Source organism: Streptomyces sp. GMY02 (assembly GCF_019056675.1).
GTDB lineage: Bacteria > Actinomycetota > Actinomycetes > Streptomycetales > Streptomycetaceae > Streptomyces > Streptomyces odonnellii.
Window position 1 is genome coordinate 5694016 of sequence record NZ_CP077658.1, and the last position, 57671, is coordinate 5751686.

Genomic DNA, 57671 nt, shown 5'->3' on the forward strand with positions numbered 1-57671 from the left:
CGAGTCGCGGGCGGGCGCGAAGGGGATCGGCTTCGGGGCGACGATCCGCTCGAAGCGGGAGATCGAGGCGAGCGACCAGTTCCAGGAGGTCATGCCGGAGGACCTGGTGAAGTTCGGGATGATCCCGGAGTTCATCGGCCGGCTGCCGGTCCTGACGTCGGTCCACAACCTGGACCGCGAGGCGCTGCTCCAGATCCTGGTCGAGCCGCGGAACGCGCTGGTGAAGCAGTATCAGCGGCTCTTCGAACTCGACGGCGTGGAGCTGGACTTCGACCGCCCCGCCCTGGAGGCCATCGCCGACCAGGCCATCCTCCGCGGCACCGGCGCCCGCGGCCTGCGCGCGATCCTCGAAGAGGTCCTCCAGTCGGTGATGTACGAGGTCCCGTCCCGCAAGGACGTCGCCCGCGTGGTCATCACGGCGGCGGTGGTCCGCGACAACGTGAACCCGACGCTGGTCCCGCGCGAGCCGCGGATCGTGAAGAACGACGGCAGACACGAGAAGTCGGCGTAACACTCTCCCGCGCCACTCCCACACGTACACGCAAGCGCCCGGGCGGTCACACTGCCCGGGCGCTTGCGTGTGGTGCGGGGGTGACGCGTCAGAGTGCGACGCGGACGTCGTTGCGGAGTTTGGCGGCCAGGGTGGCGGCCTCTTCGAGGGACGTGCCCTTACCGGTGGCGAGCTGGGCCAGGTCGATGGAGAGCACGTAGACCGCGGTGCTGTGGTCCGCCCAGATGCAGGTGGGGAAGGACGACGTCTTGCCGCTGTCGGTGATCTTGGCCTCCTGGCACTTCAGCACACCGTTCTCGAAGCCCTCCGGGGTGAACTCCTCGGGGCTGCCGACCAGTTCGCCCTCGGTGGCCTTGTCCTGGCCGGCCTCGGCCTTCATCTTCGCGAAGAGCGAGTCGACGACCTTCTCCGGGTCGTCGATCTCGCCGTACACACCGCTGAAGGTGAGCTGCTTGCTCGTCAGGGACTCGCCGCCCGAGGAGTAGCCCGCGCCGACGTCCTTCGGGTTCTTGACGCCCCAGCTCTCGATGTCCTTGAGGTCCTGCTCGGACATGCCGTCGTCGCCGCCCGCGCCGGAGTCGACCTTCTTGTACGAGCCGCCGATGACCGTGTCCGGCGTGGTCAGCTTGTGCGGGCCGTCGTCGGCGACCGAGCCGCCGCCACCGCCGCCGGAGGTCAGGAAGTACGCCCCGCCGGCTATGACCGCCAGCGCCACCACGACGACGCCGATGATCAGCCCGGTCTTCTTCTTGGGCGCGGACGGAGGAGGCAGATACTGGCCCGGACCCTGGCCGTACGGCGGCTGCTGCGGCGGCTGCCCGTAGGGCCCGCCCTGCTGCGGATACCCGTACCCGGGCTGCGGCGGCGTCCCGGGCGGGGGCGGGGCCTGCTGCGGATAACCGTAGCCGGGCTGCGGCGGCGGCCCCTGCGGCGGCTGCTGGCCGTAAGGACCGGGCTGCGGCTGACCGTACGGCCCCGGCTGCTGAGGCGGCTGACCACCGTACGGGCCCGGCTGGTTGTAACTCATCTGTTCTGTCCCCTCCAGAAACTTATGCGTTCCGAACATCCTGACGGACGGGACAGTGACCTGGGCCACCCGGGGCAGGTCCGTTACCGAACTATCCCGTTTCAGTACCGGCCTGTGACACCTCTAAACTGGCCCGGTGACCGAGAACACTCAGCAGCAGCCAGTCAGCGCCCCCGAACTGCCGACGCAGTATGTGCCGGCCGAGGTGGAGGGGAAGCTGTATGAGCGCTGGGTAGAGCGCGGGTACTTCGACGCGGACGAGAAGAGCGAGAGGGATCCGTACACCATCGTCATCCCGCCGCCGAACGTCACCGGCAGCCTGCATCTCGGGCACGCCTTCGAGCACACGCTGATCGACGCCGTCACACGGCGGAAGCGTATGCAGGGGTACGAGACGCTGTGGCAGCCCGGGATGGACCATGCCGGGATCGCCACCCAGAACGTCGTCGAGCGGGAGCTCGGCCGGGAGGGGAAGTCCCGGCACGATCTGGGGCGCGAGGCGTTCGTCGAGCGGGTCTGGCAGTGGAAGAACGAATCCGGCGGGCAGATCTCCGGGCAGATGCGGCGGCTCGGGGACGGCGTCGCCTGGTCCCGTGAGCGGTTCACCATGGACGAGGGCCTGTCCAAGGCCGTCCAGACGATCTTCAAGAAGCTGTACGACGACGAGCTGATCTACCGCGCCGAGCGCATCATCAACTGGTGTCCGCGCTGTCTCACCGCGATCTCCGACATCGAGGTGGAGTACCAGGAGGACGACGGCGAGCTGGTCTCGCTCAAGTACGGCGACGGCGAGGACTCCGTCGTCGTGGCGACCACCCGCGCCGAGACGATGCTCGGTGACACCGCCGTCGCCGTCCACCCCGACGACGAGCGGTACGCGCACCTCGTCGGCAAGCGGATCCGGCTGCCGCTCACCGACCGTACGATCCCGGTCGTCGCGGACACGCACGTCGACCCCGAGTTCGGCACGGGCGCGGTCAAGGTGACCCCCGCGCACGACCCGAACGACTTCGAGATCGGCCGGCGCCACAACCTGCCGAACATCACGGTCATGGACGAGCGCGCCGTCATCACCGTTCCCGGGCCCTTCGAGGGGCTGGACCGGATGGAGGCGCGGAGCGCCATCGTCGCCGCGCTGCGGGCCGAAGGCCGTATCGTCGCCGAGAAGCGCCCGTACAAGCACTCCGTCGGGCACTGCTCGCGCTGCAAGACGACGATCGAGCCGCGGCTGTCGCTCCAGTGGTGGGTCAAGGTCGGACCGCTGGCCGAGGCCGCGGGCGACGCGGTCAGGGACGGGCGGGTCGCGATTCATCCGAAGGAGATGGAGTCCCGCTACTTCGGCTGGGTCGACAACCTGCACGACTGGTGCATCTCGCGGCAGCTCTGGTGGGGCCACCGCATCCCGGTCTGGTACGGGCCGAACGGCGAGACCGTGTGCGTCGGGCCCAATGACGAGGCGCCGAGCGGCGAGGGCTGGACACAGGACACGGACGTCCTGGACACCTGGTTCTCGTCCGGGCTGTGGCCGTTCTCCACGCTGGGCTGGCCCGAACAGACCCCGAGCCTGGAGAAGTTCTATCCGAACTCGATTCTGATCACCGGCTACGACATCCTGTTCTTCTGGGTCGCCCGGATGATGATGTTCGGTCTGTACGCGATGGACGGCACTCCGCCGTTCCACACGATCGTCCTGCACGGCATGGTCCGTGACCAGTTCGGCAAGAAGATGTCCAAGTCCTTTGGAAACGCGGTCAATCCGCTGGACTGGATGGACGAGTACGGTTCGGACGCGGTCCGTTTCACCCTCGCCCGCGGTGCCAACCCCGGTATCGACGTGCCGATCGGTGAGGACTGGGTCCAGGGCTCCCGCAACTTCGCCAACAAGATCTGGAACGCCACGCGCTTCGCGCTGATGAACGGCGCGACCGTCGAGGGCGAACTGCCGGACGCGGCCGAGATGTCGGCGTCGGACCGCTGGATCCTGTCGCGGCTCAACGCGGTCGTCGCCGAGGTCGACGCGTACTACGAGGACTACCAGTTCGCGAAGTTGAGCGACACGCTCTTCCACTTCGCGTGGGACGAGGTCTTCGACTGGTACGTCGAGCTGTCCAAGACCGCCTTCTTCGCGGGCGGCGCGCAGGCGCGGGTCTCCGGGCGGGTGCTCGGGGAGGTCCTGGACGTGATGCTGCGGCTGCTGCACCCGGTGGTCCCGTTCGTCACCGAGACGCTGTGGACGACGCTCACCGGCAAGGAGTCGCTCGTCATCGCGGACTGGCCCGTCGACAGCGGGTTCCGGGACGCGGCGGCCGAGGCCGAGATCGGGCATCTCCAGCAGGTGGTCACCGAGGTCCGGCGGTTCCGGTCGGACCAGGGGCTCCAGTCTGCGCAGAAGGTCCCGGCGCGGCTGGATCTGTCGGGTACGCCGCTGGCCGTGCACGAGGCGGCCATCCGCCAGGTGCTGCGGCTCCAGCCGGAGGGCGACTCCTTCCAGGCGACGGCGACACTGCCGATCGCGGGCGCGCGGGTGGAGCTGGACCTGTCCGGCACGATCGATGTCGAGGCGGAGCGCAAGCGGCTGACGAAGGATCTGGGCGCGGCGGAGAAGGAGAAGGCGCAGGCGCTGGCGAAGCTGGGCAACGAGGCGTTCCTCGCGAAGGCGCCGGACCAGGTCGTCGAGAAGATCCGCGGGCGGCTGGCCAAGGCGGAGGCGGACATCGAGCGGATCACGGCGCAGGTGGAGACGCTGCCGGGGGCGTGACGCCCCTGCGAGCCGAGCCGGGGCTCGGGGCCCGGGGGACGGTGCCGTGCCCTCGGGCCCCGGGGGCGGTGCCGCGCCGGGGCTCCGCCCCGGACCCCGGTCCTCAATCGCCGGACGGGCTTGATGTCAGCCTCCCGGTTCTCAATCGTCTGACGGGCTTGACTTCGGCCGGGGGCCGGGCTGTCGGTGGGGCTCCGTAGACTGGGGGCGTGAGCGAGCAGCGTCCATTCGACCAGCCCGGTGAGCACGACGACTTCGACGAGATCGTCGCCGCCGAGACCGACCGTGATCCCGATCTGGCGGTGATCGAGGCCGGCAGCCGTACGCTGCGCGCCCAGGCCGGTCCCGTCAGCGGGGACGGGGTGCCCGGGCGCCCCGAGGACCCCGAGGTGGACAAGGCGCTGCGCGCCGTCGAGCAGGAGCTGGCGGGGCGGTGGGGCGAGACCAAGCTCGAACCGTCGGTGACCAGGATCGCCGCGCTGATGGATGTGCTGGGCGAGCCGCAGCGCTCGTACCCCTCGATCCACATCACCGGCACCAACGGCAAGACGTCCACGGCACGCATGATCGAAGCGCTGCTGGGCGCGTTCGATCTGCGTACGGGCCGGTATACCAGCCCGCACGTCCAGTCGGTCACCGAGCGGATCAGCCTGGACGGCGCGCCGGTCACGGCCGAGCGGTTCATCGAGACGTACGAGGACATCAAGCCGTACGTCGAGATGGTCGACGGCTCGCAGCCGTACCGGCTGTCCTTCTTCGAGGTGCTGACGGGCATGGCGTACGCGGCGTTCGCGGACGCGCCCGTCGATGTCGCGGTCGTCGAGGTCGGGATGGGCGGGCGCTGGGACGCGACGAACGTGATCGACGGGTCGGTGGCCGTGGTCACCCCGATCGATCTGGACCACACCGACCGGCTCGGGAAGACGCCCGGCGAGATCTCGGTGGAGAAGTCCGGGATCATCAAGCAGGGCGCGACGGTCATCCTGGCGCAGCAGCCGGTGGACGCGGCGCAGGTGATGCTCAAGAAGGCCGTCGACGTGGACGCGACGGTGGCGCGCGAGGGCATGGAGTTCGGTGTGGTGGCCCGCGAGGTCGCGGTGGGCGGGCAGTTGCTGACGCTGCGCGGTCTGGGCGGGGAGTACGAGCAGGTGTTCCTGCCGCTGTACGGCGCGCACCAGGCGCACAACGCGGCGGTGGCGCTGGCCGCGGTGGAGGCGTTCTTCGGGGTCGGCGCGCAGCACGCCCGGCCGCTGGACATGGACACCGTCCGCAGGGCGTTCGCGTCGGTGTCCTCGCCGGGCCGGCTCGAAGTCGTACGGCGCTCGCCGACGGTGGTGCTGGACGCGGCGCACAATCCGGCCGGGGCGCGCGCCGCGGCCGACGCGGTGACCGAGTCGTTCGGCTTCAGCCGGCTGATCGGTGTGGTGGGCGCCAGCGACGGCAAGGACGCGCGCGGGGTGCTGGAGGCGCTGGAGCCGATCTGCGCGGAGCTGGTCGTCACCCGGAATTCGAGCCACCGGGCGATGGACGCGGACGAGCTGGCGGCGATCGCGGTGGAGGTGTTCGGCGACGACCGGGTGCAGGTCGAGCCGCGCCTCGACGACGCGCTGGAGGCGGCGATCACCCTCGCGGAGGACGAGTCGGAGTTCGCGGGGGCCGGGGTGCTGGTGACGGGCTCGGTGATCACGGTCGGCGAGGCCCGGCTGCTGTTGAAGAAGGGCTGAATTCCATGCGAACGCTCTGCGCGTCGACACTGCTCGCCGAGGTCTTCGTGATCGGTTTCGCCGGTCTGGTCGCCATGAAGTCGGACGGGCTGTCGACGGGGACGGTGTGGACGGTCTGCGGTGTCGCGATGCTGCTGTGTCTGCTGCTGTGCGGGATGATCACCCGGCCCGGCGGTGTGCAGCTCGGCTGGGCGCTCCAGATCGCGCTGGTCGCGAGCGGTTTCGTGGTGCCGGTGATGTTCGTGCTGGGGGCGGTCTTCGCGGCGCTGTGGTGGGCGTCGGTGCACTACGGGCGGGTGATCGACCAGGCGAAGGCGCGTTGGGCGGAGCAGGCGGGGGAGCCGGGGGAGCCCGCCGGGACCTCCGTATCCGCCCCAGGACAGGCCTCGGCAGAGGCTGACGCTGTGTAATCGAGGCGGGCCGGGCCCTGTAGCCTCTGAGTCCCGCATTCCGCACATGAAGGAGCCTGTACCGTGACCGAGCGCACTCTCGTCCTCCTGAAGCCCGACGCGGTGAGGCGCGGGCTCATCGGCGAGATCATCGGCCGTATCGAGCGCAAGGCCGGGTGGACGATCACCGCTCTGGAGCTGCGCACGCTCGACCAGGACACGCTGGAGACACACTACGGCGAGCACAAGGGCCGGCCCTTCTACGAGCCGCTGCTGACCTTCATGGCCTCCGGCCCGGTCGTCGCCCTGGTCGTCGAGGGCGAGCGGGTCATCGAGGGGGTGCGCGCCCTCGCCGGTCCCACTGACCCGATCGCCGCGGCACCCGGGTCCATCCGGGGGGATTTCGGCACCATCGTCCGGGAGAACCTGATCCATGCCTCGGACTCGGAGGAGTCCGCCATTCGGGAACTGAAAATTTTCTTCCCGGGCCTTTCCTGACCTCCTGTCAGCCGAACGAGGCCGGCAGCCTGGGGCGACCGAAGGAATTCGGTCGCCTTTGGGCATATGCGGGACCGTTGAGGGAACGCATCGGACCGAGACTTCGTCACTCTTAACGAGCTCTAGCGGACCGGCCCAGCGAGCAGACGCCGCACAGGCGTGACTACGATGTAGGCCTCCACTCCAAGCACCCACCTCGCCATCCTGAGAAGCCATCAAAGCCTCTATTTGGGAAGGCCAGACGCATCCTCATGGGGAACAACATGTCGTTCATCGGCCGTGACATGGCTGTCGACCTCGGGACCGCCAACACGCTGGTGTACGTCAGAGGCCGGGGGATCGTACTCAACGAGCCGTCCGTCGTCGCCATCAACACCAACACGGGCGGCATTCTCGCGGTCGGCGCCGAAGCCAAGAAGATGATCGGGCGGACCCCCGGCAACATCGTCGCCGTCCGGCCGCTGAAGGACGGCGTGATCGCCGACTTCGAAATCACCGAGCGCATGCTGCGCTACTTCATTCTCAAGATCCACAAGCGCCGCTATCTCGCCCGGCCGCGCGTCGTCGTCTGTGTGCCCTCGGGCATCACGGGGGTCGAGCGCCGCGCCGTCATCGAGGCGTCCACGCAGGCGGGCGCGCGGCAGGTGCACATCATCGAGGAGCCCATGGCCGCGGCCATCGGCTCCGGTCTCCCGGTCCATGAGGCCACCGGCAATATGGTGGTCGACATCGGCGGCGGCACCACCGAAGTCGCGGTGATCTCGCTCGGCGGAATCGTCACCGCGCAGTCGATCCGGGTCGCCGGTGACGAGCTGGACAACGCGATCATCCAGCACATCAAGAAGGAGTACTCGCTCCTTCTGGGTGAGCGCACCGCGGAAAGCATCAAGATCACCATCGGTTCCGCATACGACCTCGACAAGGACGAACACACCGAGATCCGCGGCCGTGATCTGGTCTCCGGACTGCCGAAGACCGTGGTCATCTCCGCCGCCGAGGTCCGCAAGGCCATTGAAGAGCCCGTCAATTCGATCGTCGACGCCGTGAAGACCACCCTCGACAAATGCCCGCCCGAGCTGTCCGGCGATGTGATGGACCGGGGGATCGTGCTCACCGGCGGAGGCGCGCTGCTGCGCGGTCTGGACGAGCGGCTGCGCCGCGAGACCGGAATGCCCATCCATATCGCCGAGGACCCGCTGGACTCCGTCGCGCTCGGAGCCGGCAAGTGTGTCGAGGAGTTCGAAGCGCTCCAGCAGGTGCTGGACGCCCAGCCCCGTCGGTGACACGCTCCCCGCTCCGCCGTACGGAATCCGCTCCCCCGGACCCTCCGTACGGCGGACCGCCGATATCCCCGATCCACGCTGAAACATTCCTACGAGGAAGGCACGGCCGCCGCACGTGAGGGACACACGAGAGAGCCGGCTGCTCCTGGTGCTGCTGATCGCCATCGCGTTCGCACTGATCACGGTGGACATCCGCGGGGGCGAGGGGTCCCCGGTCGACGGCGCGCGGCGGGCCGCCGCGGCGGTCTTCGGCCCGGTGGAGAACGGTGTCGCGGCCGCGGTGGACCCGGTGGGCAACGCCATAGGAGCCGTACGGGACTCCGGCGCGCGGCACGACCGTATCGCCGCTCTCCAGAAGGAGAACACCGCACTCAAGCAGCGGCTCGGCAGCGACGCCCGCAACAACAGCCGGGTGCGCGAGCTGGACAAGATGCTCAAGAAGGCGGGCGCGGGCCAGTACGGCATCAAGGGCGCCGAAGTCATCGCCATAGGAGCCGCGCAGGGCTTCTCCTGGACGGTCACGATCGACGCCGGCGCCGACGACGGCATCCAGCGCGACATGACGGTCATCAACGGGGACGGTCTGGTGGGCCGGGTCACCACGGTCGGCCCGAGCACCGCGACCGTACTGCTCGCCAACGACCCGGACTTCACGGTCGGCACCCGGATGGAGACGACCGACGAACTCGGCTTCGCCACCGGGCAGGGCGACCAGCCGCTGTCCGTGCAGCTCCTCAACGGCAAGTCGAAGGTGAAGAAGGGCGACCGGCTGGTGACCTTCGGGTCCAGCAGGGACAAGCCGTTCGTGCCCGGGGTGCCGGTGGGCGAGGTCGTACGGGTCGATCCGTCCGGCGGGAATCTCACCCGGACCATCTACGTACGGCCGTTCGTCGGGTTCACCAAGCTCGACATCGTCGGTGTGGTGGTCGAGGCGCCCAGGACGGATCCGCGCGACACGGTGCTGCCGCCCAAGCCCAGGGCAGAGCCGACGCCCACCGTCACTGTGACGGTCACGCCGTCGCCGGAGGGCAACCTCGAAGCCAACGGCGACGCCGCGGAACTGGCCGACGGGAACGACCCCGGGAACGGCACGGGTGTCGCGCCCGCCAACCCGCCCGCGAACCCCCAGGCCGATCCGCAGGCGAATCCGCCTGACAATCCGGCCGCCGACGACAACGCCCAAGCGGACGACGACGAGTAGGGCTGATTCCCATGCGCTTCAACCGGATTCTGCTCTCGGCCACGCTCGTTGTGGTGGCCCTGGTCGTCCAGGTCTCGATCCTCTCCCGGCTCCAGCTCCCGGGTGCCGTGCCCGATCTGATGCTGCTCGTCGTCCTCGCGCTGGCCTTCGCGTACGGGCATGTCGGCGGCGCGCTCATCGGCTTCGGCGCCGGGCTGCTGGCCGATCTGGCGCCGCCCGCCGACCATGCGGCGGGGCGCTATGCCCTGGTGCTCTGTGTGATCGGCTATCTGGCCGGGCTCGCCAGGCCCGAGAAGGGCCAGATGAGATCGGCGCTCGGGCCGATGACCGCGGTCGTCGCCGCCGCGGTCGGCTCGACCCTGCTGTACGCGGCGGTGGGCGCCCTCGTCGGGGACACCGCCGCCCGCCATGTGGGCCTCGGCAGCCTGCTGTTCACCGCGGCCGTCTACGATCTGCTCCTCGCGCCGTTCACCATTCCGCTGGTCATGTGGCTGGCGAGACGCGCCGAGAACGATCCGCTCGCCGGTACCGAGAACAACAAGAGCACCGGCGGCTCGGACGTCACCGCGTCCTGGCTCGCCTCCGGCACCGGACTGCGGATCGGCGGGCAGCGCGGCGGACTGTGGGTCAAGGCCGCCCGTAACCGTGCGGCGAGGGCGGGACGTATCAAGGGGGTCAGGCGGCTGTGAGCAACATCCCGGAGACGGGGCGGACCCCGCGGGTCCAGATCCGGCTGATGGTCATCCAGGTCCTTGTCTTCTCCCTGCTTCTCACCCTCGGCGGACGGCTCTGGTACCTCCAGGTGCGCAACGGCCGGGAGTACACGGACGAGGCCAAGAGCAATCACGTACAGCAGGTCGTGCAGCCGGCCGTGCGCGGCTCGATCCTCGACACCCGGGGCGTGCCGCTCGCCGACAACGAGACCCGGCTCGTCGTCTCCACCAGCCGTACGGAGCTGATGAAGATGGAGGACGGCGGCAAGGCCGTCCTGACCCGGCTGGCCGATGTCCTCGGGATGAAACCCAAGGAAGTGATGGACAAGGTCAGGCTCTGCGACTCCAAGACCCCGCAGCCCTGCTGGAACGGTTCCCCGTACCAGCCGATCCCCGTCACCGACGAGGCCACCACCCAGCAGGCCCTCCAGATCCGCGAGCGCGCCGAGGACTTCCCCGGCGTCACCGCCGAGCCCACCGCCGTACGCCGCTACACCGCGCCCGGACTCGCCAACACCGCCCAGGTGCTGGGGTATCTCTCGCCCGTCACCGACGAGGAGATCACCAAGGCGCAGGACACGGACTCGCCGTACCTCCGCTCCGACCAGGTCGGCCGCTCCGGCCTTGAGCGTACGTACGACAAGGAGTTGCGTGGCAAGGCCGGGGTGACCCGCTACGAGGTCGACAACCTGGGCCGGGTCATCGGGCTGGCGCGCAGCGATGTCGCGGTGCCCGGCGACCATGTCGTCACGTCCGTCGACGCGCGGGTGCAGGCCGTCGCCGAGTACGAGCTGAACGAGGCCATGAAGGCCGCCCGCAAGGAGATGGACCGCAACACCAACACCCACTACAAGGCGGACTCCGGCGCCGTCGTCGTCATGGAGGCGAAGACCGGCCGCGTCGTCGCGATGGCCTCCCAGCCGACGTACGACCCCAACGCGTGGGTCGGCGGCATCTCCGCCAAGGACTACGCCAGGCTCACCGGCAAGAAGTCCAACTTCCCGCTGCTGAACCGGGCCATCCAGGGCCAGGCCGCCCCCGGCTCGATCTTCAAGGTGGTCTCCTCGACCGCCGCGGTCAGGGCCGGGTACAACTTCAACGGGAACTACCCGTGCCCCAGTTCGTACAGCATCGGCGGCCAGACCTTCCAGAACTTCGAGTCCCGCGGCTACGGCAGCATCACCCTCGGCAAGGCGCTCGAAGTCTCCTGCGACACCGTCTTCTACGGTCTCGCGCACAAGGAGTGGATCAAGGACGGCGGCCTCAAGCCCAAGAAGGACGCCAAGAACTGGTTCTACACGACGGCCCATCTGTTCGGCCTCGGCAAGGAGACCGGTATCGACCTCCCCAACGAGGTCACGGGCCGGGTCCCGGACCGCGAGTGGAAGCAGAAGTTCTGGGAGGCCAACAAGGACGGCTGGTGCAAGCAGGGCAAGAAGGGCGGCACCTACATCCAGCGGCTCGCCTACGAAGGCTGCCTCGAAGGCAACCGGATGCGCGCCGGTGACTCCGTCAACTACTCGATCGGCCAGGGCGACATCCTCGTCACCCCGATCCAGATGGCGACCATCTACTCGGCGATCTCCAACGGCGGCACCCTCTACAACCCGGTCGTCGGCAAGGCGATCGTCAGCGCCGACGGCAAGCACGTCAGGAAGATCGAGCCCAAGTCGCACGGCAAGCTGCCGATGAACCAGAAGACGCGGGACCAGATCGACAAGGCACTCGCGGCGGTCACCACCACCGGCTCGGCCGCGTGGCGGTTCGGCGGATGGCCGCAGAAGCAGATCCCGATGCACGCCAAGACGGGTACGGCCGAGGTCTACGGCAAGCAGACGACCTCCTGGTTCGCCTCGTACACCAGCGACTACACGATCGTCATGACCATCTCCCAGGGCGGTACCGGCTCCGGGGCCTCCGGTCCCGCCGTACGGAAGATCTACGAAGCGATGTACGGACTGGACCCGAAGGGCAAGCAGGACATCAGCAAGGCCCTGATGCCGGAGCCGCGCACGGAACTGCCGAAGATCCTGCCGGACGGTCAGATCGAGGCGCCGAAGATCCTGCCGTACGACCCGCCCAAGGAACCGCTGGACGAACAGACGCTCGCGGGCCCGCCCGCGCTCGTCACCGCACGAAGGGACTGAGCCATGGCCGGCACAGGTGGCTTCTCGGTCTCCTCATACGGTCCGAAGCGGGGGGCGTGGACGCGGCTCGCGGCCCGTGACTCGATGGCGCGCCGGCTCGACTGGCCGCTGCTCTTCTCGGCGCTGGCGCTGTCGCTGCTGGGCTCGCTGCTGGTGTGGTCGGCGACCCGCAACCGCACCCAGCTCAACCAGGGCGACCCGTACTTCTTCCTGCTGCGGCACCTGCTGAACACCGGTATCGGGGTCGTGCTGATGATCGGCACGATCTGGCTGGGGCACCGCACCCTGCGGGGCGCGGTGCCGGCGCTGTACGGGCTGTCGGTCATCCTGGTCGTGCTGGTGCTCACCCCGCTCGGCGCCACCATCAACGGCGCGCACGCCTGGATCCTGCTTCCCGGGGGCTTCTCGCTCCAGCCGTCCGAGTTCGTGAAGGTCACCATCATCCTGGGGATGGCGATGATGCTGGCGGCCCGGGTGGACGCGGGCGACCAGATCCATCCGGACCACTGGACCGTCGCGAAGTCGCTCGGCGTCGCGGTGCTGCCGATGGCCATCGTGATGCTGATGCCGGACCTCGGTTCCGTGATGGTCATGGTGGTGATCGTGCTCGGGGTGCTGCTGGCCTCGGGCGCGTCCAACCGGTGGATCTTCGGGCTGATAGGAGCGGGGGCGGCGGGCGCGGTCACGGTCGCGGCGCTCGGGCTGCTCGACGAGTACCAGATCAACCGCTTCGCGGCCTTCGCCAACCCGGAGCTGGACCCGGCGGGCGTCGGCTACAACACCAACCAGGCGCGGATCGCGATCGGTTCGGGCGGACTGACCGGCACCGGGCTGTTCAAGGGCTCGCAGACCACCGGGCAGTTCGTGCCCGAGCAGCAGACCGACTTCGTCTTCACGGTCGCCGGCGAGGAGCTGGGATTCGTCGGCGCGGGGCTGATCCTGCTGCTGCTCGGTGTGGTGCTGTGGCGTGCCTGCCGGATCGCGCGGGAGACCACCGAGCTGTACGGGACGATCATCGCGGCCGGGATCATCACCTGGTTCGCGTTCCAGTCCTTCGAGAATGTCGGGATGACGCTGGGGATCATGCCGGTGGCGGGTCTGCCGCTGCCCTTCGTGTCGTACGGAGGCACCTCGATGTTCGCCGTGTGGATAGCGGTGGGGCTGCTCCAGTCGATCCGCGTACAGCGGCCGATGTCGGCGTGAGCGGTGTGAATGGGCTGTTGGGGTCGCAGGGGCTGCCCGGGGGCGGTTCCTGCGACTAAATTCGGTATATGGCGGACACCAAGCGAGAGATCGAGCGGAAGTACGAGCTTCCCGAGGGCGGGCGGAGCCGCGCGGCCAAGGGTGGCGCGCCCGACGGGTCCTTCGAGATGCCGGATCTGACCGGGGTCAAGGGGGTGTCCCGGGTCCGTCCCAAGGGCGTCGTCGAGCTGGACGCGGTCTACTACGACACCCCCGATCTGCGCCTCGCCGCCGACCGGCTCGTCCTCCGCCGCAGAACGGGCGGCGCCGACGAGGGCTGGCATCTGAAGTTCCCGGTCTCCACCGGCATCCGGGACGAGATCCGGGCCCCGCTGACCGAGAGCGTCCCGCGCGAGCTGTACGGGCTGGTCCGCTCCCGGGTCCGCGACGCCGAGCTGGCACCTCTCGTACGGCTGCGGTCCTCCCGCGACCTCACCCATCTGGTGGATACGGAGGGCACCCTGCTCGCCGAGGTGAGCGTCGACGCCGTACGGGCGGAACGCCTCGCCGGTGAGCCCGTCGACGGACAGCCCGCCGCCACCGCCTGGACCGAGGTGGAGGTGGAACTGGGGGACGACGCCGATCCGGCGGTGCTGGACGCGGTGGAGAAGACGCTGCGCAAGGCGGGACTGCGGCCCTCGGAGGTCGGCTCGAAGCTGAGCAGGGCGCTGGCCGAGACGGTCGGGAAGGTACCGGGGGAGAAGGCGGGGAAGGCCGGGAAGGCCGGTGCCGGGGGAGCGGCCGGCACCGCGGCGGACCATGTGCTTGCCTATCTGCGGGTCCAGGCCGACGCGATCGTGGCCCAGGACCCTGCGATCCGCCGCGACCTCCCGGACTCCGTGCACCAGTTGCGGGTCGCCACCCGCCGGATGCGCTCCGCGTTCCGTACGTACGGCAAGGTCATCGACCGGTCGGTTACCGACCCGATCGGCGAGGAGCTGAAGTGGCTCGCCGCCGAGCTGGGCATCGACCGTGACCAGGAGGTGCTCAACGAACGGCTGCTGGCCCGGGTCGGCGAAGTGCCCAGGACCCTGCTGCTCGGGCCGGTGCGCGGCCGGCTCAGGGCCTGGAACGCCGGGCGCAGGGCGGGCTCGCGGAGCAGGACCGTGGGCGTGCTCGACAGCGAGCGCTACCTCGCGTTGCTCGACCGTGTCGACGCGCTGCTGGCGGACCCGCCGCTGCGGGCCGCCGCGGCCGGGGCGCCCGGCAAGGTGCTGCCCGCCGCGGTCATCAAGGACTACGGGCGGCTGGCGGGCCGGGTCGAGGAGGCGCTCGCGCTGCCGCCCGGCGAGGAGCGGGACATCGCCCTGCACAACGCCCGCAAGGCGGCCAAGCGCGCCCGTTACGCGGCCGAGGCGGCGGGGCCCGCGCTGGGCAAGCCGGCCAAGCGGTTCGTCAAGCGGATGAAGACCGTACAGAACGTCCTCGGCGACCACCAGGACAGCGTGGTGGCGCGCGAGGCACTGCGCGGCCTCGCGATCCAGGCGCACGCGGCGGGCGAGCCGGCGTTCACCTGGGGGCTGCTGTACGGGCACGAGGAGGCCCAGGCGGAGCGCAGGGAGCGGGAGCTGCCGAGGGTGTGGGAGAAGGCGTCGGCGGCGCGGCTGCGGGCGGATCTGAGCGGCTGAGCGGGGGCCGAGCGGGGGGTCGGCGCGGGCTGAGCAAGCCCGCGGCGCGGGCTGACGGGCGGTTCGGCGGGGGCTTTGGCGACGGGTCGGGGTCGAGGTGGTGCCGGGGTACGCTGGATGGCCAGCCTCGCCGGTCCACTCGGTCCGGCCGTCTGGTCCACGCACCCGGTCCACCCACCCGGTCCACGAAAGATCTGTGATGCCTGAATCGGTCTTCCCACAGCTCGAAGCCCTGCTCCCGCATGTGCAGAAGCCGATCCAATATGTGGGCGGCGAGCTGAACTCCACCGTCAAGGACTGGGACTCCTGCGATGTCCGCTGGGCGCTGATGTACCCGGACGCGTACGAGGTGGGGCTGCCCAACCAGGGCGTCATGATCCTGTACGAGGTACTGAACGAGCGCGAGGGCGTGCTCGCGGAGCGTACGTACAGCGTCTGGCCGGACCTCGAAGCGCTGATGCGCGAGCACCGGGTCCCGCAGTTCACGGTCGACTCGCACCGGCCGGTCTCCGCCTTCGACGTCCTCGGGCTGAGCTTCTCCACCGAGCTGGGCTACACGAACATGCTCACCGCCCTGGACCTCGCGGGTATCCCGCTCGCGGCCCGGGACCGTACCGTCGACCACCCCATCGTCCTCGCGGGCGGCCACGCGGCCTTCAACCCCGAGCCGATCGCCGAGTTCATCGACTGCGCGGTCATCGGCGACGGCGAGCAGGCCGTCCTGGAGATCACGGAGATCATCCGCGCCTGGAAGGCCGAGGGCAGGCCCGGCGGGCGCGAGGAGGTCCTGTTCCGGCTCGCGAAGACCGGCGGGGTGTACGTCCCCGGCTTCTACGACGTCGAGTACCTGCCGGACGGCCGGATCGCCCGTGTCGTACCGAACAGGTCGGGTGTGCCGTGGCGGGTGTCCAAGCACACCGTGATGGACCTCGACGAGTGGCCGTACCCGAAGCAGCCGCTCGTACCGCTCGCCGAGACCGTCCATGAGCGGATGTCCGTGGAGATCTTCCGCGGCTGTACGCGCGGCTGCCGCTTCTGCCAGGCCGGCATGATCACGCGCCCGGTGCGTGAGCGCAGCATCACCGGCATCGGCGAGATGGTCGAGAAGGGGCTGAAGGCGACCGGCTTCGAGGAGGTCGGGCTGCTCTCGCTGTCCTCCGCCGACCACAGTGAGATCGGCGACATCGCCAAGGGTCTCGCCGACCGGTACGAGGACGACAAGATCGGCCTTTCCCTGCCGTCCACCCGTGTCGACGCGTTCAATGTCGACCTGGCCAACGAGCTGACCAGGAACGGCCGCAGGTCCGGGCTGACCTTCGCGCCCGAGGGCGGCTCCGAGCGGATGCGCAAGGTCATCAACAAGATGGTCTCGGAGGAGGACCTGATCCGTACGGTCTCCACCGCGTACGGCAACGGCTGGCGCCAGGTGAAGCTGTACTTCATGTGCGGCCTGCCTACCGAGACCGACGAGGACGTCCTCCAGATCGGCGACATGGCCGTCAAGGTCATCGCCGAGGGCCGCAAGGTCTCCGGGCAGAACGACATCCGCTGCACGGTCTCGATCGGCGGCTTCGTGCCCAAGCCGCACACCCCGTTCCAGTGGGCGCCGCAGCTCAGCGCCGAGGAGACCGACGCGCGTCTGGAGAAGCTCCGGGACAAGATCCGCGGCGACAAGAAGTACGGCCGCTCGATCGGCTTCCGCTACCACGACGGCAAGCCCGGCATCGTCGAGGGCCTGCTCTCCCGGGGTGACCGGCGCATCGGCGCGGTGATCCGCGCGGTGTACGAGGACGGCGGCCGCTTCGACGGATGGCGCGAGCACTTCTCGTACGACCGCTGGATGGCCTGCGCGGAGAAGGCCCTGCCGGAGTACGGCGTGGACGTCGCCTGGTACACCACGCGCGAGCGCACCTACGAGGAGGTCCTGCCCTGGGACCACCTGGACTCCGGTCTCGACAAGGACTGGCTCTGGGAGGACTGGCAGGACGCGCTCGACGAGACGGAGGTCGAGGACTGCCGCTGGACGCCGTGCTTCGACTGCGGTGTGTGCCCGCAGATGGACACGCAGATCCAGATCGGCCCGACGGGCAAGAAGCTGCTGCCGCTGACGGTCGTCAAGTAGGTCACATCAGCCGTAGCTGACGGTCGTCACGCAGTCGACATCCGTCAGTGTCCGTCGGTCGTCAGCGATACGGAGCGGCCAGGGGGCCACGAGCCTGGGGAACTCCTGGGGGCCCGTGCGCGTACTCTGGGTAGTACAACGATCGTCCCCGGGGGATGGCCCCCATGTCCGAGGGCGGCGCGTCACCGCGTACCGCCCGCACCGAGGAGAAGAAGCACTGGGCAAGCGACAGCCCGAAGGTCCGCCGCCCGCACCGGCGGTGCAGCGCATCCGACTGCGCTACACCAAGCGAGGCCGCCTCCGGTTCACCAGCCACCGTGACTTCCAGCGCGCTTTCGAGCGGGCACTGCGCCGCGCCGACGTACCCATGGCGTACTCGGCGGGGTTCACTCCGCATCCGAAGGTGTCGTACGCCAATGCCGCACCCACCGGCACGGGCAGCGAGGCCGAGTTCCTGGAGATCGCCCTGGCGGAGGCCCGTGACCCGGACAGGCTGCGCGAGCTGCTCGACGAGTCGCTGCCGGCCGGGCTCGACATCATCGACGCCGTCGAGGCCCGTACGTCGGGGCTCGCCGACCGGCTGACCGCTTCCGTGTGGGAGCTGCGGCTGGACGGGGTTGAGCCCGAGGCGGCCGAGCGCGCCGTGGCGGCGTTCCTCGCGGCCGGGTCGGTCGAGGTGGAGCGCCGTACGAAGAGCGGTCTGCGGACCTTCGACGCACGGTCCGCCGTGATCTCACTGGAGGCGGGTCGTCCACAGGCCGATAGGCCGGGGGACGCGCCCTGTGCGATACTGCGCCTGGTTGTTCGGCACGCAACACCCGCCGTACGACCCGACGACGTCCTGTCCGGTCTCCGAGCTGTGGCCGACCTGGCGCCGCCGGTCCCCGCTGCGGTGACCAGGCTGGCGCAGGGGCTCTTCGACGAGGAGTCCGGCACGGTGACCGACCCGCTCGCGCCCGACCGCGAGGCAGTGCGGCCCGCCCCATCCGAGGCCGCCGTACTCGCCGCCGCGAAGGCGCCGGAAGGTGCAGGTTCCGCGTAGGCGGTCGTTGTAGCGCAGCCCTGGGACTCGGGAGCCACCTGGGTCGGGCCGCGCGATGACCAGAAGACTTTCGCCAGGCCGTGCGTACAGCGCGCAGGGAACCGGCGAGCCAGACATAACAGCTCCCGTGCGGCGCCCGCGCCCCGGACGGCGGCATTCGCGCACTGCGCGGGCCGCGGCCGGACCGGACCAGGCGCGGCGCCCGGGAGCGTGACGGGAGAAACCCCCGCATGCTTGAGCCCATCGAACCCGGGACGCCCGGGGACACCACCGACAACGAACAGACCGAGCAGTCGGCGCAGAGCGAGCAGGCAGCGCAGAGCGACCAGAGCGACCAGCCGGTTCAGAACGACACCCCCAGCGACACGCTGCCGCCGCGCCGCAGGCGCCGCGCCGCGTCCCGGCCCGCCGGGCCGCCGGCCGGGGCCGAGGCGGCGGAGGCCGTGAGCGCGGCCGAGACGGTCGTGCCGGCCATACCGGCCGCTGAGGCGGCCGTGGCCGTGGAACCCGCCGAGGCCGAGGAGACCGAGGCAGCCGCTGCCGTCGTCGTCGAGGAGCCCGCGCCGCCGCGGGTGCGCCGTCGTGCGACGCGCAAGGTCGCGGCCCCGGCTCCGGAGGTGACCGCGACGGAGAGTACGGAGAGTGCCGAGACGGTTGCGGCCGCTGAGCCCGCCGAGACCGCTGCGGCCGTCGTACCGGAGGAGGCCGCCGCGCCGGAGCCCGCCGCGCCGCGCACCCGGCGGCGTGCGACTCGTAAGACCGCGGCTCCCGAGGTGACCGCCGAGGCCGCCGAGGCCGCCGTGTCGGAGGAGCCCGCCGCCGAGCCCGCGCCCGCGACCCGTACCCGGCGGCGTGCCACTCGTAAGGCCACCGCGCCCGAGGCCACCGCCAGCGAGCCCGCCGCCGAGCAGGCCGTGACCGTCGTTCCCGAGGCCGCCGCCGAGCAGGCAGGGTCCGCCGAGGCCGTCACCGAGGAGCCCGCGCCGGTCATTCGTACGCGCCGTCGCGCCCGCAGGGCCACCGCGCCCGCCGGTGCGCCGGGCGCCGAGGCGAGCGAGAACCAGCAGGGCGAGGGTCTGCCGCAGGACACGGTCGCGCAGATCAGCGCCGACGAGGAGCAGGTCAGGGCCGCCGAGAAGGCCGCAGGTCGTGGCCGTACGCGCCGCAGGGTCACCGCGCCGGAGACCGCGCCCGAGCCCGAGCCGGTGACCGCCGCGGCGGTGCAGGAGGCCGAGGCGCCCGAGCGCACGCGCCGCCGCACCGTCCGGCCCGCCGTCGCCGTTTTCCAGGCGCCGGTCTTCACGGAGCCGATGTTCCAGACGCCGGAGACCGCGGCTGCCGCTGCCGCCGCCGTCCGGCCCGCGTACGACGACACGTACGACACCGACCCGGCCGTCGACGACTTCGACGACCGCTACGCCGACCACACCGACGACGCCGACGACCCCGTGCACGAGAGCGTCTCGGCGCCCGAGCCGGTCGCCGCGCCGGAGCCGTCCGGCCGCCGTCGGCGCCGTCGCCGCGGCGAGCACGCCGAGCCCGTCGAGAGCGCGCCGGCCGTGGAGGACACGCTCCGTGAGCAGGCGGACGAGTCCGGGGCCGAGGCGGAGCAGTCCGCCGAGGGCGACGACTCCGACGAGTACGAGGACCGGCCCTCGCGCCGTCGCCGCAGGGGCGGCCGGCGCCGTCGCCGTGGCGAGTCCGCCGAGGCCGACGAGACCACGGACGAGCAGCAGGACGAGTCCGCCGCCGAGGACACGGACCGCGCGAGCGACAGCGACGACGAGGAGCACGAGGACGAGGACGCGGCAGCAGCCGAGTCGTCGGAATCTTCGGGGGGCGGCGGTTCGTCCAGCAGCCGTCGCCGCCGTCGCCGTCGCCGCCGCAGCGGTGACGGAGCCGCCGAGGCCGACTCGGGCGGTGACGACCCGGAGCGTACGGTCGTCAAGGTCCGCGAGCCGCGCGAGCGGCGCGGCAAGGACACCGAGGCCGGCACCAGCGGTGACGAAGTCCAGTCCATCAAGGGCTCGACCCGGCTGGAGGCCAAGAAGCAGCGCCGCCGCGAGGGGCGCGAGCAGGGCCGCCGCAGGGTGCCGATCATCACGGAGGCGGAGTTCCTCGCCCGCCGCGAGGCCGTCGAGCGTGTGATGGTCGTCCGCCAGAGCGGCGAGCGGACCCAGATCGGCGTCCTCGAAGACAACGTGCTCGTCGAGCACTACGTCAACAAGGAGCAGGCCACTAGCTACGTCGGCAATGTGTACCTGGGCAAGGTGCAGAACGTACTGCCGTCCATGGAGGCCGCCTTCGTCGACATCGGCAAGGGGCGCAACGCCGTCCTGTACGCGGGTGAGGTCAACTTCGAGGCGCTCGGCATGGCCAACGGGCCGCGCCGGATCGAGAGCGCCCTCAAGTCCGGCCAGTCCGTACTCGTCCAGGTGACGAAGGACCCGATCGGGCACAAGGGCGCCCGGCTCACCAGCCAGGTGTCGCTGCCCGGCCGCTATCTGGTCTATGTGCCCGAGGGCTCAATGACCGGTATCAGCCGCAAGCTGCCCGACACCGAGCGGGCGCGGCTGAAGACCATCCTCAAGAAGATCGTCCCCGAGGACGCGGGCGTGATCGTCCGTACGGCCGCCGAGGGCGCCAGCGAGGACGAGCTGCGCCGCGATGTCGAACGGCTCCAGGGGCAGTGGGAGGACATCAGGAAGAAGGCGAAGAGCGGCAACGCGCCGACCCTTCTCTACGGTGAGCCCGACATGACCGTCCGGGTCGTCCGCGACATCTTCAACGAGGACTTCACCAAGGTCATCGTGAGCGGTGACGAGGCGTGGCGGACCATCCACGGCTATGTCACGCATGTCGCGCCGGACCTGTCCGACCGGCTGTCGCGCTGGACGAGCGAGGTCGACGTCTTCGCGACGTACCGGATCGACGAGCAGCTCATGAAGGCGCTGGACCGCAAGGTCTGGCTGCCCAGCGGCGGTTCGCTGGTGATCGACAAGACCGAGGCCATGGTCGTGGTCGACGTCAACACCGGGAAGTTCACCGGGCAGGGCGGCAACCTTGAGGAGACCGTCACCAGGAACAACCTGGAGGCGGCCGAGGAGATCGTGCGCCAGCTCCGGCTGCGCGACCTCGGCGGGATCGTCGTCATCGACTTCATCGACATGGTGCTGGAGTCCAACCGGGATCTGGTGCTGCGGCGGCTGCTGGAGTGCCTGGGCCGTGACCGTACGAAGCACCAGGTCGCCGAGGTCACCTCGCTGGGCCTGGTGCAGATGACCCGGAAGCGGGTCGGGCAGGGGCTGCTGGAGTCCTTCTCCGAGACCTGTGTCCACTGCAACGGCCGCGGTGTGATCGTGCACATGGAACAGCCGACGGCGGCCGGTGGCGGCGGGAACGGCAAGCGGTCCAAGAAGCGCGGTCGCGGCGGAGCCGGTGCGGACCACGAGCACGACCATGAGCACGAGCCCGTGGAGATCGTGGCGGAGACCGAGACCGAGGCCGAGCACGAGAGCGAGGCGGAGGTCGCGGCGGAGGTGGCGGCTCCGGCCGCGCTGGCCGAGCCCGCCTTCGCTCCGGACGAGGAGCTGTACAGCAGCGTCGCCGAGGCGGAGGCGGCGGTACGGGGCCGTTCGCGGCGCCGGGCCACCCGCAAGGCGACGGCTCCGGCCGGCGTGCCCAAGGCCGTGGAGCCGCAGGTGCCTGCCGAGGTCGAGGCCGTGCTGTCGGCGCCGGAGGCCGAGCCCGAGGCGCTGGTGGAAGCGGCGGAGGTCCCCAAGGCCCGTACGCGCCGCCGGGCCACACGCAAGGCGACGGCTCCGGCCGGTTCGCCGAAGGCCGTGGACGCGGCGGCGGTGGCCGAGGTGGTGCTGCCCGCGCCCGAGACCGTACCCGCGCCGGCCGGACCCGAGCTGGTGTCCGAGCTGGTGGCCGCCGAGACGGCCGGGGCCGGGGCGCCCGTGGCCGTCGCCGAGGAGGCGCCGGCCGTGGCTCCGCCGCGGGCGCGGCGCCGGGTGACCCGCAAGGTCACCGCACCGGCGGGACCGCCGTCGGGCGGGGAGGACGGAGCGGTCGTGGTGGTGGCGTCGGGCGCCACGTCCGACAGGTCCGAGGAGGCCGCCGCCGGCTCCGACGGGGCCGCCGGGACGTCGTCCGCGGCGGAGCCCCAGGACGCGGGCGCCCAGGATGCTCCGGAAGAGGCGTCCGTACCGGCCAAGAAGACGGCACGCAAGACCGCCGCCAAGAAGGCCACCACGAAGAAGGCCGCCGCCAAGAAGACGACGGCCAAGAAGGCCGCGGCGAAGAAGACGACGGTCAAGAAGACGGCCGCGAAGTCGGCGGCGAAGAAGACCGCGGCGGCGGAGCAGCAGACGCCCTCGGGCGTCAGCGCCACCACGGAGGACTGAGGCCCCGGACGCTGGACGGGCACCTTCCCGACGTCGCACGGGCCGGCCGCATGGCCGGCCCGTACGACGTGAGGGGGCTGGTTTGACCCTCCCGAGGGCGGGCCCGTAGTCTGAACCTTCGGCGTGCTCCTGTGCGCGCCCACTCCTGAGCACCCACCTCCCGGACTCCGGGGGAGGCCGCTCGTCCTCTCAGGACCGCCATGGGCCCCGGCCCGTGCGGGCGGCTGGCATCAGGGGTTCCGTTCCGAGCGAGAGTGAGATCCGCGTGTACGCCATCGTGCGCAGCGGTGGCCGCCAGCACAAGGTTGCTGTCGGCGACATCGTCGAGGTTGACAAGATTTCCACCGCCAAGGTCGGCGACACGGTGGAGCTCAGGACCCTGCTCGTGGTCGACGGCGATGCCGTGACCAGCGACCCGTGGGTGCTGGACGGCATCAAGGTCACGGCCGAGGTCGTGGACCACCACAAGGGCGCGAAGATCGACATCCTGCGCTACAAGAACAAGACCGGCTACCGCCGTCGCCAGGGTCACCGTCAGCAGTACACGGCGATCAAGGTCACCGGTATCCCCGCGGCCGCGAAGTAAGGGACTGAGGAGACATGGCACACAAGAAGGGCGCATCGTCCACCCGGAACGGGCGCGACTCGAACGCTCAGCGGCTCGGCGTGAAGCGCTTCGGCGGTCAGGTCGTCAACGCCGGTGAGATCCTCGTCCGCCAGCGCGGCACGCACTTCCACCCGGGCACCGGCGTCGGCCGCGGCGGCGACGACACGCTGTTCGCGCTGAACCCGGGCGCGGTGGAGTTCGGCACCAGCCGTGGCCGCAAGGTTGTGAACATCGTTCCGGTCGCCGAGTAATCCGGCAGCCGTAGAGCGGTTCTCCTCTGCCCGGCGGGGCTGTTCGTCAGCACCGCGTGGCAGAGCGTTTCACCTCGCGAGGGCGGACCTCACTTCCCGGCCGGGAAGCGGGTCCGCCCTTCGCACGTTGCACGCGTCAGAGATGTACGTACGTACGGGAGGCACCCCATGACCACCTTCGTGGACCGCGTCGAGCTGCATGTCGCCGCGGGTAACGGAGGCCACGGCTGCGCCTCCGTACACCGGGAGAAGTTCAAGCCGCTCGGCGGCCCGGACGGCGGGAACGGCGGGCACGGCGGTGATGTGATCCTGGTCGTCGACCAGTCCGTCACGACCCTGCTCGACTACCACCACTCGCCGCACCGCAAGGCCACCAACGGCAAGCCCGGCGAGGGCGGCAACCGCTCGGGCAAGGACGGGCAGGACCTGGTCCTGCCGGTGCCCGACGGTACGGTCGTCCTCGACCGGCAGGGCAATGTCCTCGCCGACCTGGTCGGGCAGGGCACCACCTATGTCGCCGCCGAGGGCGGCCGGGGCGGGCTCGGCAACGCCGCGCTGGCCTCGGCCCGGCGCAAGGCCCCCGGTTTCGCGCTGCTCGGCGAGCCCGGCACGGCGGGCGAGGTCGTGCTGGAGCTGAAGACGGTCGCCGATGTGGCGCTCGTCGGCTATCCGAGCGCCGGCAAGTCCTCGCTGATCTCGGTACTCTCCGCGGCCAAGCCGAAGATCGCGGACTATCCGTTCACCACGCTGGTGCCCAACCTGGGCGTGGTCACGGCCGGTTCGACCGTCTACACCATCGCGGACGTCCCGGGGCTGATCCCGGGCGCCAGCCAGGGGCGCGGTCTGGGGCTGGAGTTCCTGCGCCATGTCGAGCGCTGCTCGGTGCTCGTCCATGTGCTGGACACGGCGACGCTGGAGTCCGACCGCGACCCGGTCACCGACCTCGATGTGATCGAGGAGGAGCTGACGCAGTACGGCGGTCTGGGCGGTCGGCCGCGGGTCGTCGTCCTCAACAAGGTCGACATCCCGGACGGCCGGGACCTGGCCGAGATGATCAGGCCCGAGCTCGAACAGCGCGGCTACCGTGTCTTCGAGGTGTCGGCGGTGGCCCATTCGGGGCTCAGGGAGCTGTCGTTCGCGCTCGCCGAGATCGTCGCGCGGGCGCGCGCCGAGAAGCCGAAGGAAGAGGCGACCCGGATCGTCATCCGGCCCAAGGCCGTCGACGACGCGGGGTTCACCGTCACCCTGGAGGACGACGGGATCTACCGGGTGCGCGGCGAGAAGCCCGAACGCTGGGTGCGCCAGACCGACTTCAACAACGACGAGGCCGTCGGCTATCTCGCGGACCGGCTCAACCGGCTCGGGGTCGAGGACGCGCTGATGAAGGCCGGTGCGCGGGCGGGCGACGGAGTGGCCATCGGGGCGGAGGACGACGCGGTCGTCTTCGACTGGGAGCCGACGATGATGGCGGGTGCGGAGATGCTCGGACGGCGTGGCGAGGACCACCGTCTCGAGGCACCGCGGCCGGCCGCGCAGCGGCGCAGGGACCGGGACGCGGAGCGGGACGAGGCGCAGCGGGAGTACGACGCGTTCCATCCCTTCTAAAGAGGTGTCCTCTTCTGAAGAGGCGTCCTCGGGGGTGTCCTCAGTCGCCGGACGGGCTGGTTCTTGGGCCGTTTCTTAGGCCGTCCGGCCGCAGAGTTGGTTCCGCAGGGGCGGTCATGGCGTTTTCGCCGTGACCGCCCCTTTCGTGTGGTGTCCCTCACGCCCGGTTTTCGGTGTCGAACCGGGGGTGTACTAGTGTTCCCAGGTGAATCAGGGGTTGCGGGCCGATGTCGCTGGGCTGTGGTCCACCTTGCGAGAGGATTGCCGCGGGTGGGACCATCGCCTCATCCTCTGAGCCCGCAAGGTAGGTCAGTTCTGTGTCTGCAACTTCCGCGTCGCCCGCGAAGCCCCGTACCACCGCCGTCGTCCTGGCGGGCGGCACCGGTCAGCGAGTGGGCCTGTCGATCCCGAAGCAGTTGCTGAAGATCGCGGGGAAGGCGGTCATCGAGCACACACTGTCGGTGTTCGAGCGGAGCGACTCGATCGACGATGTCATCGTGCTGATGGCTCCCGGCTATGTGCCGGACGTGGAGAAGATCGTCGCCAAGGCCGGTCTCGCCAAGGTCAGCAGGATCATCGAGGGCGGCTCGACACGGAACGAGACCACCGAGCGCGCCATCGCGGCCCTCGGCGAGGGTCTGGCGGACGGCGAGGACCGCAATGTCCTCTTCCACGACGCCGTGCGCCCGCTGCTCTCGCAGCATGTGATCAAGGACTGTGTGGAGGCGCTGGAGCGCTACCAGGCCGTGGATGTGGCGATCCCGTCCGCGGACACGATCATCGTGACCCGTACGCACGGCGAGGACGGCGAGTTCATCACGGACGTCCCCGACCGGTCCCGGCTGCGGCGCGGCCAGACCCCGCAGGCGTTCAAGCTCTCCACCATCCGCAGGGCGTACGAGATCGCCGCCGGTGACCCCAACTTCCAGGCGACCGACGACTGTTCGGTGGTGCTGAGGTATCTGCCGGACGTGCCGATCCATGTGGTGGCGGGCGACGAGTTCAATATGAAGGTGACGCAGCCGGTCGATGTCTTCATCGCCGACAAGCTCTTCCAGCTCGCCTCCGCCACCGCCCCGCAGCAGTCCTCGGACGACTCGTACCGGGAGCTGCTGACCGGCAGGACGGTGGTCGTGTTCGGCGGCTCGTACGGCATCGGCGCGGACATCGCGCAGCTCGCGCAGGACTTCGGCGCCGCGGTCTACGCGCTGGGGCGCTCCACGACCGGTACGCATGTCGAGAACCCGGAACATGTCGACGACGCGCTCTCCCGCGCCTATGCCGAGACCGGCCGTATCGACTACGTCGTCAACACCGCGGGAGTGCTCCGTATCGGCAAGCTGGCCGAGACGGACAACACCACCATTCAGGAAGCGCTGAACGTCAACTATCTGGCGCCGGTGCAGATCGCCCGCGCCTCGTACAAATACCTTTCCGAGACCAAGGGCCAGCTCCTGCTCTACACCTCCAGCAGCTATACGCGCGGGCGCGCCGAGTACAGCCTCTACTCGTCCACGAAGGCGGCCATGGTGAATCTCACCCAGGCGCTCTCCGACGAATGGGCGGCCGACGGGATCCGGGTCAATTGCGTGAATCCCGAGCGCACGGCCACCCCGATGCGCACCAGGGCGTTCGGCCAGGAGCCCGAGGGATCGCTGCTCTCCTCCGAGGCGGTCGCCAGGACCTCGCTCGATGTGCTGCTGTCCGAGCTGACCGGCCATGTCATCGACGTACGGCAGCAGGATCCGACCCGGGGCGCCTCCGAGGCGTCCGATTTCGAGCAGGCGCTCGCCGCCGTACTGGACCGTCAGGAAGATGTGAAATAATCCCCGTTTTCCCGTTTATCCATTTGCTCGTTCTTCCGCGGTCTGGAGCAGGTTTTCCGTGATTTCGACAGCCATTCGCCTGGCCCGTGTGGGCAGCGGAGCAGAGCTGGCAGCCGCACTTCTGCTGGGAATCTCCTTCCCGTGCGTGATGGTCGCCGCGATACTTCCCCAACTCTGGTTCTTCGCGGCGGCCGCCGCTGTGACCTATCTCGCGGACACCTTTCTGCACCAGCGCGGCAGCTATCTGGTGAACCGGCTCGCCAAGGTGCGCGCCGGTCTGTCGATCCGCTTTCTGATCCGGCAGATGCTGCTGGTGCTGCTGGTCGCGCGCTCGGGGCTCGGCGAGGACCGGATCTTCTATGTGACCGTGGTCGCCGTGCTGGCGTTCTACGGGCTCCAGGCCCCGCACGGCGCGATCGTCACCCTGCTCAGGCTGCGCCGTAAGCTGCCCGTGGTCACCCGCAACATCGACCTGGGCGCGCTGCGGATCCCGGACGCCCCGCCGCGCTGGCTGCTCAACCGCTCCGCCGAGAAGATGCTCCATCTGGACGTCTTCGCCATGGTGGGGGTGCTGGTGACGCTGGAGACCCGGGACAACCTGTACGGCTTCGCGGGCCTGGGTCTGTCGGTGGCGCTGGCCGCGGGCTATGTCATGGGACTGCTGCCGTATCTGCGCCCGAGCCGGCTCGTACCGCCCGCCGAGAAGGTGCTCAAGGCGGTGGACGGCTGGCTCGCCGACTACCGGCCGACCGTGATGCTGTACTTCTCCGGCTCCAAGGAGTCCGCGTACCAGGTCAACATGTGGCTGGAGACGATGGGCGAGCTGGAGGGGCGGCCGCTGATCGTGCTGCGTGAGCGGGTCATAGCGCAGCAGCTCGGGCCGACGGCCGTGCCGGTGCTGTGCGTGCCCGGCGGGGTGCATCTGATGAACCTGGACCTGTCGACCGTACGGGTCGCGCTGTACGCGGCGAATGTCGGCAAGAACATCCATATGCTGCGCGTTCCGACCATGCGGCATGTCTTCATCGGGCACGGCGACAGCGACAAGCTCGCCAGCGTCAATCCGTTCAGCAAGGCGTACGACGAGGTGTGGACCGCGGGCCGGGCCGGGCGCGACCGGTACGCGCTGGCCGATGTCGGGGTGCGGGACGAGGACATCGTCGAGGTGGGCCGTCCGCAGCTCGCCCCGATCCGGCCGGCGGGCGGCACCGGGGCCGACGCCGGCGGCGCTTCGGGGAACCCGATTCCGACCGTGCTGTACGCCCCCACCTGGGAGGGCTGGGACGACAGCCCCGGCAACACCTCGCTGGTGGCGGCCGGCGAGAACATCGTCAAGGCGCTGCTGACCGCGGAGCCACCCGTTCGGGTGCTCTACAAGCCGCACCCCTTCACCGGGACCCGCAGCCCCAAGGCGAAGGCCGCGCACGAGCGGATCGTCGCGCTGCTGGAGAAGGCCGCCGCCGAGCGTGCCACCGACGCCCGCTGGGCCGAGCGGGCCGCCGAGCTCCGTGCCGACCGGACGGCGGCGCGGGCCGAGCTGACCCGTATCGAGGCGCGGCTGACCGCGCTGTCCGCGGTCGCCGACGCGAGCCGGGACGAGGCGGAGGAGTCGCGCGACGCCAAGGCCGACCCGGCGCGGCTGGCCGAGCTGACCCGGCTGCGGGACGAGTGGAACGGCGCGTACTGGCGCTCCTTCGGCTGGTGGGAGCACCGTGTCATCGGCGGCGCCGAGCCCCGGCTCTACGACTGCTTCAACGAGTCGGACGCGATGGTCTCCGACATCTCCAGCGTGGTGTCGGACTTCATCGCGAGCGGCAAGCCGTACGCGGTGACCGACTCGGCGGGTCTGGGCGCCGAGGAGTTCAAGCGGCAGAACACCGCGGTGCGGGCAGCCGTGATCCTCTCCAACAGCGCCGCGGAACTGGGCCAGTTGCTCGCCGCGGTGGCCGATCGCGCGGCCGACCGGCTGGCGGCCGACCGCCGCGAGCTGAAGCGCTACCTGCTCGGCCCCGACGACCCCTCGTCGATCGAGCGCTTCAACGCGGCGGCACGCGCGCTGGCGGCGAAGGCACAGGCACGCAACGCGGGAGTCGAACAGCGGATGGCGGGGCCCGAAGAAGCCGCGACACCGGCCGTACGGGGCTAACACCCGGGCTGTACACGGCCGGGGCTAACACCCGGGCCGCACACGGCAGATGAGGCTCTGACGCATGGCCTCGGCCCGGCAGGGCGCCTTCGGGCGCGCTGCCGGGCCTTTTCCGTACGGGAGTTGAGCACCGCCCCGGCGCGCCGGACGCACGCTGTGACGCGCATCACGCATACTGACGATCGTGACAAGACAACCAACATCCGATGACGCTTGTCTTGAATTCTGATGAACGATAAGTCAGTTCCTGATGTAAGTGTGATCGTCGGGGCATATGAGGCGATGCCTTATCTGATCCGCTGTCTGGAATCGGTGGAGGCCCAGACGCTGGGCGCCGGCCGTATCGAGATCGTCGCCATCGACGACGGCTCGACCGACGGCACCGGCGAGTACCTGGAGGAGTTCGCGGCCAGGAGCGCCATCCCGACCAGGGTGGTACGGCAGGCCAATTCGGGCGGCCCCAGCGGTCCGCGCAATGTCGGCCTCGGCCTGGCCCGCGGCCGTTATGTCTTCTTCCTCGACGCCGACGACTACTTCGGCGAGGAAGCGCTGGAGCGCATGGTGGGCATGGCCGACCGCGCCGGTACGGATGTGGTTCTCGGCAAGATCGTGGGTGTGAACAGGGGGGCGCCCGGCTCCATGTGGAACCGCACGGCGGACCGCGTGGACATCTACAGCTCGCAGGTGATCTTCACCCTCAGCGCACAGAAGCTGTTCCGGCGCGAACTGCTCGAACGGCTGAATCTGCGCTTCGACGAGACTCTCAAGACCGGTGAGGACGCGCTCTTCACCATGGAGGCGTACATCCGGGGCCGGGGCGTCTCGGTGATCTCCGACTACACCTGCTACTACCTGGTCGGCCGCGACGACGGCAAGCACGTGACCAAGACCGGCGGCTACGCCCTGCGGTTCGAGGCCACGGGGGCGCTGATGGCGCTGATCGCCGATCTGGTGCCGGCCGGCCCCAAGCGTGACCGATTAATGGTCAGGCCCTTCACGGTCGGACTGATCCAGCAGTTCGGACACGGGCTGATGAAGCAGTCCGAAGCGGTCCAGCGGCACAAGATGGAGCTGGCCGCGCCCCTGATGGCCCGCCACTGGACCCCCGCGGTGGCCCGGCGCATCAAGGTCTCCGAACGGCTGCGGCTGGAGTGCGTGGCTCTCGGGCGGATCGATCTGCTCCGGGACATGCTCGCCTTCATCAGGGCCGAGGCGAAGCCGGAGGTGGTCCGCAGGGGCCGCGCCCGTACCCCGTACCTCGCCTTCCCGCACTTCGGGGACCGCGGCACGGGCCTCAAGGACGCCTCGTACGAGGTCACCGTGCCCGACTGGGTGGGCAGACCCGGTCTGGAGCGCATCGAGGCGCCCAGGACCGTACGCCGGCGGAGATCGCTGTTCTTCCGGCTGGCCAGGCGCGTACGGACCCGGGTGCGGACCCGGTACGCGGTGCCCTCGTCGTAGCGACGCAAGTGGTCCAGCAGGCCGGTCAAGGTGTACGGGGAGCGTACACGCCGGAAATCGCAGGTAAAATCGTGCCGTCGGGCGATGGCCGGACAGCACCAAAATCTCAGCATGGGATAGGGAATGTGAAGGCTCTCGTACTGTCCGGCGGGGCAGGCACCCGTCTGCGCCCCATCACGCACACGTCCGCGAAACAGCTCGTACCGGTGGCGAACAAGCCCGTGCTCTTCTACGGACTCGAAGCCATCGCGGAGGCGGGCATCACCGAGGTCGGCGTCATCGTCGGCGACACCGCGGAGGAGATCCGCGAGGCGGTCGGCGACGGCTCGCGCTTCGGCATAAAGGTCACCTACCTCCAGCAGGACGCGCCGCTCGGTCTGGCGCACGCCGTGCTGATCGCCCGCGACTTCCTCGGCGACGACGACTTCGTGATGTACCTCGGCGACAACTTCATCGTCGGAGGCATCACCGGGCTGGTGGACGGCTTCCGCCGGGAGCGGCCAGACGCCCAGATCCTGCTGACGAAGGTCCCCAACCCGACCTCCTTCGGCGTGGCCGAACTCGACGCCGCGGGACGGGTGGTGGCCCTGGAGGAGAAGCCGAAGGAGCCCAAGAGCGATCTCGCGCTCGTCGGGGTCTATCTCTTCACCCCGGCCGTCCATGAGGCCGTGCGCTCCATCGAGCCGTCCTGGCGCGGCGAGCTGGAGATCACCCACGCCATCCAGTGGCTGATCGACCAGCGGCGCGACGTCCGCTCCACGACCATCTCCGGGTACTGGAAGGACACCGGCAACGTCGCCGACATGCTGGAGGTCAACCGCTCGGTGCTGGAGACCGTCGAGCCCTGCCGCGACGGCTGGGTCGACGGGGCGACGGAGATCATAGGGCGGGTCAGGATCGAGGAGGGCGCGCGGGTCACCGGCAGCCGGATCGTCGGACCCGCGATCATCGGCGCGGGCACGGTCATCAGCGACGCCTACATCGGTCCCTTCACCTCGGTCTCCGAGGGCTGCCTGATCGAGGACAGCGAGATCGAGTACTCCATCGTCCTGCGCGGTTCGTCCCTCACCGGTGTGCGCCGGGTGGAGGCGTCGCTGATCGGGCGCGATGTCGAGATCACCCCCGCCCCCCGCAATCCGTCCGCCCACCGACTCGTCCTCGGCGACCACAGCAAGGTGCAGATCTCCTCATGACCCACAGGATCCTTGTGACCGGCGGTGCCGGTTTCATCGGCTCGCACTACGTCCGTACGGTGCTGGGCCCGCAGGGCCCCGGCGACATCGAGCTGACCGTGCTCGACAAGCTCACCTACGCGGGCAACCCGGCCAACCTCGACGAGGTCCGCGGCCACCCCGGATTCTCCTTCGTCCAGGGCGACATCTGCGATGCCGAGCTGGTCGCCAAGCTGATGGCCGAGCACGACCAGGTGGTGCACTTCGCCGCCGAGTCGCATGTGGACCGCTCCATCGACGGCGGCGCCGAGTTCGTCCGTACGAATGTGGTGGGCACCCACACCCTGATCGACGCCGCGCACCGCGCCGGGGTGAAGACCTTCGTGCACATCTCCACCGACGAGGTGTACGGCTCGATCGACGAGGGCTCCTGGCCCGAGACGCATCCGCTGGAGCCCAACTCGCCGTACTCCTCGGCCAAGGCGTCCAGCGATCTGATCGCCCTCTCGTACCACCGCACCCACGGCCTGGACGTGCGGGTGACCCGCTGCTCCAACAACTACGGGCACCACCACTTCCCCGAGAAGGTCATCCCGCTCTTCATCACCAATCTGCTGGACGGCAAGAAGGTCCCGCTGTACGGCGACGGCGGCAATGTCCGGGACTGGCTGCACATCGACGACCATGTCCAGGGCATCGAGCTGGTCCGTACGAAGGGCCGGGCCGGGCAGGTCTACAACATCGGCGGCGGTACGGAGCTGTCCAACAAGGAGCTGACCGGGCTGCTGCTGGAGGCCTGCGGAGCGGACTGGGACACCAGCGTCGAGTACGTCACCGACCGCAAGGGCCATGACCGCCGCTACAGCGTCGACTGCACCAAGATCCGTACAGAGCTGGGGTACGAGCCGCGCAAGGACTTCGCCGCCGGCCTCGCGGAGACCGTGGCGTGGTACCGCGACAACCGCGCCTGGTGGGAGCCGCTGAAGGGGCGTGCGGCGCTGTGAGCGGCCGGCCGAGTGGTCGGCTGCGCGATTGGCTCGTCACCGGCGCCGGCGGGATGCTCGGGCGCGATCTGCTGGCACGGCTCGCCGTGGCCGGGGAGCGCGCGGCCGGCCTCGACCGTACCGCTCTGGACATCACCGACCCGGGCTCGGTGCGCGCCGCCATGGAGACACACGCCCCGGCCGTGGTCGTCAACTGCGCGGCCTGGACGGCCGTGGACGACGCCGAGGCCGAGGAGACCGAGGCACTCGCGGTCAACGGCACCGGGCCGAGGGTCCTCGCGGAGGCCTGCGCGGCCTCCGGCGCGGTCCTGATCCAGGTGTCCACGGACTATGTCTTCGCTGGGGACGGCCGGACACCGTACGGCGAGTACGACCCGACGGCGCCGCGCAGCGCCTACGGCCGCACCAAGCTGGCCGGGGAGCGCGCGGTGCTCGGCGCCCTGCCGGAGACCGGTTATGTGGTCCGTACGGCCTGGCTGTACGGAGCGGGCGGCGGGAACTTCGTCCGTACGATGATCAAGCTGGAGTCCGTCAAGGACACCCTGGACGTGGTGGACGACCAGCGCGGCCAGCCCACATGGACCGCGGATCTCGCGGACCGGCTGGTACGGCTGGGGCAGGCGGCCCTCGCGGGGGCGGCGGAGCCCGGGATCTACCACGGCACCAGCGGCGGCGAGACGAGCTGGTTCGGCCTCACCCGGGAGATCTTCCGGCTGCTGGGCGCGGACCCGGAGCGGGTCCGTCCGACCACCAGTGAGGCCTTCGTACGGCCGGCGCCCAGGCCCGCGTACAGCGTGCTGGGGCATGAGCGGTGGAAGCCCCTCGGCATCGAACCGATCCGGGACTGGCGGGAGGCGCTTGAGGAGGCGTTTCCGGCGCTGGTGGCGGCGGAGCGCGGGCAGGCGACGGGCCATGGGCAGGCGGCGGGCCGCCGAATGGGTGTTACCGGCCGGTAGATGTTTACGGACAACATCTGTACCCACTAAGTTCACTGAGAATCAATCCCTACGTTGTTGATTCTCAGTGAAGGGCCCCTTACGTGGATCGCCACGGCTTCCTGCGCCAACTGCACCGTGTGTACAAACCCCGCAACTATCTGGAGATCGGGGTCAATGACGGGCGCAGCCTGGCACTGTCCCGGGTTCCGTCGGTGGCTGTCGACCCGGCGTTCCGGGTCGTCACGGACATCAGTTGCGATGTCCATCTGGTCAAGGCCACCAGTGACGACTTCTTCGCCCGCAAGGATCCTCTGATCCATCTGCGCAACGGCCGCAACCCGTTCCGCGCGCTGGCCCGCCGTGACCCGGTCAATCTCCTCGGCGGCGAGCCGAAGCTGGAGATGTCGTTCATCGACGGCATGCATCTCTTCGAGTTCGCGCTGCGGGACTTCATGAACGTCGAGAAGCACTCCCGCTGGTCCAGCGTGATCGTCCTGGACGACATGCTGCCGCGCGATGTCGACGAGGCCGCGCGTGACCGGCACACCAAGTTCTGGGCCGGCGACGTCTACAAGGTCGCGCAGGTGCTGCGGCGGTTCCGCCCCGATCTGCTGGTCGTCGATGTCGACACCGAGCCGACCGGGGTGGTGGCCATCTTCGGCGCCAACCCGGAGAGCACGGTGCTGAAGGACAAGTACGACTCGATCATTGAGGAGTACGTCGTACCGGACCCGCAGAAGGTCCCGGACGAGGTACTGGTCCGCAAGAACGCGGTACGGCCCGAGGCGCTGCTCCGGGCCGGGTTCTGGACGGGGCTGGCGCGCGCCCGCAACCTGCGGCGCTCGCGGTCGGCCTTCGCGCCGCTGCGCAAGCAGATCGAGGCGATCACCGGCTGAGACCGGCAGAGGTCTGTAATCCGTATACGGCAGGGGCCCGGACGATCCTGGATCGTCCGGGCCCCTGCCGTGTGCGCGTGCGCGTGTGTGCCTGCCGTCAGCCGCGGGCGGCCAGCTTGGCGGCGTACGCCCGGCAGTCCGCGTACAGGGGCAGCAGGCCCGAGGCCTCGGCCTCGGCGAGCGTCGGGGCCGCCGCGTCCTTGTCGGAGAGCAGCGGGGTGATGCCCTCGGGCCACTCGATCGCGAGCGCCGGGTCCAGCGGGTTGACGCCGTGCTCGCGCCCGGGGGCGTACCCCTCGGAGCAGAGATAGACGACGGTCGCGTCATCGGTCAGGGCCATGAAGGCATGGCCGAGCCCCTCGGCGAGATAGACGGCGCGGTGGTCCACATCGTCCAGCCGTACGGCCTCCCACTGCCGGTACGTCGGGGAGCCGACGCGGATGTCCACGACGACGTCCAGCACCGCGCCCCGTACACACTTCACGTACTTGGCCTGGCCGGGCGGCACATCGGCGAAGTGGATACCGCGCAGCGTGCCGAGGCTGGACACCGAGCAGTTGGCCTGGGCGAGCTGGAGGGAGTGGCCGGCCGCGCCGGTGAAGTCGGCGGCCTTGAACCACTCGTGGAAGCTGCCACGGCTGTCCGGGAAGACCTTCGGTTCCTGGACCCAGGCGCCTTCGACCGAAAGCTGCCGCATGTGATCACGTCCTTGTCGTTCTTGGTGCGGGGTGTTCGTTCTCATGGCCCGCTCGGTGCGCGGGGTGCGGGGCGGGGTGCGCGGGGCGACGCGCGCGGGGGCGGATCAGAAGCGGGACGCGAGGCGTCGTACCTTCTTCCGCGCCGAGGCGGGCAGACGCCGTACGATCGGCCCGCCCGCCGAGCGGAGCACCCGGCGCAGGGTCGCCCTGCGGCGCTGCACGGCGACCACCCGTACGAGCGCCGGGTCGGCGGCCGGCAGACCGGACTGGTCCAGCCGGATCCGGCCGCCGCTGCCCACGGGGGCCTCGCAGAGCGGCAGTTCGGGCCCCTTCGGACCGTCCAGCCGTACGGACAGCCGTACCGTCCCGGCCGGCAGGTCCGCCACGCGCGCGGGGACGGCGAGATGCGCCCGGCCGTGGTCGGGGCGGAGCGTGGCCCCCAGGGTCCTGGTGGACTCGTCCTGGCCGGTCAGCACCAGTTCGACGGCCCGGGGACCGGACTTGGTGCCGGTGAACACATCGAGGCGCAGCTCCGGACTGCCGCCGGGCATCCGCAGGACCGGTCGGTCCGCGAGATAGGTGGCCATCTTCTTGGCGCGGCCCGCGACATCGAGGGTGAGATTGCCGTACGGGTCCGTGAAGTACGGGACGACCGGGCGGGCGGGTGAACCGAGCACCGCGGGCAGGCACTTGGCGTCCACGCCCGGGTCACGGTCGGCGCCGAGCCGGGCCTTCCGTACGAGACCGAGGCCGCGCAGCGGCACCCAGACGTCCCAGAAGCCGCGGGAGACCCTGCCCCGGCCCTTGACCGCCTCGCTGGTGACATGGCCGCGGCCGCGCAGCACGACCTCGTAGCTCTCGCCCTCGATACCGGTGGCTGTGCCGGTGGCCGTGCCGTTGCCGGTGCTGGGCAGTTTCTCGATCTCGGCGCTGAAGTCGACGGGGCACGGCCACTCGACGGCCGTCTCGCGGTTGCGCAGGGAGAGTTCGCCCTTGAAGCCGTCCATGTCGTCCGTGACATCGAGGAGTTCACCGGTCGGCAGCAGCCCCTCGGTGATGTCCGGGTGCAGGAAGTACTGGCCGTCGCGACGGATCAGGCGCAGCGGCTGCTGGTCCTCGCCATGGACCAGACGGCCGGTCAGCGAGAGCGCGATCCTGCCGTCGGACTCCCAGGCGAAGTCCTCAAGCCGGGCGGCGCCCTTGACCGAGGAGGCGAAGCGGGCGATCCGCATCAGCCCCTCGCGGTCGTCGGCGCGCAGCAGGGTGGAGCGCAGCCGGGTCAGCGAGCCGAGTCCCTCGTGCACGCCGTCCGTGATGAAGTCCCGGACGAGCGGGCGGATGGCGTCGACCATCTCGTCGAGATACTCGGGGGTGAACTTCAGCACACCCGGCTCGCTCAGCCGTCCGAGCATCTCCACCCGGTAGAAGCGGCGCAGCAGCCGGTCCCGGAATTCACCCGGTTCAGTGTTGTCGACGACGACCTGGAGGACCTCACGGAGGTTGCCGTAGTAGCCGGACGGTACGAGCTTGGCCGATCCGGCGTTCTGGCCGTCGTCCCGCTTCGAGTAGTAGTAGCAGGTGTAATTCCCGAGGATCGACACCACTTTCGCCGGGAAGTACGACTGCATCATATAAAGCTGGTCTTCCAGCCGGCGCTTGCCCTCGGGGTACGCGATGCCGTTCTCGCGGAGGAACTCCGTACGGAACATCTTGTGCGGGGTGAGGCTGTCGTACAGCGGGGCGCTGGTCAGATCGCACTTCTCGCGGTTCGTCCGGAACACGCCGTGCGGGACGCCGCGGAAATTGGACGCGACCTTGCCGATCACGATGTCGGAGCCGTTGCGGTGGCCCATCTCGTACAGCCGCCGCAGGGCGTCGGAGGCGAGATGGTCGTCCTGGTCGACGAACTGGACGTACTCGCCGCGCGCTTCGGACACCCCGATGTTTCTGGGCTTTCCCGGCCAGCCGGAATTGGGGATGTGGATCACCCGGAAGTGAGGGTGTTCGTCCGCCAGTTTGTCGAGCCGGGCGGGGGAGTCGTCGGTGGAACCGTCGTCGACGAAGAGAACCTCGAAGTCGGCGGCCGGCAGCGTCTGGGCCAGCAGTGAATCGACACAGGGGTCGATGTACTTACCCGGGTTGTAAACCGGAATGACGACGCTCACTTTAACTGGCATTTACTGGTGGCCCATCTCGTGTGTGATTGCCCGGCGTGCGACACGGGGGGAAGGGGGCGCCGCCGTCGGCGGAGCGAGGGGCGCTGCCGACGGTCAGCCTATCCCCGCCCGGAGGACGATGTTTCCCTTCCGTTGTTACACCTGAAAGACAGTTGTCACCCGCATCCGGTTGTGCGGTGGCGCGGATTGATCGGTCACGGCGGGTCCACGGGGGCCGTCCCACCCACTGAAAAGGGCCGTCGTCCGGGGGCACCGCCCGCGTACGCTGACCGGACGGGAGGCCTGCCGGGCGCGGGCCTCCGGCAGCGCGCGCGGTGAGCCGGCGCGGGAGCACGCGGTGTGAGAGCAGGGGCAGAGCACGTGGCAGCGGCACGGCAGGACGCGGCGGGGCGGCCAGAGCGGCTGGAGTCGGCCGCGGCGGGGGCGGAGCCGGCGGGGCAGCCGGAACCCGGGGACCGGCCGGAGCCGGCGGGTCAGCCCGAGCCGACGGGTCGGCCCGAGCCGTCCGGGCGGGCCGGGGTGGTGGCGCGGGCCCGGCGCATCGTCGTCAAGGTCGGCTCCTCCTCGCTCACCACCGCCGCCGGAGGCCTCGACGCCGACCGCGTCGACGCCCTCGTCGATGTCCTCGCCCAGGTCAGGAAGGGCGGCGAGAAGGAGATCGTCCTGGTGTCCAGCGGCGCCATCGCCGCCGGACTCGCGCCGCTCGGCCTTGTACGCCGCCCCCGGGACCTGGCCCGCCAGCAGGCCGCGGCCAGCGTCGGCCAGGGGCTGCTCGTCGCCCGCTACACCGCCTCCTTCGCGCGGTACGGCGTACGGGTCGGGCAGGTGCTCCTCACCACGGACGACACCAGCCGCCGGGCCCACTACCGCAACGCCTACCGCACCCTGGACCAGCTCCTCGGTATGGGGGCCGTGCCCGTCGTCAACGAGAACGACACCGTTGCCACGGACGAGATCCGGTTCGGCGACAACGACCGGCTGGCCGCTCTCGTCGCCCATCTCGTACGGGCCGATCTGCTCGTCCTGCTGTCGGACGTCGACGGGCTGTACGACGGCGACCCCAGCAGGCCCGGCACCTCCCGGATCGCCGAGGTGCGCGGACCCGCCGATCTGACCGGGGTCTCCCTCGGCAGCGCGGGCAAGGCGGGCCTCGGCACCGGCGGCATGGTCACCAAGGTCGAGGCCGCCGCCATCGCCACCGCGGCCGGGGTCCCGGTCGTCCTGACCTCGGCCGGCCGGGTCGCGGACGGCCTCGCGGGACGCGACACCGGTACGTACTTCCACCGCACCGGCCGCCGCTCCGCCGGCCGGCTGCTCTGGCTCGCGCACGCCTCGGCCCCGCAGGGCGCGCTCACCCTGGATGAGGGCGCCGTACGGGCGGTCGTCCAGCGGCGCACCTCACTGCTGCCGGCCGGGATCGCCGCCGTGGAGGGCGAGTTCAGCGCCGGGGACCCGGTCGAGCTGCGGGACACCGAGGGCCGCGCCGTCGCCCGCGGGCTCGTCAACTTCGACGCGAAGGAGATCCCCCAGCTCCTCGGCCGCTCCACCCGGGATCTGGCCCGCGAACTGGGTCCGGCCTATGAGCGGGAAGTCGTACACAGGGACGATCTGGTCATCCTGCACTTGTGACCGTCCCCTGAAACGGCTGAAAGTACTGCCTTTGAACAGGGACCTTTACCAAAAGCACCCCATGCCGCGCCCGGGACTGGTCAACTTTGTCTCAGGGGTATCAGGCGGGGATCAGCACGACGACGCAGCAACAGGAGGCCGCTGGTGAGACGAGCGCGCCCGGGGGCGGCGCCCCGAGGGACCGGGGGCAGTTCCCATGCCCGCAGGGCCATGGCGCAGGAAAGGGGCCTGACCAGCGTCGAAGCGGGGGAAGACTTCGACGGAGAGCGACAGCGGGAGGCCGTATCGAGAAGGGACGCCCGCGGGGAGGGCCGGGCGGTGTCGAAACTGTGGCACATCACGCTCAGCGTCTCGGGTGCCGAGGCTCCGCTGACGGAGGTCCGGCGTGGCTTGGAACAGTTGGCCCACGACCATCCGTTTCTGCTCACGAGCCGGTACGCCAACGACCACGCGGAAATCCGTTACTGGGAGGAGGCCCGGGATCTGCACGACGCCGCCGCGGTGGCGCTGCGGCTCTGGGGCGAGCACCGGTCGAGCGCGAAGCTGCCGCCGTGGGAGATCGTCGGCCTCGAGGTCATCGACCGCGAGACCTACCACTTGCGGATCGCGGAGGGATACGGCCCGCCCCCGGCGGCTCCGGTGGGCGTCCATCCGTTCTGACCCCTGCTCCGGCCTCTCGCGCGGCCTGACCTCGTGCGGGGCCGTCCGATCCGGCCCGGTGCCGGGTTCCGGTGCCCGCGCGCGAGGGCCGGAAGCGCTTTCGGAAGTGTCTCGGAGTACGGAATACGAGCGGAATGCCCGCAGGAGGCGCACTACCCTGCGGGCATGACCTCGCTTTCGCCGTACGACAACCTCTCCCCGGTCACCAGGGCCGCCTACCGGTCCCGCGCGGCGGCCGCCGACCTCGCGCCGCTGCCGCGCGCGGCCAAGGACGACGCACTGCTGGCGATCGCGGACGCGCTGGAGGTCCGTACGCACGAGATCGTCACGGCCAACGCCGAGGACGTCGGCCGCGCCCGGGAGGCCGGGACCAGCGAGGCGGTCATCGACCGGCTGACCCTGACCCCCGAACGGGTACGGGCCATCGCCGCGGACGTACGGGACGTGGCGGCGCTGCCCGACCCGGTCGGCGAGGTCGTCCGCGGCTCGACGCTGCCGAACGGGATCGATCTGCGCCAGGTCCGGGTGCCGCTCGGCGTGGTCGGGATCATCTACGAGGCCCGCCCCAATGTCACCGTCGACGCCGCCGCGCTCTGCCTGAAATCGGGCAACGCCGTCCTGCTGCGGGGCTCGTCCTCCGCACGCTCCTCGAACACCGCGCTCGTCCGGGTGCTGCGCGACGCCGTCGGCGGCGCCGGACTGCCCGCGGACGCCGTCCAGCTCGTACCGGGCGAGGGCCGGGAGTCCGTGCAGGAGCTGATGCGGGCCCGCGGACTCGTCGACGTACTGATCCCGCGCGGCGGCGCCTCCCTGATCCGTACGGTCGTCGAGGGGTCCAGCGTGCCCGTCATCGAGACCGGCACCGGCAACTGCCATGTGTATGTCGACGCCGAGACCGATCTGGACATGGCCGTCGAGATCCTGATCAACTCCAAGGCGCAGCGGCCCAGTGTCTGCAACGCCGCCGAGACGCTTCTCGTGCACCAGGACATCGCGGCGGCGTTCCTGCCGCGCGCGCTGGACGCGCTCGCCGACGCCGGGGTGACCGTGCACGCCGACGAGCGGGTGCTGGCGTACGCGGAGGGGTCCAAGGCGCGGGTCGTGGCGGCCACCGCGGAGGACTGGGAGACCGAGTACCTCTCGTACGACATCGCCGCCGCGGTGGTGGACTCGCTGGACGCGGCCGTCGCGCACATCCGGCTCTGGTCGTCCGGCCATACGGAGGCGATCGTCACCACCTCGCAGGCCGCCGCCCGGCAATTCACCCGGCTGGTCGATTCCACGACGGTCGCTGTGAACGCGTCCACGCGGTTCACGGACGGCGGCCAGTTCGGCTTCGGCGCCGAGATCGGGATCTCCACGCAGAAGCTGCACGCGAGGGGCCCGATGGGGCTGCCCGAGCTGACGTCGACCAAGTACATCGTCACCGGCGACGGCCACATCCGGTAGGCGCGCGCCCGGTCGCCGGGGCCGGTGGGGCCGCGGTGACCGGGCGGGGCGCGTGTGGTGAACGGAGCCGGGAGAGTCCGGGAGAGTTCGGACTCGGTCTGCCCAAAACGGCGGCCCAGGTCTACTCTGAAGAGGTGCCGGACGACGTGGGGGGCAGGCCGTTCCCGGACGGCCGGGAGCCCGACGACGACCGCGGAGGCTCGGACGAGGAGTTCGCCTCCGTGGTGTTCGACGAGGACTTCGTCCGGTCGGCACCCGTCCATGAACCCTCAGCCGTCGAGCGGCTGCTCGCCGCCGCCCAGGCGCGCGCGGAGGCCGAGGCGGCCCGCGCGAGGGCCGGCGGAGGACCGCCCGAGGACGAGCTGTACGAGGAGCTGTACGGCCGGGACGGCGTGTACGGCGGTGAGTACCCGTACGACGGCGAGTACGACCCCGACGACCCGGACGGCTTCTCGGGCCCGTACGGACGCCATGGCGGCGCTCTGCGCCCGTACCGCGGCAGCGCCCGCTGGCACCGGCCGGTCGCCTGGCTGCTCGCGCTGCTGATGGGCGTCGGGATGGTCGCGCTGGCCTTCACAGCCGTCTACCGGGGCGCCTCCAGCAGCCGCGACGACCAGGTGCCGCAGCCCGCCAGCAGCGGGATCGACAAGCCGGGTCCGGTCGGGCCCAGTGTCTCGGTGCCGGTCTCGGCGGTCCCCTCGGCGCCCCTGCTCTCCGCGGTTCCGCACACGCCCTGAGGTTCCGCATACGCCCTGAGCGTCCGCGCGACAGGTTCCGCATGCCTGCGCGACCGGGCCCGTGTCCCCTTCGGGAACACCGTTGGAATCCGGCCGGAAACCCGGCTGAAATTCCTTTGGATTTCCGGGTTTTCACCCGAACGGCGGAACGCGCCCGTACCGGCACTTGACTCGCGGCCGAGCGTTTACGATCGCCCGCGCCGACCTACCCTGAAGGTATGGCAGGGCGTGGAGACCCACCCGAAGGGGAACCTGAGGGGCTCCCCGGCGGAGGTGACGACGAGTACGGGTCCGTCGATTTCGACGAGTCGTTCATCCGAGCTGCCCGGCTCCGTGAGGCCTCCGCCAAGGAGCGGATGAGGGACCACAGCCATGCCGTACGGCGGGTTCCGCCGCCCCCGCCGAGAAGGCGGTTCAGACGTTCCGGATTCCGGAACGGCCCCAAGCGGCTGCTCCTCCTCCTGCTGGTGATCGTCCTGGCCTTCGGCTCCGCGATCTATCTCGGTCTGCGCAATCCGTACCGGCCCATCACGGCGGGCACCGTGCCGCAGGCGCGGATGGCGGTGGTGCCGCTGGCCCCGCGCGACCGGGTACCGGGCGGGGCGCCCGACGATCTCTTCGCGCACAGTCCGGCGGCGCAGTTCCGGGAGGGGGCGGCCGGGGTCGCGCTGCCCGCGGCCCGGGACACCGGGGACTTCTCCGAGGGCCAGGTGATGGCCGCACTGACCACCGTCAAGGACTATCTCGTGGCGTCCTCGATGGACCCGGACGTCCTCGCGGGCCATACGGTACGGCCGGTGCGGGTGCTGCTCGACCCCGACCAGCTTCCCCAGTTCGACCGCAGCTTCTCCGCGCCCGCCAACGACGGCAGGCACTCCCCGGCGGGCTGGCTCGTACGGTTCGACCCGGCGAAGGCCGTACCGGCGGGCAGCGAGGTGCGCGCACACGGGACGCTGCGGTACGAGCAGACCTCGGCCGGGACGCTGGAGGTGGTCTCGGAGCATGTCTTCGTGTACGCGCTGAGACCGGCTGCCTCCGCCGCCCGGCCGGTGCGGGACGCGTCGCTGTTCACCGTACGGCGCGAGATGCGGTTCCGGTTCGATGTGGAGGACCTGCTGAAGCACCGTACGGAGGTGCTGAGCAGCGATGTGCTCGCGGGCCCGCAGGCCTGCTCGGCGGAGGCTCCGGCGACGCTGCGGCCGCTGCTCGCGGGGGAGCGGGCCAAGCCGGACGATCCGGCGGGCACGGACCCGTACGCCACGGGCCCGGCCGATACGGCACTGTGCGGCACCCTGGCCGGCACGGCCCAGCCGAACCCGTGACGTGAGAAGAAGCCCGTCCGGCGCTTGAGGACGAAACCGGCACCGGGCCGCGCCCGCTACTTCTTCTCGTCGCCGCCGGACTCGTTGCCGCCGCCGCCACCGCCACCGCCCGTGAAGACGTCCCGCAGCTTTCCGCCGAGATCCCCCGCGCCGCCCGCGATGTCGCCCACCAGCTTCATCAGCGGGTCCTTGCTCCCGCGCACCGTGTCCGCGTAGTGCGCGGCCGAGTCGCGGAAGGAGTCCGTGACCGAGGTGTCCTTGTCCTCCTCGCGGCGCGGATAGTGACCGTCCATGATCCGCTGGTAGTCGCGGCTCTCCGCCCACTTCTTCAGCTCGGCGGCCCGCACGGTGGTGAAGGGGTGCGTACGCGGCAGTACGTTCAGGATCTTGAGCACCGAGTCGCGCAGATCGCCGGCCGCCTCGTACTCCTCGGCCTGCGCCAGGAACGCGTCCACGTTCATCTCGTGCAGATGGTTGCCCCCGGCGATCTTCATTAGCCCGCGCATCGAGGCCCGTACGTCCTGCCCGACCAGCAGCCCGGCCCGGTCCGCCGACAGCTCGGACTTGCGGAACCACTCCCGCAGCGCCGTGACGATCGCCATGATCGCGACATTGCCCAGCGGGATCCAGGCGACCTTGAGGGCCAGATTGGTCAGGAACAGCAGGATCGTGCGGTAGACGGAGTGACCGGAGAGGGCATGCCCCACCTCATGTCCGACGACCGCCCGCATCTCCTCCTCGTCGAGCAGCTCCACCAGCCCGGTGGTGACCACGATGATCGGCTCGTCCAGGCCGATGCACATCGCGTTGGGCTTGGGGTCCTGTGCCACATACATGGCCGGGACCTTCTCCAGGTCCAGGATGTAACAGGCGTCCCGCAGCATGGCGTGCAGATGCGCGAACTGCGCGTCGCTCACCCGCACCGAGTCGGAGAGGAAGAGGAGCCGCAGGCTCCGCTCCGGCAGCAGCGCGCTCATCGCCTTGAACACGGTGTCGAACCCGCTGAGCTTGCGCAGCGCCACCAGCGCCGAGCGGTCCGCGGGGTGTTCGTAGGCCCGCGAGGAGATACCGGGGAAGCGCTTGCGCTGCCTGCTCGGCACGTTCTTGTGGAGTGCGTCCCGGTGGAGTTCGTCCCGCTCGCGGTTGTCTTCGGCTTCGGTCATGGATGTCCCCGCTTCCTGCTTCCTACGAGTCCAAGGCTCGTCCCCCTGACCCGATCCAGCCTATGGGGTGGGTCTACCGTGTGGAGGGGGGCCGCGGCCGCGATTCCCGGGGAGCGCCCACGGGCGCCGGCCGGAACGACCGGGGCGTGCCACCGACCACCGAGGAGCGCAACCGCCATGCCGGACACCGCCACACTGCTCGCCGCCACCCGTCTCGCCGCGGCCACCGACGGGCAGGGACCCGGCGATACGCTGCGGATCGTGCTCGCCGTCTCGATGGTGGGAGCCGTCTTCCTCGCATGGTTCCTGCTGCGCGGATACCGCGACAACGGATCCGCGGAAGGCCCTGAGGAGCCCGGAAAGGGCCCTGAGAACCACGAGGACCGGGTCGCCGGGAACCACAAGGACTGAGTCGGCGTGAGCGTGCCCGCGGGCCCCGCATACGATGTGCGCGAAGTCTCCGCTACGACACGATGGATAGGGCCTGCTGAAGATGAGCCTCAACGGCACCGCCGCCAACCTGGTCATGCTCGCCGAGGGCGCCGAACAGGGCGGTAACCACGAAAGCCTCAGCCCGTACCTCATCGGCGGCGGGGCGCTGTTCGGGCTGCTTCTGCTGCTGTGGATCACCACCCGGTTCAACCGCGACCGCTGACCCCGGCCCGTAACCCGGTGCAAGTAGGCTCTGCACGCATGGGAGAGCAGCGAGCGTCCGCCGGCACCGGTACCGGCCACGCGACCGGACCCGGAGCCGGCTCCGGCCTGGGCCGGCCCGAGGGCCGGGCCAGGCGCCGACTGGGTGTGATGGGCGGGACCTTCGACCCGATCCACCACGGGCACCTGGTGGCGGCCAGTGAGGTGGCGGCGCTGTTCCATCTCGACGAGGTGGTGTTCGTGCCGACCGGGCAGCCGTGGCAGAAGACCCAGCGCGCGGTGTCCCCGGCCGAGGACCGCTATCTGATGACGGTCATCGCCACGGCGTCCAATCCGCAGTTCTCGGTCAGCCGCAGCGACATCGACCGCGGCGGCCCGACCTATACGATCGACACGCTGCGGGACCTGCGGTCCCTGCACGGTGACGCGGATCTCTTCTTCATCACCGGGGCCGACGCGCTCTCCCAGATCCTGAGCTGGCGGAATCACGAAGAGCTGTTCTCGCTCGCCCACTTCATCGGTGTCACGCGGCCGGGGCACGATCTGTCGGCCGACGGACTGCCGAAGGGCGGGGTGTCCCTGGTGGAGATCCCGGCGCTGGCGATCTCGTCGACCGACTGCCGGGAGAGGGTCGCGAAGGGCGATCCTGTCTGGTACTTGGTGCCCGACGGTGTGGTGCGCTACATCGACAAACGGCAGTTGTACCGCGGCGCATGAGCGACTGAGCCACGGAGAGGGGCACCGGTGAACGACCAGCAGCAGCCGTACGATCCGTACGACCCGTATTACACGCAGCCCCAGCTCGTCGGGTACGACGAGTACGGGCAGCCGGTGTACCAGCAGCCGCAACAGCCCCAACAGCAGCAGGGGTACGGATACGACCCGTACGCCCAGCAGCAGCCGCAGCAGTCCCAGCACCCTCAACAGCCGCAGCCCCAGGGGCAGTACGACCCCTATGCGCAGCAGCATCAACCCCAGCAGCAACAGCAGCCCCAACAGCAGCAGGGGTACGACGGGTACGGGTACGGCTACGACACGGGGCAGCAGCAGGCGTACGAGACGGGCCGGCAGCCCCCCGTGGCGGTCGACACCACGCAGCAGTGGAGCATCCCGCACCAGCAGCAGGCTCCGCAGACCGGGCACCAACAGCCTTCCGCGGGCGGGACGGTGGAGGAGCCGGACGCCGCCGGACCGGCCGCCGGACAGCCGTCCGTACCCGGGCAACGCCGCTCAGGCGCGCAGGACCACGACGGGGCCCAGGACGGCGAGGGCGGGCAGGACCGCGACTACCGGACCGAGCAGTTCTCCTTCATCGAGGAGCCGGACGAGAACTCGCAGGACGTCATCGACTGGCTCAAGTTCACCGAGAGCCGCTCCGAGCGGCGCGAGGAGGCCCGGCGCCGGGGCCGTAACCGGGTGGTGGCGCTGATCGTCGTCCTCGCGCTGGCGCTCGTCGGAGGTGTCGGCTACCTCTGGTACGCGGGCAAGCTGCCCGGGCTGTCCGCGGCGGAGGAGAAGAAGGCCACCGCCACCGGACCGCAGAAGCGCGATGTGATCGTGGTGCATCTCCACAACACCAAGCAGAAGGGCACCTCCACGGCCCTGCTGGTCAACAACTCCACGACCGGCCGGGGCACGACCGTACTGCTGCCCAACTCCCTCGCGGTCGCCAATGACGACGGCACCTCCACCACGCTCGGCAAGTCCGTGGACGAGGACGGCTCGGACGGCACCCGCGAGGCCATCGGGACCCTGCTCGGCACCAAGATCACCGGCACCTGGCGGCTGGACACCCCGTATCTGGACAATCTCGTCGAGCTGGTCGGCACCATCGATCTGACCACCGACACCGAGGTGCCCGGCGCGAAGCAGGGCGACCCGCCGGTGGTGAAGAAGGGCGCGGACCAGACACTCAACGGGCGGACGGCCGTCGCGTACGCCACCTACCGCGGTCCTGGCGAGCCGGAGACGAAGCAGCTCCAGCGGTTCGGGCAGGTGCTCCAGGGCGTGCTGCGGAAGATGTCGGACGATCCGCAGGCCGCGACGATCACCGTCGAGACGCTGGCGCAGATCCTCGACCCGTCACTGCCCGAGAAGGATCTCGGAGCCTCGCTCGCGAAGCTCGCCGAGCACGCCAAGGTCGGTGACTACACGACGACGGTCCTGCCCGTGCAGGCGGACGGCACGCTCAGCGACGAGGCCGCGAACGGTGTGGTCAAGGACATCCTCGGCGGCTCGGTCAGCGCGCCGGAGAAGGGCACCGCCGTACGGGTCGGGGTGAAGAACGCGAGCGGGAACGAGGACGCGGCGGAGTCCGCCCGGATCGCCCTGGTCAACGGCGGCTATGGCTTCGTGGACGCCGGTAACGGTTCCGCGCTGACGTCCTCGCAGGTCAGCTATGGCGACGAGGCGAACAAGCCGCAGGCGGTGGAGGTCGCCAAGACGCTGGGCCTTCCGACGAGCGCGGTGAAGAAGGGCACCCCCGCCCCGAACGCCGATGTCTCGGTGGTGCTGGGCGAGGACTACAAGGTGAGCATCGAGTAGCGCGCCCGAGCGCTCCGGCCGGGACCCCCGCGGCGGTCCCGGCCGGAGCGCTCGGTGCGGGCTCTTGGAACGGGACCCGGGGCTCGGCCTCGGCGTGGGGCCTTGGAGCCTCGGCGTGGGGCCTTGGATCAGGGCCCTGGACCGGAGCCCCGGTGCGGGCCTTGGAGAGGGCCCCGTTTATGGCTGTGCCGGGGAGCGGTGGGGCGTGAGATCCTGGATGTCGCCCCAACCGTCGACGAAAGCCTGCTTGTGACCGCTACTGATCGTTCCATCCAGCTTGTGAACGCCGCCGCACAGGCGGCCGCCGACCGGCTCGCGCACGACATCATCGCGTACGACGTCAGCGATGTGCTGTCGATCACCGATGCCTTCGTCCTCGCCTCCGCGCCCAACGACCGCCAGGTCAAGTCGATCGTCGACGAGATCGAGGAGCGGCTCCAGAAGGAGCTGGGCGCCAAGCCGGTGCGCCGCGAGGGAGACCGCGACGCCCGCTGGATCCTTCTCGACTATGTCGACATCGTCGTGCATGTGCAGCACAGCGAGGAGCGTGTCTTCTACGCCCTGGAGCGGCTGTGGAAGGACTGCCCCGAGCTGGATCTGCCCGAGGACGCCGTCAAGACCCGTGGCAAGGCCGCCGAGCACGCCGGGGTCGCCGGCGCGGCCGGAGCCGCCGGGTCCGGCGGTACGACGGACGGTGAGCTGCGCTGAACGGCGGCAGGAGCGGCCGTGGCCGCCGCGTCATCCTGTGGCGGCACGGCCAGACGTCCTGGAACCTGGAGCGCCGCTTCCAGGGTTCCACCGATATCGAACTGAGCCCCACGGGCACTGCCCAGGCCCGCCGGGCGGCCCGGCTGCTGGCCTCGCTGAAGCCCGACGCGATCATCGCGTCCGACCTCAGACGGGCCACCGCCACCGCCGCCGAGCTGGCCTCGCTCACCCGGCTCGACGTCTCGTACGACTCGGCCCTGCGCGAGACCTTCGCGGGCGCCTGGCAGGGCCTGACCCATGAGGAGATCGTCGAGCGCTTCGGCGAGCAGTACGCGGCGTGGAAGCGCGGCGAGCCGGTACGGCGAGGCGGCGGCGAACTGGAGACCGAGGTCGCCGACCGTGCCGCGCCCGTGGTGCTGCACCACGCCGAGAAGCTGCCCGACGACGGCACGCTCGTCGTGGTCAGCCACGGCGGCACCATCCGCACCACGATCGGCCGGCTGCTCGGGCTGGAGGCGCACCACTGGGAGGGGCTCGGCGGGCTCTCGAACTGCTGCTGGTCGATCCTGGGCGAGGGCGCGCGCGGCTGGCGGCTGCTGGAGCACAACGCGGGAACCCTGCCGGAACCGGTCCTCGGCGACGACGACTGAGCGGCTCGGGGCGGCGGTCCGCCGGATTTCACTTTCCGGCAGGTCGCAGGCTAAGGTTCTTCTTGTTCACGGCGCGGAGCGCGGAGAACGCAAGGGGCTATAGCTCAGTTGGTAGAGCGCCTGCATGGCATGCAGGAGGTCAGGAGTTCAATTCTCCTTAGCTCCACAAGATCGAGGGCGGAGTGTACTCGCGGGCAGTGCGAGTCTCTTCGCCCTTCGTCATTCTCGGGCACATCTCGCCGAGCTTCGCGGAGCTTCGCCGCCCGTGCTCCCGGCCCCGGGCCTCAGGCGTCCGCACCGGGTTCCCTGGCCCGCAGTACGGCCACCCGGCGACCGCTCTCCTCGTCCACCGGTGTGTAGACGACGATCCGGCATTCCGGCATTCCGTTGACCGACAGGGACACCGTGGTCATCCGTATCTCCCCGGTCTCCTCGTGCTGGAAGGTCTTCACCCGGGGCCCCGGCGGGGTCACGTCCCCGCTCCCCCACAGCTCGGCGAAGCGCGCACTGGCCGCCGAGAGGCGCCGTACGAACGACTCCCAGCCGGGCTCGCCCACATGCCGTCCGTACGCACCGCGCAGCGTCGCCACCATCACCGGCAGCTCCACCTCCGGATAGACCAGCGGACAGCGGTGCTCGGGGACGGTGAACAGGGTCCACAGCGCGTTCGGCAGGCCGTACTCCGTCTCCGGGAACGGTGCGAAGTCGAAGAGGCCCCGGTAGGCGGCGTTGCAGGCCAGGATGTCGTACCGCGCGTTGTACGCCACCGCCGGGCGCGGATCGAGCGCGTCGAGGATGCCCTCTATCTCCGGCCCGACCCCCTCCGCGTCGGCCTGCGGATCCGGTTCGTGCGGGACCTCCGCGAGGTGGTACAGGTGCTCACGCTCGGCCCGGTCGAGCCGGAGCGTACGCGCCACCGCGTCCAGCACCTGTGCCGAGGCGTTGATCGGGCGCCCCTGCTCCAGCCACGTGTACCAGGTCACCCCGACCCCGGAGAGCTGGGCGACCTCCTCCCGGCGCAGCCCGGGCGTACGGCGGCGGAGCCCCGGCGGCATCCCGACATCGGCGGGGGTCACCCGGGCCCGGCGCCCGCGCAGAAACGCCGCCAGCTCCGCCCTGCGGCGCCTCCCCGCCGCGGCCCGGACGCCCCGCGCCTCCGCCGTGCCCGCCCCGCCCGCCGCGGGCGTGGTGTCTGTCGCATGCCGTACTGCCATCGTCGTCACGCCCCCATCGTCGATCCGTGAACCCGCCTCTGCCAGGTGCTGCCGGTACCAGCATCGGCGGGCTCTCGTTACCCGTACCCGACCGCGCTCAGGCTCGGTCCCATGACGACGACCTCACCCGAGAACTCCCGGCACACCCACGGATCCAGTAAAGACCACGGCACTGACAACGCCCCCGGCGCGAGCGCGAGCGCGAGCGCGGGCGGCGGTCCGGAGGCCGGTGCCGGAAGACGGCCCGGGCTGCTGCTCGCCGTGGTGCTCGCGGCCCAGTTCATGGCGCTGCTCGATGTGTTCATCGTCAATGTGGCGGCCCCGACGATCCGTACCGAACTCGACGCGTCCGGCGCCGCGCTCCAGCTCGTCATCGCCGGCTACACCATCGCCTACGCCGTCCTGCTGATCACCGGCGCCCGGCTCGGCGATCTGCTGGGCCACCGCCGGATGTATCTGGGTGGTCTCGCGGTCTTCACCGCCGCCTCGCTCGCCTGCGGACTGGCCGCTGGCACCGGCCAGTTGATCGCGTTCCGGCTGGTCCAGGGCGCGGGCGCGGCGCTGATGATCCCGCAGGTGCTCAGCCTGATCCAGCGCAACTTCATCGGCGAGCGGCGGGTACGGGCGCTCGGCGCCTACTCGGCCGTCCTCGCCACCGGCGCGGCGGCGGGGCAGGTCGTCGGCGGTGTACTGGTCAGCGCCGACCTGTTCGGCGCGAGCTGGCGGCCGGTCTTCCTGGTGAACGTACCGATCGGCCTTGCGCTGCTGGCGCTCGGCGCCCGGGTGCTGCCCAAGGACCGCCGTGGCGAGCCCGAGCGCACCCGCGGTCTCGATCTGCCCGGTCTGGTGCTGCTGGCCGCGGCCGTCTCGCTCCTCACCGTTCCGCTGGTCCTCGGTCAGGAGGAGGACTGGCCGGTCTGGTCGTGGGCCTCCATCGCCGCCGCCGTGGTCCTCTTCGGCTGCTTCCTGGCCTTCGAGTCCCGGCTCGCCCGGCGCGGGGGCGCCCCGCTGGTCGCGCCCAGGGTTCTCCGTATCCCCGGAATGGGACTCGCGGCCGTACGGATCCTGCTCGTGATGGCCGTCAACGCGGGTTTCCTTTTCACCCTCACCCTTTATGTCCAGGGCGGCCTCGGCTACAGCGCCCTGCGCGCGGGACTCACTTTCGTACCCATGGCCCTGGTGTTCGGTCTTGTCGGGCTGACGTGGCGCAACTGGCACCCGGGGCTGCGGCGCGCGCTCGTTCCCGGCGGATTCGCGCTGACCGCCGTCTCCGCCGTTGCCGTGGGCTGGGTGATGCGCGACATCGGAGACGGCGGACCCGCGATGTACGCCGCCTACGCGGGGGTCGGCGCGGGGCTGGCGCTCGGCTTCAGCCCCGCCCTGACCGGCGCACTCGCGACCGTACGCCCGGAGGACGCGGCGGACGCGAGCGGGCTCCTCGCGACCGTCACACAGCTCGGCCAGCTCATAGGAGTCGCGACCTTCGGGACGCTCTTCCTGAACCGGCTGGAGGCGAGCCCCGCCGCGCCGGCCGACGCGCTCTGGGTGTGCGCGCTGGCGCTCGCGGGAGCGGCGGTCCTGGGCGTGCTCGCCGGGCTTGTCAAGAAGGCGTAGTAAAGGCCCCTCGAAAGGACCTCTTAAAGAAGGTGAGCCAATCCGTTACCCGGCGGCGTCCGGTATAAGCCCTTACCGGACGGCTTTTTCCGGCTGACCGCCTGGCCCGATCGTGGCAGAATCGGACGACCGAGGGGACTGGGCCGGAGGGGAGAGCCATATTGTCCGCCAGCAGCATCGAGGAGCCCGATGACCTGCTTCCCGCGGCGGAGGTGCCCGCCGGCCTTCTCTGCCCCTCGTGCGGTTCGTCCCATGTGGCTCAAGTGCTCGGCGACAATGGCGGGGTTTCCTACGTGTGTACGGCCTGCGGCCACATCTGGAGCTGACTGATGGGTGCCCACAGGCGTAAATGCGACTGGTGCGGCAGTGGTACGCCGATCGTCCGGGACATGGACCCGCTCAATCCGGAGTTCCAGTACTGGTGCGAGGAGTGCGCACGGGCGCTGATCATAAAAGGCGACCCCATCGAGACCTACCGGGAGCTGGAGGGGGAGCCGATCTACGGGCGCCTCCTGGACGAGCACTGCACACTCAAGCGGTTCTACTCGTTCGCCACGGCCTGACCGTACCCCCGCGCCCCGACCGTCTTCCCGAGCAGCCAGCCGATCAGTGCCAGGGCCGTCAGCGGATAGAGGGCGGACAGCGTCATCTCGGTGACGCCCTGGGCCAGTTCGGGGGCGCCGGAGCCATGGGGTACCCACCACAGGGCGTAGGAACAGAAGACCAGCCAGACCGCCGCCGCCCGCCCCGTCGCCCCGTGCGTCGTCCCCCCGCGCGCCGCGAGGAACAGCACCACCGGTACGCACCACACCCAGTGGTGCGACCAGGAGACCGGGCTGATCAGCAGCGCCGTCGCCGCACAGGCCACCACCGCTCCGGCGCGCTCCCCGCGCAGCGCCGCCAGGACCGCCGCCGTGAGCCCCGCCCCGGCGACCACGACGGCGGCCAGGGGCCACCAGAGCCCCGGATCGGCGGTGTGCAGGAGCCGGGCCAGGACCCCGCGCAGCGACTGGTTGGCGGTGTCCTCCGCCCGGCCCGCGCGGGCCGCCTCGAAGAGGACTCCGGTCCAGTAGCGGCGCGAGTCCCCGGGGAGCAGGACGGCGGCCAGAAGAGTCGTTCCGGCGAAGACCGCGCCCGCCGTCGCGGCCTGGCGCAGCCATGGGTTCCAGCCCGCCCGGCGGGCCCGTACCACTCCGGTGAGCAGCAGCAGGACGGCGAAGAGCGCGGGGGTGAGCTTGACGGCGGCGGCGAGGCCGATGGCCGCACCGGCAGCCCGGCGACGTCCCGCCCCCGGGCCTCTGGGACAGAGGTCCCACAGCACCGCCACCGCCAGCAGGAGATTGATCTGCCCGTAGCGCAGGGTCGTCCACACCGGTTCGCACCAGACCGCGAACGCGGCCACCCAGAGCGTCGCCGCCCATGGCACGGCCGCCTTTTGGGGCACCTCTTCTTTTTGCCGTTCCTCCTTAGGAGGCGGCGGTTTTCCCTGGAGGACGAGCCGCAGGGAAAGGCGTACGAAGACGACGAGGAGCAGCAGATTCCCGGCGGTCGCGAGCGTCCGCAGCACCGGCACGGACGGCAGGGTGAGCGGGGTGAACAGCAGCGCGGCGAACGGCGGGTAGGTCGTCGGGAGCCGGGCCGCGGTGGCGCGCATCGCGTACAGATCCCGGCCCTCCAGCACCGTAAGGCCCTCGGCCCGGTACACCCGCAGATCGACCATCGAGACCCCGGCGGCCCGCTGCGCGATCCAGAACCCCGCGAAGGAGACCAGGCAGACGGCGCCCGCGATCAGCAGCGAGCGGTACGGGGCCGCGCTCCGGCCGCTGTTGCGGACGAACCGCACGAGTACGGGAACGGTCACGAAGGGCGACAGTACCGGCCCGAACTTCCCCAACCGGACAGAACGGAAACGATTTGGTGGTGGGCGGGAAGGACCGTGTAATGTTGGCGATGCCGCTGCGGGGAGATCCGGAAAGCGGTGTTCACCAGGGGCTATAGCTCAGTTGGTAGAGCGCCTGCATGGCATGCAGGAGGTCAGGAGTTCAATTCTCCTTAGCTCCACAAGCGAGAGAGCGAGGTCTGTCCGCGAAAAGCGCGGACAGACCTCGCTCTCTCCTTTTTGCCCGACTCCGCCTCGCGTAGCGGCGGGCTTCGCCACCCGCACCCCCCTTGGGGTCCTCCCGGCAGCGCTTACGTGTGGAACGGGCGGGCCCCTTGAGGGCTCCGCCCGTCCTCGTGCTCAACTCCGGCCGGGGCCCAGGGCCTTGCGGCCCCCGCCGGGCGGCAGTGCCGCGCGTGCGGGCCGGGGCCGCTCGGGTGCCGGCTGTTCGATACGGAGCGCCAGTTCGGGGCAGCGGCGCACGGCGCGCTGGGCCCGCCCCCGCAGATGCATCGGAACCGACGCGTCCGCGAGCGCCGGATAGCCGTCGGGGCCAAGTCTGATCAGCTCCGGGACGATGTCCGCGCAGAGCCCGTGACCCTGGCAGAGCGTCCAGTCCACGGCGAGCTTCTCACCGCTCGGAATCGACTCCTCCGCGTCCTGGTAGCCGGGCCCCGGCAGCGGCAGCACCCCCGTCGTCTCGCGTCCGCAGCCGCCGTCCAGCACATGCGCGGCGAGGTCGTCGGTAAACGCGGACAGGGTCGAGGCGAAGAAGCGCGCGGAGCCGTCCGGGTGCTTGCAGGCGCCCCGGCCCTTGACCGCCTGGGTCACCGCGCGCAGCGCCTCCAGCGCGGCGGGACCGCCGCCGTTGATGACGTCCGACAGGCCGCCCGCGGCGGCGGGCAGTCCGAGCTTGCAGGGGCCGCACTGGCCCGCAGTCTCGGCCGCGAGCCAGTTGGCGACCCGGAGCGCCTCGCCCAGCGGACAGGTCTCGGGGCCGATCGGCAGGATCGCGCCCGCGCCCAGCGCGCCTCCGAAGGACGCGAGGGACTCCTTGGAGACGACGGCCTCATGGGCGGCCACCGAGTCGATCCAGTTGCCGTGGTAGCCGCCGGTCAGCACGCCCTGGGGCAGCGGCGGGGCGCCGGCCATCTGGAGGACGTACCGCAGCGGCACCCCCGTCGGCACCTCGACGACCATCGGGCGTGCGACCGCCCCGGAGATCGTGAGCATGACCGTGCCCGGCTCCGTGTCCAGCCCGGTGTGGCCGTAGCGGCGGGCGCCGATCCTGGCGCCGATGGCGAGCTGCGCGAAGGTCTCCGCGTTGGACAGCAGCGTCGGCAGACCGCCGACACCCGACTCGGCGGCGCGCTCACGGCGGCCCGGCGGCAGGGCGGGACCGCCCCCGATGGCGCGGATCACGGCCGACGCCTCGCCCGAGACCATGCGCTCCGGCGTGCGCACCACCCGTGCGCGCAACTGCTGTCCGCGCCGGTCCGAGAGACCGCGTTCGGCGAGCGCCGCGCGGATCGAGACCTCGGTGGAGTTACGGGTGACCGCGACGATCAGCGTGCGGGCGCCAAGCGCCTCGGCCGCCAGCAGCGCGCCGTCGAGTATCAGATGCGGGGCGCGGTTTATCAGCACCGTGTCCTTGCGGCAGGCGGGCTCGCCCTCACTGCCGTTGATCACGACGACGGGCCGTACGCCCCGGCGGATCGCGGCCGTCGCCACCGCGCGCAGCTTCTTGGCGAAGGGGAATCCGGCGCCGCCGCGGCCGGTCAGTGACATGTTCTCGGCGAGCTGGGCCAGCCGCTCCCCGGTGACCGGTTCCAGCGGGCCGTGCACCTTGAGGTGCATGGGGAGGTCGAGCCGCTCGACCAGGTCGAAGCCCTGGGTGAGCTGGGGGAGGCCGACGACGCGGACCTCGGGGACATCGGGGAGAGGGGTGTTCACGGTCGGTCTCCTGCGGGTGCGTGCCAGGGTTCCCCGGCCGGGGGCGGATAGAGCGGACCGGTGGAGGCAGCGGGGTCGGACGAGGGCGGCGGCGGGGAGACCGTGCCATCGGGGGCGGGGGTGCCGTACGCCGGGACGGAGCCGGTGTCGTACGGCGGGAGCGGGCCCGCGCCGTACGCCGGCATGGAGCCCGTGTCGTACGTGGGGAGCGCGCCGGTGTCGTACGGGGACGGGGCGTCAGGACCGTACACGGGGGTGGCGCCGGGGGTGGCGCCCGTGTCGTACGACGGCGTGCCGCCCGCGGGGTACGAGGGGTTCGCGCCGGTGTCGTGCGGAGAGGCTCCGCCCGGTCCGTACGAGGGGACCTCGCCCGTGTCGTACGGGGTGGACGCGGGCGGCGCGAAGGCCTGCGCGGGCGGCGGCGGGGAGGGCGCGGGCCAGGATCCGGGCCTGCTCTGGGGGTCTTCGACGATGGGCAGTTCCTCGGTCATGGGGACGCGCTCGGCGAGGGGTATCTCGCCGGCGGGTATGCGGGCCGTGGTCTCGCCGCCCAGGGAGACCGCGCGATAGCCGGCCGAGATACCCGTACCGGTACCGGAATCCGGCAGCGGGCCGGTGGCCGCGAAGGGATCCGAGGACGTGACCGCGAACGGGTCCGGGGAGGGCGGAGCGGCCGGCGGTGCGAACGGCTCGGCCATGGACCGCGTCGCCTCGTACAGCGGCGGGGCCGGAGCAGCGAGCCGCGGGGGCGTACGGGGCCGGCCCAGCGCCGGGCCCGCCGGCTGTGCGGGGACGGCGGACTCCTGGAGGCTCCGCTGCCGGTAGTCGCGCTGCTGCGGGATGCCCATGGCGCCCGGGAGCGGGTCCGACACGAGATCGCGGCGGATCTGCTCGGGCTCCGGTGCCTCCCCGACGCCCCCGGTCAGTACCAGGATCCGGTCGGCGATACGGCGCTTGAGGGGCTGGGGCAGCAGTCGCAGCGACACGGCCCCGGCGACCGCGAGGAGGGCGAGGCAGTACATCGTGACGACCCAGGTCGCGGCGGGACGGCCGGTGTACAGGCCGTGCACCAGGGCGAAGCACCAGGCCGGATAGGCCACCATGTGCATCGCGCGCCAGCGGCCCGCGAACCTGCCGGGCACGGCGAAGGCGCTGCGCATCGCGCCGGTCGTGGCGGCCACGATCATCAGCAGCCCGGCCAGCGAGCCGAAGCCGATGAGCCCGTTCGTACCGCTGAGACCGAGGCCGAACGGCACCAGGGCGCCGAGCAGCGCCACATGTCCGAGGGCGACCTTGACGGTGACGTGCAGCAGCAGAAAGCCGAGCGAGGCGATCGCGGTCGCCCGGTGGACGCCCTGGGCGAGCAGCCGGTGGCGCGGCGAGAGCAGCAGCCGGTCGGTGGCCATCAGACCCCAGGCGACGGCCGCGGTCAGGGACAGCAGCGACAGGACGCCGGTGGTGAAATCGAGTGCGGCACGGAAGGCGTCGCCTCCCGCGACGGCGAGCAGGGGTACCAGTACCAGCGCGGCGACCGTGAGTCCGCCCTGTACCTGACGGCTCATGCCGGGGTCGAGGGCGGGCGACGAGCTGAACTTGCGTTGACGGTTCATGAGGGGGCAACTCCGAATGGCTCGGGAAAGCGGTCCCGTTGCCGCATGCTAAGTGGAGCCATACCAGGCAGTACCCGGTTTGCAGGTTTAACCAGGGGAAGGTGAGTTACCCGACTCCGGAAGGCCGGAGAGTTGCCCCGGAAGAGGGCGATACGCGGGGTAACGGATTCCGGACGCAACCATTCCGCGACCGTCTCGCGTCCCTCCTGTGGCCCTCCCGTACTCCTGCCGCGTCCGTCCCGTGCTTCTCCTGTGCCCCGGGCGCATCTTTCGTGTGCTTTGTGTGTGCTTTTCCTGTGTGCCTGACGCGTATGTTCTGTGTCCGCATCCTGGGCCCGTGCCCGCCGCCGTGTAAGGTCCGTGCGGGCTGTCGGGGCCCTGCGGTACCCTGACGCCATGCGAGCCGTGCG

General features: G+C 70.5%; 45 protein-coding genes and 2 tRNA genes (1 of these 47 running past the window's edge). 39 read left to right on the plus strand and 8 right to left on the minus strand.

Annotation, left to right across the window (positions count from 1 at the left end; genetic code table 11):
- Positions 1-511, plus strand: partial view of an ATP-dependent Clp protease ATP-binding subunit ClpX gene (clpX, locus tag KQY30_RS24090; RefSeq protein ID WP_046498884.1) — the 3' end only. The gene continues 782 nt to the left of window position 1, outside the view; the window shows 511 of its 1293 coding nt (coding positions 783-1293); its start codon lies off the left edge, out of view; it ends in the stop codon at positions 509-511.
- Positions 512-599: 88 nt separating this feature from the next.
- On the opposite strand, the gene KQY30_RS24095 is transcribed toward clpX, so the two are convergent.
- Complete coding sequence (locus tag KQY30_RS24095; RefSeq protein ID WP_217308611.1) at positions 600-1538, minus strand: hypothetical protein; 939 nt, start codon at positions 1536-1538, stop codon at positions 600-602.
- Positions 1539-1674: 136 nt separating this feature from the next.
- Here KQY30_RS24095 and KQY30_RS24100 point away from each other — a divergent pair, with 136 nt between their 5' ends.
- The 23 genes from KQY30_RS24100 to KQY30_RS24210 all read left to right on the plus strand — a co-directional run bounded on the left by KQY30_RS24100 (position 1675) and on the right by KQY30_RS24210 (position 34600).
- A complete protein-coding gene (locus KQY30_RS24100; RefSeq protein WP_217308612.1) occupies positions 1675-4296 on the plus strand; it encodes a valine--tRNA ligase in 2622 nt (873 codons plus the stop codon).
- A gap of 209 nt (positions 4297-4505) precedes the next feature.
- Positions 4506-6020, plus strand: a complete 1515-nt coding sequence (locus KQY30_RS24105; protein ID WP_217308613.1) for a folylpolyglutamate synthase/dihydrofolate synthase family protein — start codon at positions 4506-4508, stop codon at positions 6018-6020.
- Between the two features lie 5 nt (positions 6021-6025).
- Entirely contained in the window at positions 6026-6430 is a 405-nt protein-coding gene (locus KQY30_RS24110) for a DUF4233 domain-containing protein (protein ID WP_217308614.1), read from the plus strand.
- Between the two features lie 63 nt (positions 6431-6493).
- On the plus strand, positions 6494-6907 hold the full coding sequence (gene ndk, locus KQY30_RS24115; RefSeq protein WP_046498902.1) for a nucleoside-diphosphate kinase: 414 nt from the start codon (positions 6494-6496) through the stop codon (positions 6905-6907).
- Positions 6908-7170: 263 nt separating this feature from the next.
- Positions 7171-8190, plus strand: a complete 1020-nt coding sequence (locus KQY30_RS24120; protein ID WP_046498926.1) for a rod shape-determining protein — start codon at positions 7171-7173, stop codon at positions 8188-8190.
- A gap of 115 nt (positions 8191-8305) precedes the next feature.
- Complete coding sequence (gene mreC, locus KQY30_RS24125) at positions 8306-9391, plus strand: rod shape-determining protein MreC (protein ID WP_217308615.1); 1086 nt, start codon at positions 8306-8308, stop codon at positions 9389-9391.
- An 11-nt stretch (positions 9392-9402) separates the two neighbouring features.
- Entirely contained in the window at positions 9403-10080 is a 678-nt protein-coding gene (gene mreD, locus KQY30_RS24130; protein ID WP_217308616.1) for a rod shape-determining protein MreD, read from the plus strand.
- Complete coding sequence (gene mrdA / locus KQY30_RS24135; protein ID WP_217308617.1) at positions 10077-12251, plus strand: penicillin-binding protein 2; 2175 nt, start codon at positions 10077-10079, stop codon at positions 12249-12251. The genes mreD and mrdA overlap by 4 nt, the downstream gene beginning before the upstream one ends.
- A 3-nt stretch (positions 12252-12254) precedes the next feature.
- Positions 12255-13454: a rod shape-determining protein RodA gene (gene rodA, locus KQY30_RS24140; RefSeq protein ID WP_217308618.1), complete on the plus strand. Its 1200-nt coding sequence runs from the start codon at positions 12255-12257 to the stop codon at positions 13452-13454.
- A 68-nt stretch (positions 13455-13522) separates the two neighbouring features.
- Positions 13523-15121, plus strand: a complete 1599-nt coding sequence (locus KQY30_RS24145; protein WP_217308619.1) for a CYTH and CHAD domain-containing protein — start codon at positions 13523-13525, stop codon at positions 15119-15121.
- A gap of 196 nt (positions 15122-15317) precedes the next feature.
- Positions 15318-17243, plus strand: coding sequence for a TIGR03960 family B12-binding radical SAM protein (locus tag KQY30_RS24150; RefSeq protein WP_217308620.1), 1926 nt, complete (start codon positions 15318-15320; stop codon positions 17241-17243).
- A gap of 259 nt (positions 17244-17502) precedes the next feature.
- The gene (locus KQY30_RS24155; protein WP_217308621.1) at positions 17503-18285 is read left to right on the plus strand and encodes a TIGR03936 family radical SAM-associated protein; all 783 of its coding nucleotides are present in this window, start codon (positions 17503-17505) and stop codon (positions 18283-18285) included.
- Positions 18286-18515: 230 nt separating this feature from the next.
- The gene (locus tag KQY30_RS24160) at positions 18516-22694 is read left to right on the plus strand and encodes an Rne/Rng family ribonuclease (RefSeq protein ID WP_217308622.1); all 4179 of its coding nucleotides are present in this window, start codon (positions 18516-18518) and stop codon (positions 22692-22694) included.
- Positions 22695-22959: 265 nt separating this feature from the next.
- Positions 22960-23280, plus strand: a complete 321-nt coding sequence (gene rplU, locus KQY30_RS24165) for a 50S ribosomal protein L21 (RefSeq protein WP_046498608.1) — start codon at positions 22960-22962, stop codon at positions 23278-23280.
- Positions 23281-23294: 14 nt separating this feature from the next.
- Positions 23295-23552, plus strand: a complete 258-nt coding sequence (rpmA, locus tag KQY30_RS24170; protein ID WP_217308623.1) for a 50S ribosomal protein L27 — start codon at positions 23295-23297, stop codon at positions 23550-23552.
- A 168-nt stretch (positions 23553-23720) separates the two neighbouring features.
- On the plus strand, positions 23721-25157 hold the full coding sequence (gene obgE / locus KQY30_RS24175) for a GTPase ObgE (RefSeq protein ID WP_217308624.1): 1437 nt from the start codon (positions 23721-23723) through the stop codon (positions 25155-25157).
- A gap of 317 nt (positions 25158-25474) precedes the next feature.
- Positions 25475-26983 carry a bifunctional cytidylyltransferase/SDR family oxidoreductase gene (locus KQY30_RS24180; RefSeq protein WP_217308625.1) on the plus strand — a complete coding sequence of 503 codons (1509 nt, stop codon included), beginning with the start codon at positions 25475-25477 and terminating at the stop codon, positions 26981-26983.
- Between the two features lie 58 nt (positions 26984-27041).
- The gene (locus KQY30_RS24185) at positions 27042-29129 is read left to right on the plus strand and encodes a hypothetical protein (RefSeq protein WP_217308626.1); all 2088 of its coding nucleotides are present in this window, start codon (positions 27042-27044) and stop codon (positions 29127-29129) included.
- A gap of 228 nt (positions 29130-29357) precedes the next feature.
- Positions 29358-30590, plus strand: coding sequence for a glycosyltransferase family 2 protein (locus KQY30_RS24190; RefSeq protein WP_217308627.1), 1233 nt, complete (start codon positions 29358-29360; stop codon positions 30588-30590).
- A gap of 125 nt (positions 30591-30715) precedes the next feature.
- Positions 30716-31783 (plus strand): glucose-1-phosphate thymidylyltransferase, encoded by a 1068-nt coding sequence (locus KQY30_RS24195; protein WP_217308628.1) that lies wholly within the window; start codon positions 30716-30718, stop codon positions 31781-31783.
- Positions 31780-32766, plus strand: coding sequence for a dTDP-glucose 4,6-dehydratase (gene rfbB, locus KQY30_RS24200; protein WP_217308629.1), 987 nt, complete (start codon positions 31780-31782; stop codon positions 32764-32766). Before KQY30_RS24195 ends, rfbB begins: the two co-directional genes overlap by 4 nt.
- 20 nt (positions 32767-32786) lie before the next feature.
- Positions 32787-33722, plus strand: coding sequence for a dTDP-4-dehydrorhamnose reductase (rfbD, locus tag KQY30_RS24205; protein WP_217311290.1), 936 nt, complete (start codon positions 32787-32789; stop codon positions 33720-33722).
- Positions 33723-33805: 83 nt separating this feature from the next.
- The gene (locus KQY30_RS24210) at positions 33806-34600 is read left to right on the plus strand and encodes a class I SAM-dependent methyltransferase (RefSeq protein ID WP_217308630.1); all 795 of its coding nucleotides are present in this window, start codon (positions 33806-33808) and stop codon (positions 34598-34600) included.
- Between the two features lie 97 nt (positions 34601-34697).
- Here KQY30_RS24210 and rfbC read toward each other — a convergent pair whose 3' ends face one another.
- Together rfbC and KQY30_RS24220 are read right to left on the minus strand one after the other, a co-directional pair.
- A complete protein-coding gene (rfbC, locus tag KQY30_RS24215) occupies positions 34698-35297 on the minus strand; it encodes a dTDP-4-dehydrorhamnose 3,5-epimerase (protein WP_217308631.1) in 600 nt (199 codons plus the stop codon).
- 105 nt (positions 35298-35402) lie between these two features.
- Entirely contained in the window at positions 35403-37463 is a 2061-nt protein-coding gene (locus tag KQY30_RS24220; protein ID WP_254407305.1) for a glycosyltransferase family 2 protein, read from the minus strand.
- A gap of 534 nt (positions 37464-37997) precedes the next feature.
- Here KQY30_RS24220 and proB point away from each other — a divergent pair.
- From proB to KQY30_RS24245, 5 genes are all read left to right on the plus strand, one after another.
- Positions 37998-39104, plus strand: coding sequence for a glutamate 5-kinase (gene proB, locus KQY30_RS24225; RefSeq protein WP_217311291.1), 1107 nt, complete (start codon positions 37998-38000; stop codon positions 39102-39104).
- Between the two features lie 144 nt (positions 39105-39248).
- Positions 39249-39764: a hypothetical protein gene (locus KQY30_RS24230; RefSeq protein WP_217308633.1), complete on the plus strand. Its 516-nt coding sequence runs from the start codon at positions 39249-39251 to the stop codon at positions 39762-39764.
- Between the two features lie 165 nt (positions 39765-39929).
- Complete coding sequence (locus tag KQY30_RS24235) at positions 39930-41213, plus strand: glutamate-5-semialdehyde dehydrogenase (protein ID WP_217308634.1); 1284 nt, start codon at positions 39930-39932, stop codon at positions 41211-41213.
- A gap of 134 nt (positions 41214-41347) precedes the next feature.
- Positions 41348-41950, plus strand: a complete 603-nt coding sequence (locus KQY30_RS24240; protein WP_217308635.1) for a hypothetical protein — start codon at positions 41348-41350, stop codon at positions 41948-41950.
- 218 nt (positions 41951-42168) lie between these two features.
- Complete coding sequence (locus KQY30_RS24245) at positions 42169-43272, plus strand: hypothetical protein (RefSeq protein ID WP_217308636.1); 1104 nt, start codon at positions 42169-42171, stop codon at positions 43270-43272.
- Between the two features lie 56 nt (positions 43273-43328).
- Here the strand turns inward: KQY30_RS24245 and KQY30_RS24250 are convergent, their stop codons facing one another.
- A complete protein-coding gene (locus tag KQY30_RS24250; RefSeq protein WP_217308637.1) occupies positions 43329-44435 on the minus strand; it encodes a M48 family metallopeptidase in 1107 nt (368 codons plus the stop codon).
- A 177-nt stretch (positions 44436-44612) separates the two neighbouring features.
- Here KQY30_RS24250 and KQY30_RS24255 point away from each other — a divergent pair, with 177 nt between their 5' ends.
- The 7 genes from KQY30_RS24255 (at position 44613) to KQY30_RS24285 (ending at position 49157) form a co-directional block, all read left to right on the plus strand.
- On the plus strand, positions 44613-44846 hold the full coding sequence (locus KQY30_RS24255; RefSeq protein WP_217311544.1) for a hypothetical protein: 234 nt from the start codon (positions 44613-44615) through the stop codon (positions 44844-44846).
- Positions 44847-44928: 82 nt separating this feature from the next.
- Positions 44929-45090, plus strand: coding sequence for a hypothetical protein (locus KQY30_RS24260; RefSeq protein WP_046498562.1), 162 nt, complete (start codon positions 44929-44931; stop codon positions 45088-45090).
- Between the two features lie 149 nt (positions 45091-45239).
- Positions 45240-45806 (plus strand): nicotinate-nucleotide adenylyltransferase, encoded by a 567-nt coding sequence (gene nadD / locus KQY30_RS24265; protein WP_046498628.1) that lies wholly within the window; start codon positions 45240-45242, stop codon positions 45804-45806.
- Positions 45807-45833: 27 nt separating this feature from the next.
- The gene (locus KQY30_RS24270) at positions 45834-47633 is read left to right on the plus strand and encodes an LCP family protein (protein ID WP_217308639.1); all 1800 of its coding nucleotides are present in this window, start codon (positions 45834-45836) and stop codon (positions 47631-47633) included.
- Between the two features lie 249 nt (positions 47634-47882).
- Complete coding sequence (gene rsfS, locus KQY30_RS24275) at positions 47883-48341, plus strand: ribosome silencing factor (RefSeq protein ID WP_046498626.1); 459 nt, start codon at positions 47883-47885, stop codon at positions 48339-48341.
- Positions 48338-48991 (plus strand): histidine phosphatase family protein, encoded by a 654-nt coding sequence (locus KQY30_RS24280; RefSeq protein WP_217311292.1) that lies wholly within the window; start codon positions 48338-48340, stop codon positions 48989-48991. The genes rsfS and KQY30_RS24280 overlap by 4 nt, the downstream gene beginning before the upstream one ends.
- Before the next feature lie 93 nt (positions 48992-49084).
- Positions 49085-49157 (plus strand) — tRNA-Ala (locus KQY30_RS24285).
- 118 nt (positions 49158-49275) lie between these two features.
- Here the strand turns inward: KQY30_RS24285 and KQY30_RS24290 are convergent.
- Positions 49276-50214 (minus strand): helix-turn-helix transcriptional regulator, encoded by a 939-nt coding sequence (locus tag KQY30_RS24290; RefSeq protein ID WP_254407306.1) that lies wholly within the window; start codon positions 50212-50214, stop codon positions 49276-49278.
- 255 nt (positions 50215-50469) lie between these two features.
- Between KQY30_RS24290 and KQY30_RS24295 the strand changes: the two genes are divergently transcribed.
- The gene (locus KQY30_RS24295) at positions 50470-51819 is read left to right on the plus strand and encodes an MFS transporter (protein ID WP_302185369.1); all 1350 of its coding nucleotides are present in this window, start codon (positions 50470-50472) and stop codon (positions 51817-51819) included.
- Between the two features lie 329 nt (positions 51820-52148).
- Positions 52149-52382 (plus strand): hypothetical protein, encoded by a 234-nt coding sequence (locus tag KQY30_RS24300; protein ID WP_046498555.1) that lies wholly within the window; start codon positions 52149-52151, stop codon positions 52380-52382.
- Here KQY30_RS24300 and KQY30_RS24305 read toward each other — a convergent pair.
- Positions 52361-53614: a glycosyltransferase 87 family protein gene (locus KQY30_RS24305; RefSeq protein ID WP_254407678.1), complete on the minus strand. Its 1254-nt coding sequence runs from the start codon at positions 53612-53614 to the stop codon at positions 52361-52363. The two genes, KQY30_RS24300 and KQY30_RS24305, sit on opposite strands and share 22 nt — an antisense overlap.
- 193 nt (positions 53615-53807) lie before the next feature.
- Here KQY30_RS24305 and KQY30_RS24310 point away from each other — a divergent pair.
- Positions 53808-53880 (plus strand) — tRNA-Ala (locus KQY30_RS24310).
- Positions 53881-54058: 178 nt separating this feature from the next.
- Here the strand turns inward: KQY30_RS24310 and KQY30_RS24315 are convergent.
- The gene (locus KQY30_RS24315) at positions 54059-55651 is read right to left on the minus strand and encodes an NADH-quinone oxidoreductase subunit NuoF family protein (protein ID WP_217308641.1); all 1593 of its coding nucleotides are present in this window, start codon (positions 55649-55651) and stop codon (positions 54059-54061) included.
- Positions 55648-57213: a ferric reductase-like transmembrane domain-containing protein gene (locus KQY30_RS24320; protein ID WP_217311295.1), complete on the minus strand. Its 1566-nt coding sequence runs from the start codon at positions 57211-57213 to the stop codon at positions 55648-55650. The genes KQY30_RS24315 and KQY30_RS24320 overlap by 4 nt, the downstream gene beginning before the upstream one ends.
- Between the last annotated feature and the right edge of the window lie 458 nt (positions 57214-57671).

Bases quoted from the DNA above. Each gene is read 5' to 3' on its own strand.
- rfbC (WP_217308631.1), bottom strand. From the start codon at position 35,297: ATGCGGCAGCTTTCGGTCGAAGGCGCCTGGGTCCAGGAACCGAAGGTC.
- KQY30_RS24120 (WP_046498926.1), top strand. From the start codon at position 7,171: ATGTCGTTCATCGGCCGTGACATGGCTGTCGACCTCGGGACCGCCAAC.
- mreD (WP_217308616.1), top strand. From the start codon at position 9,403: ATGCGCTTCAACCGGATTCTGCTCTCGGCCACGCTCGTTGTGGTGGCC.
- obgE (WP_217308624.1), top strand. From the start codon at position 23,721: ATGACCACCTTCGTGGACCGCGTCGAGCTGCATGTCGCCGCGGGTAAC.
- rpmA (WP_217308623.1), top strand. From the start codon at position 23,295: ATGGCACACAAGAAGGGCGCATCGTCCACCCGGAACGGGCGCGACTCG.
- KQY30_RS24110 (WP_217308614.1), top strand. From the start codon at position 6,026: ATGCGAACGCTCTGCGCGTCGACACTGCTCGCCGAGGTCTTCGTGATC.
- KQY30_RS24190 (WP_217308627.1), top strand. From the start codon at position 29,358: ATGAACGATAAGTCAGTTCCTGATGTAAGTGTGATCGTCGGGGCATAT.
- KQY30_RS24235 (WP_217308634.1), top strand. From the start codon at position 39,930: ATGACCTCGCTTTCGCCGTACGACAACCTCTCCCCGGTCACCAGGGCC.
- KQY30_RS24250 (WP_217308637.1), bottom strand. From the start codon at position 44,435: ATGACCGAAGCCGAAGACAACCGCGAGCGGGACGAACTCCACCGGGAC.
- KQY30_RS24260 (WP_046498562.1), top strand. From the start codon at position 44,929: ATGAGCCTCAACGGCACCGCCGCCAACCTGGTCATGCTCGCCGAGGGC.
- KQY30_RS24160 (WP_217308622.1), top strand. From the start codon at position 18,516: ATGCTTGAGCCCATCGAACCCGGGACGCCCGGGGACACCACCGACAAC.
- KQY30_RS24095 (WP_217308611.1), bottom strand. From the start codon at position 1,538: ATGAGTTACAACCAGCCGGGCCCGTACGGTGGTCAGCCGCCTCAGCAG.
- rodA (WP_217308618.1), top strand. From the start codon at position 12,255: ATGGCCGGCACAGGTGGCTTCTCGGTCTCCTCATACGGTCCGAAGCGG.
- KQY30_RS24145 (WP_217308619.1), top strand. From the start codon at position 13,523: ATGGCGGACACCAAGCGAGAGATCGAGCGGAAGTACGAGCTTCCCGAG.
- KQY30_RS24245 (WP_217308636.1), top strand. From the start codon at position 42,169: ATGGCAGGGCGTGGAGACCCACCCGAAGGGGAACCTGAGGGGCTCCCC.
- KQY30_RS24320 (WP_217311295.1), bottom strand. From the start codon at position 57,213: ATGAGCCGTCAGGTACAGGGCGGACTCACGGTCGCCGCGCTGGTACTG.
- KQY30_RS24255 (WP_217311544.1), top strand. From the start codon at position 44,613: ATGCCGGACACCGCCACACTGCTCGCCGCCACCCGTCTCGCCGCGGCC.
- rfbB (WP_217308629.1), top strand. From the start codon at position 31,780: ATGACCCACAGGATCCTTGTGACCGGCGGTGCCGGTTTCATCGGCTCG.
- nadD (WP_046498628.1), top strand. From the start codon at position 45,240: ATGGGCGGGACCTTCGACCCGATCCACCACGGGCACCTGGTGGCGGCC.
- KQY30_RS24300 (WP_046498555.1), top strand. From the start codon at position 52,149: ATGGGTGCCCACAGGCGTAAATGCGACTGGTGCGGCAGTGGTACGCCG.